The organism is Mesorhizobium sp. M1338 (assembly GCF_040318045.1).
GTDB lineage: Bacteria > Pseudomonadota > Alphaproteobacteria > Rhizobiales > Rhizobiaceae > Mesorhizobium.
The window spans coordinates 1-54,334 of sequence record NZ_JAMYLL010000008.1 but is presented as its reverse complement, the minus strand read 5'-3'; the positions used below and the strand labels follow the sequence as shown (position 1 = coordinate 54,334).

Sequence of the window (54,334 nt, the reverse complement as noted above, 5' to 3'; positions counted from 1 at the left end):
GCCTTGCCGTCGCGCATGTAGAAAATGCCATTCGGCTGCAGGGAAAAATTGCCGCTTCCCGACCCGGTCTTCACAGAAGCCATTTCCTGGCCCTGCTCGACATACAGACCGACCGGAGCGAGATTCGGGTGATACATGCCGGCATTGATGCCGAACAGCATCGTGCGCCCGGCCGCCCGCTGCGAGGCAGCGAGATTGTGCAGAGACTGAAACGGCTTGCCCGCCGGATCCCTCCAGAAGAATTCGACCTGATATCGCTTCGGGTCGACCTCGCAAACGAGATAGCTGGTCGCCTCGAAGACTAAGTCCCGGCATGGCGGCAGCAAGGCAACCCATTGGCCAAACCCCATGCCGAGTGCCGCCACCGACGGCAGCGCGCCCTTGGCCAGCGCCAGCAGCAGCGGCACCGATTGCAGAAGGGTGAAGAAATCCATGCGCGTGCTGGAATCCAGATTCGGGGTCCAGTACGGATATAGCCCGTTTCAAGCGATACTGCCCATCGCCACGCTCAGCAATAGGACGACGCCGAGCACCCCGCGATAGATGACAAACGGCCAGGCCGAGAAACGCTCCAGCACACGCATCAGGCCCCTTGGGCGGTCGAGGAAATCGGCAGCAGTTCGGTGATGCCTTGCACGACGCCGAGGAACGCCACCTTGGCAGGCCGACGAAGCCCGTGTCAGGCCTTGAGTGCTGTCGGCCAACGTCGAATTCCATGTATGAGAGATCGGGCTTGCGCGGACCGACCAGTCGAGATCAATCCCGGGCAAGCCTTATCGTCATGGGCCAGATAATCAATTTACGGATTTGTAAGCTGATGCGCCGGCATGCGCGCGATTGAAAACCGACCCAGCTTGGGCCGGTCTGAGATTCACTGGGAAAATTGCAACGCGATTACGGGCAGAGCCAGAGTTTCTGGCATGCCCTGGCGATCACATGAGCCGGCGGAACAACGGGCTCATCGACGGAAGGCCGGCGAACCCGTTCGAGCAGCATGCGCACCTGTTCGGGGCGCACACGGTCGCGCTCCATCACGAGCAGGACCATCGGATCGCTCAAAAGCTCGTCCAGGGTGGTGATGCTGTCGTTCATCCGTCGTCTCCTCGAATGCCGTACCCGCGACCCATAAATAGGGAGACAATGATGGCCCGCCAATGACGCTTTGCCGGCTATCTCGTGTTGATTTGGATTAAATTTTGTTCAGGCTTGCGCCCTCCGTTCCGAAGGAAAAACTAGCCTGGCGGCGGGGCGCCTTCGTACTGCGGCAGGCCGTCATCGAGCACCAGCCAGGGCTGCTTCGAGGCCGTGAAAATATGCATTTGCGGCTTGAAAACGGTGGGGTCGTCGAGCGAACCGGTGGTGATGCCGATAATCCCCGCGGAATCACGCCGGGAAAACATCGTCGTGCCGCAGTTCGGGCAAAAGCCGCGCTTGAGGTCCGGCGAGGAGTTTACCGTCGCCAGCGGCCCGTCGACCGTCAAATCGTCGATGCGAAACAGCACACGTGCGTTGAAGGCGGCGCCGATCGCCTTCTGGCAAACGCGGCAGTGGCAAATACGCTCATTGATCGGGGCCGCGTCCGCGCGGTAGCGCACCGCCTTGCACAGGCATCCGCCCTCATATCTTGCCATTGTCTGGATCCATTGGTGGGAGAGAATAGGGGCAAGTTAGTGGCGGGACCGTTTGGGTCAATTGAAAAGCTTTGATACAACGTCATCGCTTATGCTGATGCGGGCGGCCATGACATCGAAACCATCGTAATGACCGCGTGAAAATCCGCCGACTGCCGCTAGACAGCCGGCGGTTTGGGCGGTCATTCCGTTTCGCCGACCACCTCGTCCCAGGTCTTCACCTTGGTCTCGCCATTGAGGAAAGGCAGGGCCGCGGCCGTCAGTTCCGGGGCGAAGAAGACGTCGTAGTGGGTACGGTTGGGCAGGATCGCCAGCCGGTTCCGCGACAGGTTCTCACGCATCCAGCCGGCGTCCTTCAACCCGCCGCCGAGCATCTGGTAAAACTTGATCTCGTGCTCTGGCTTGTACATATCGCTGTCGCCATAGGCCAGCATGACCGGCATCTTCAGCTTGGCGACGTCGGCCGAGTAGTCGTAGTTCTGGCGCATGAAATTGCCAAGCGCGTCGAGCAGTTTCGGGAAATCGTCTGGATGTGGCGCCACCGCGACATAGGATTTGTACATCGGCGTGTCCTTCATGAACGCGGCGGCGGCCGCGCTCACCTGCGCCTGCTGCGGGCGCATCTCGTCATAGAAGCCGTCGGCCGCATAGCCGGTGGATACCAGCACGAGGCGGCGCACCGCTTCGGGATGCTGGACAGCAAGACGGAATGCGACGCCGCCGCCCAGGGAATACCCCATGACGTCGATCTTGTCGTAGCCGAGCGCCTTGACGATATCGGCCATGTCGTCGCCCATCGCCTCCAGGCTGAACGGCCGATCGCCGAGCGCGGTGCGGCCGTGACCCTGCAGGTCGACGCCGATGACGGTGCGGTTTTCGGCAAGTTTCGGCAGGATCGGCGCGAACATATCCGTGGTGCCAAGACCGCCATGCAGCAGAAGCAGCGGCTCGCCCTTGCCATAGATGGCATAATAATATTTCAGGCCGTTGATCGGCAGCAGGCCGGACTTTTCCAGCTTCGGCAGTGCATTCGTTTCAGTCGTCATGGCGGATTTTGTCTCCTCTGCATTGGTGGTGCCCGGGCAGCCAACGAGTGCTACGACCGAAGCAAAAATGGCGAAAAACAGGGTTTTGAACATATCGATCTCCTCTCCTGCCGATATCAAAGCGTCATGCCGATCAAAGCGTTTGGCCGATCAAAGAGTTTTAGCGAGTTCTTCGAGCTGGTCGGTGCACTGTCCCCAACCCTCGTGGAAACCCATCTTCTCATGCTGTTCGCGGTCTGCGACGCTCCAGTGCCTGACCCGAGCGATGTAGCGGGTCTTGCCGTTGCCCTCGTCCTCGAAGGTCAGCACCACGGTCATGAACGGCTTTTCCGATGGCTCCCAAGCCTCTGTGTAGGCGTCGGTGAAGACGATCTTCTTGCCGGGAACGACTTCGAGGAAGACACCGGGGTTGGGGAATTCGTTGCCGTCCGGGCTAGCCATGACGACAAGGCTCGAGCCGCCGCTGCGCACATCCATTTCGGCCCGTGGTGTCGTCCATGGTTTTGGCGAGAACCATTGCGTGACCAGCTTCGGATCGGTCCAGCAGCGGTACACGTTCTCGCGCGGCGCATCGATGACGCGGGCGAGAACCAGTTCACGGTCGTTGGTGGGGGCGATGTCGAGCTTGGTGGCCATGAAGATGTCCTCGGCTGTCGGTTTGATCTGGCTTCCGTCCCAAGGACGAGCCGATGAACCGCAAGCCGACACCGCCGGCGAAATTTTTGCGACGACGTTCCTGGCGGGCGTCGGTCCGGTTGGAACGAAGGGCGTGTCAATGGCGCTTGGCTTGCACCAGATAGGCCTCGATCTCGGTCTCGCCGAGCCATTTTGCTGCTTCCAGCCGATGCAGGCCTTCGACGAGGATATGGCGCTTGCCGTCATGGCGGACCTGGATTGGCGTCTTCATGCCGTTTTCCAGGATGTCCTCGGCCAGATGGCGGACGGTCTCGGGATGCAGCGTCTTCTTGCGCGCCGTCGGCACGTAGATCTCGTCGACCTTGACCTTTTGCACTCTGAGCATGCCGACCCCCATGGCGGAAACGCCGCCTCCCCTGAGATAGTCCGTTTGATGGAGGCGGCCAAGGGTGCGGCTAACGAATGCTGGCCCGATCGTTTCCATTTGACGCTGGACCGGCAGATCGCCGAAATGGCGGCCTCGAACTTCTCCGGTGTTCATGACCCATTTGCCGACCGAGTTTCCCGATTTCGGACTGACGCCGGAGCAGCGCCGGCACGCGGTGCGCGGCCATTACTACGAGTGGCCTGGCATGGATGGCGAGCGCGGCGAGATCTGGTGCTACAGCGACCGGTTTTCCTATCGCGCCGGCGAGACGGTGGCGTTGCATGTCAGTTCGACGGCCTCGCGGTTCAATATCGCAATCGTCCGCGACGGCGGCACGGAGACCAAAGTGTTCGAGCAGGCAGGCATTGCGGCACGCTGGCAGGACACGCCCGACCAATGTTCGGCCGAAGGCTGCGGCTGGGATGCGTCCTTCGAATTCCGCGTCGAGGCGGACTGGCCGTCCGGAGCCTACCGGGTGACGCTGACCGCCGATGGCCGTGATGGCAAGCCGATCCAATGCCACCATCTGTTCATCGTCAGCCCACAGCCAGGCCCCAAACCCGGCCGTGTGCTGCAGGTGGCGGCGACGGGCACCTGGCTCGCCTACAACACTTGGGGCGGCTCCAACCACTACCAGGGCATCACCGGGCCGGACCGCAACCAGTATTCGCCCATCGTGTCGACGCAGCGCCCATGGTGCCGTGGCTTCGTGGTGCTGCCGAAGGACGCGCCACGCGTGCCGCTGGAAGTCGCCGTGCCGCCGAAGACGGTGCCGCGTTATCCGCACATGGAATGGGCGCTCGCCACCGGCCATTCGAAGAAATACGCTTCGTCGGGCTGGGCCAGCTATGACAGCCACTTCTTCCGCTTCGCCGAACGGGCCGGCTATGAGGTCGATCTTGCCAGCCAGCATGATTTGCACTTTTCGCCCGAGATTCTCGACGGCTACGACTGCGCCGTCTTCGTCGGCCATGACGAATACTGGACCTGGGAGATGCGCGATGCCGTCGACAATTATGTCGGGCGCGGTGGCCATGCGGCGCGCTTTGCCGGCAATTTCATGTGGCAGACGCGGCTCGAGGACGAAGGTCGCCGGCAGGTCTGCTACAAATATCGCTCGCGTGCCGAAGACCCGGCCTATCTCCCAGGCGGCGACGTCACCCGCGCCACCAATTCCTGGGAAGCGCCGGAAATCGCCCGGCCTGGTTCGGCGACCTTCGGGCTCAACGCGACGCGCGGCGTCTATGCCGGCTGGGGCGGCTGCGCGCCGCGCGGCGCGCGTGGCTTTCCGGTCTACCGGCCCGAGCACTGGGCCTTCGCCGGCACTGGCATCTACTACGGTGACCTGCTGGGCGCCGACAGCCATGTCTACGGCTATGAGGTCGACGGGCTCGACTTCGAGATACGCGGCGGCCTGCCCTATCCCACGGCCAAAAGCGGCGCACCTGATGGCCTCCAGGTTCTCGCCGTCGGAATGGCCAGCCAGGTCGAGGAAAGCGCCGATATCCCGATCGAGGACCAGTTCCTCACCGACGAGGATGGGCGCTTCACCGCCGAAACGCTGTTTGGCGAGGCGAGCGACGCCAATCTGGAAAAAGTCAAACGGGGCAATGGCATGATCGTCAACTTCCCGCGCGGCAAGGGCGAGGTGTTCCACGCCGGAAGCTGCGAATGGGTCGCAGGCCTGCTAAGACAGGACCCGATGGTCGAACGCGTCACAAAAAATGTCCTCGATCGTTACCTCGGAAAGTCCTGACATGTCGAAAACCCAGACCGCCGCTCAAGACACCGAAGCTCGGCGAGAATCGCACCTGTTCTATCTGTCCAGCCTGCGCCGGCCGCTGATCGACCGCGCCGAAGGCATCTACATGTGGACGCAGGACGGCCGCCGCTTCATCGACGGATCGAGCGGCCCGATGGTCGCCAATATCGGCCATTCCAACCGCAACGTGCTGGATGCCATGAAGCGGCAGATGGACCGCGCCACCTTCGCCTATCGGCTGCATTTCGAGAACGAGCCGGCGGAGGAGCTTGCGCGGGAACTCGCCGGCAAGCTGCCGGAAGGCATGGACCGCATCTTCTTCGTCTCGGGCGGCTCGGAGGCGACAGAATCCTGCCTCAAGCTTGCGCGGCAATGGGCCGTCGCCACCGGCCAGGCCAGCCGCTGGAAGGTGATCACGCGCTTCCCCTCCTATCATGGCGGCACGCTGGGTTCGCTCTCGATTACCGGCGACGATGCACTTGCCGAAACTTTCGAGCCGATGATGCGGGTGATGCCGACCGTGCCGGCGCCGAACGCCTGGCGCGACCGCGACAATCTTTCGATGGAACAGCGCGGCATTCGATATGCCGACATGCTGGAGGAGAAGATCCTGGCCGAAGGGCCGGAGAGCGTGGTCGCCTTCATCATGGAGCCGATCGGCGGTGCGGCGACCGTGGCCCTGGTCGCGCCTGACAGCTACTATCCGCGCATCCGCCAGATCTGCGACCGCTACGGCATCCTGCTCATCCACGACGAAGTGATGAGCGGCGCCGGCCGCACCGGAAAATTCCTCGGCGGCGATCACTGGAACTGCAAGCCCGACATCGTCGCGCTGTCCAAGGGACTTGGCTCGGGCTATGCGCCGCTTGGGGCGCTGGCGGCACCGATGCGGCTGGTGCAGCCGCTGCTCGCCTCGGGCGGCTTCCAGCACGGCCACACCTACGCCGGCAATCCGCTGGCGTGCGCCGCAGGGCTTGCGGTGCTCGGTGAAATGGACCGGCTTGACCTGATCGCCAACGCGGCTGCGATGGGCGACGTGCTGATGGACGGGCTGAAGAGGCTGGCGAAACGGTTTCCATTCATCGCCGACGTGCGCGGCAAGGGCCTGCTCACCGGCGCCCAGATGGTTGCCGATCCCGAGACGCTCCGACCGATGGACCAGACCAGGAAGGCCACGCAGCGGCTGCTCGACCTCGCCTATGAACGCGGGCTGATCATCTATGGCCGCAGGGTCAAGGGCGGCGTCGACGGCGACAATTTCATGGTCGCGCCGCCGATGATCGTCACCAGGGAGCAGGTCGGCGAGATCGTCTCCATCATCGGCGACTCGCTGGACGTTCTCGCTTCCGAGCTCGACCTGCCGGTCGAAGGTCGGGGGTAGAAGAATGGCGCCGAGAAAGGTCATCATCACCTGCGCCGTCACCGGCTCGGTCCACACGCCGTCTATGTCGCCCTATCTGCCGGTGACGCCGGACCAGATCGCCACCGACGCGATCGCCGCGGCCGAAGCCGGCGCTTCGATCCTGCATCTGCACGCCCGCGACCCCAGGGATGGCCGCCCAACCGCCGATCCGGATGTCTACATGCAGTTCCTGCCGCGCATCAAGCAGGCGACGGATGCGGTGATCAACATCACCACGGGCGGCTCGTCGCTGATGACGCTGGATCAGCGGCTAGCTGCACCGCTCAGGACCGAGCCGGAGATGTGCTCCCTCAACATGGGCTCGATGAATTTCGCGCTGTTTCCCATGCTCGACAAGCCACGGGAATGGCAGCACGAATGGGAGCCCAAGCTGCTGGAAGCGACGCGGGACACCATCTTCAAGAACACCTTCGCCGATATGGAAGGCGTGCTGGAGAGGCTGGGCAAGGGCTGCGGCACGCGCTTCGAATTCGAGTGCTACGATGTCGGCCATCTCTACTCGCTGGCGCATTTCCGCGACCGGGGCCTGGTGTCGGGACCGCTGTTCATCCAGTTCGTGCTGGGCATATTGGGTGGCATCGGCGCCGACCCTGACAATCTCGTCCACATGAAGCGCATCGCAGACAAATTGTTCGGCGACAGCTACCAGTTCTCGGTGCTGGCCGCCGGCCGCAATCAGATGCCGCTGATCTCGATCGCAGCAGCCATGGGCGGTAATGTCCGTGTCGGGCTGGAGGACAGTCTTTATGACGGCCGCCAGCTGGCGAAATCCAATGCCGACCAGGTGCGCCGCATCCGTGGCATTCTCGACGGGCTCTCGCTGGAGGTCGCCACGCCCGCCGAAGCGCGCGACATGCTGGCCCTCAAGGGCGGCGACCGGGTGGCGTTTTGAGAGACGACCGTGATCAATCCATCAGCCAATGACGTCCGGCTTCGCCCCGGAACCCTTGATGACGCCGAAACCATCCATGCCGCGCTCTTGCGCCTCGGCACCCATATCGGCGCGCATGAGGAGATCACGTCCACCGCTGATGATCTCCGCCGCTACGGCTTCGGCGAAAAGCCAGCTTTCTCGACGTTGATCGCCGAGGTCGGCGGCGAGTTCGCCGGTCTCTGCCTGTATTTCCCGATCTTTTCGAGCTGGATGGGGCGGCCTGGCGTCTATGTGCAGGACCTCTATGTCGAGGACCGTTTTCGCGGCCGCAAGATCGGCGAGCGGCTGCTGCGGCACGTTGCGGCGCGGTGCCGGAAAGACGGCGGCGCCTATCTCCGACTGTCCGTCGACACCGACAATGAGGGCGCCAAGGCCTTTTATGAAAGGCTGGGCATCGCCTGGTCGAGCGATGAGCAGACGCAGAAGATCATCGGCGAGGCCTTCTTTGCCTTCGCCGACGCGACCGAGAATGGGGAGCAGAAATGAAAGCCTTCTACGCCGAGGAGCAGAAGCGCCACGACCCCAAGGCATTTCTTTCGAGCGGTGCGGCGCAGCCCAATCCGGAAAAGCCGGAGCGCGTCGAGAGATTGCTAGCCGGCGCAAAATCCGCAGGCTGCACGATCGAGCGGCCGCGCAATCTTGGGCTCGGCCCGGTCGCGGCGGTGCATACACCGGAATATCTGCATTTCCTCGAACATATCCACGCTCGCTGGCAGCGCATTGAGGGCGCGTCGGCCGAAGTGATCCCCAACATCCACCCGATCGCGCGCAACGGCTCCTATCCGGCTTCGGCGGTCGGTCAGGCCGGCTACCACATGGCCGATACCGCTTGCCCGATCTCGGGCGAGACATGGCAGAGCGCGCTGTGGAGCGCCTGGAGCGCGGTCGAAGCCGCCGAGGCGGTTATATCAGGCGCACCGGCCGCCTACGCGCTGTGCCGCCCGCCCGGCCATCACGCCTTTGCAGATGTCGCCGGCGGCTTCTGTTTCATCAACAACTCGGCCGTCGCCGCGCAGGTCTTGCGCAAGCAGGCGGCGCGGGTAACGATCCTCGATGTCGACCTGCATCATGGCAATGGCACGCAAGGCATCTTCTATTCACGGCCTGATGTTCTCACCGTCTCGCTGCATGCCGATCCGGTGCGCTTCTATCCGTTCTTCTGGGGCCATGCCGACGAGCGCGGCGAAGGACCCGGCCTCGGCTATAGCTTCAACCTGCCGCTGCCGCGCAAATCCACTGATGCGGCCTTTCTGGAAGCGCTCGAGGTGGCATTCCAGCGCATTCGTGCCTTTTCGCCCGACGCGCTGGTCGTGGCGCTCGGCCTCGACGCGTTCGAGGGCGATCCGTTCGGTGGACTTTCGGTGACGACACCGGGCTTCTCGCGCATCGGCGAGGCGATCGCCAAGCTCGGCCTGCCGACGGTCATCGTCCAGGAAGGCGGTTATCTCTGCGATGAGCTCGGTGACAATCTCACCGCCTTCCTCACCGGCTTCGGCGGCAAGGCGCGGTGATTTTGCCCTGACAGTGCGTCAGGAGCGCTGTTGTCTGAGCATCGCAATCACCCGATGCACGCTCTCCAGCGTCTCGTCGATTTCGGCAGATGTGTTGTAGTGGGCGATGCCGATGCGCACGACGCCTTGCTCGGCCGGAATGCCGAGCTGGTGGACGATCTCCCAGGCATAGTTGTGGCCGGACCACAGGAAGATGTTTTCGGCGTTCATCTGCCGCACGATCGTTTCGGGCACGATGCCGTCGACCGTGAAGGACGCGGTCGGCACGCGATCGCCAAGCCGCTTCGGATCGGTGATGCCGTGGATGGTCAAGCCCCCGATATCGGACAGGCCATCGATCAGTTGTTGCGCCAGCGGGTTCTCGTAGGCGGTCGAGACGTCGAACGCCTTGGCGATCTTCCGCCTTCTTGAACCGCCCTCGCCCGCAGCGGCGCCGAGATCGGCAAAGTAATCGACGGCGGCGGTGAGGCCGGCCATCAGCTCGATCTGCGGCGTGCCCAGTTCAAACCGCTCCGGCAGGCCATTGGACGAGCAACGGCACTTGTAAGGTTTCAGACCATCGATGACGTCGCGCCGGCCCCACAATATGCCCATATGCGGACCGAAGAATTTGTAGGCCGAGCAGATCAGGAAATCGCAGCCGATGTCCTGCACGTCGATCAGGCCATGCGGAGCGAACTGCACGGCGTCGACATAGACAAGGGCGCCGGCATTCCTGCCGATGGCGGTCAGCGCCTTCACCCGGTTGATCGAGCCGGTCAGGTTGCTGGCGTAGTTCAACGCGACCAGCCGGGTCCTATCCGTAAGCAGCACGGCCAGCGTCGCCTCTTCGACCTGCCAGCTCATTTCGTCGAACGGCAGCCAGCGCACGACGAGGCCGAGGTCCTCGGCCAGTTGCAGCCAGGGTGAGACGTTGCCCTCGTGGTCCATGCGGGTGAGGATGATCTCGTCGCCAGGCTGCATCGTGCGGCCAAGCGTGCGCGACATGTGATAGGTCAGCGTCGTCATGTTGGCGCCGATTATGATCTCCTCGGTGCTTGCGGCGCCAAGGAAATCGGCCATTGCCGCGTGCGCCTCGTCGACGACGGCCTGCGCGGCAACCGTCGTTTCGAAATAGCCGCCGAGATTAGCATTGGTGGTCAGGAGACAGCGCGACACGGCGTCCGCGACGGCTTGCGGCACCTGCGTGCCGGCAGGGTTGTCGAGATAGATGCGGCGGCGGCCCTTATCAGTCAGGGAAAGAGCCGGAAACTTTTGACGCACTGTCTCGACCGGAAAATTCATTGTCGCCCGCTCCCTTGGAATTATCGAGTATTCGGCCACATCCGATCCCGTTCAGGGACAGGGATTGCCGACCCGCTGGTGGATCGCATCCACCGCCTTCTGCATCTCCTCGGTCCAGACGACATCGACGGAAGACAGCGCCATGTCGAGCTGCGAAATGGTCGTCGCGCCGACGATGTTGGAGGTGACGAAGGGCCGACTTGAGACATAGGCATTGGCAAACAATGCCGGCTCCAGGCCAAAGGAGCGCGCCAACTCATTGTATTCGAGCTGGGCTTCGGCGGCACCTGGCGTCTCGTAGCGCTGGCCGCGGTTGAACAGTTGCGAACGCGACCCCTGCGGACGCGCGCCATGGTCGTATTTGCCGGTGAGGTAGCCCTGCGCCAGCGGCGAATAGGGGAGCAGCGACACCTGCTCGCGCTCGCAGACCTCGGCGAGGTTCACCTCGAAGGTGCGGTTGACGAGATTGTAGGCGTTCTGGATCGACGCGACGCGCGGGCCGATACCCTTGTCAGCCTCGGCAAGGAACCGCATCACGCCCCAGGAACTCTCGTTCGACAGGCCGAAATGGCGGATCTTTCCCACCTTCACCAGTTCGTCGAACACGGCGAGCGTCTCGGCGATCGGTGTTTCGTCGGCCGGCGCGCCCACAGAATCGGCGCGCGGCGATACGGCGCCGACGCGCGTCGGATTGGCGCCCCAGGGAATGTCCCGTTCCGGCCAATGGATCTGGTAGAGGTCGATGTAGTCGGTGCCGAGCTTGGCCAGCGATTTCTCGATGGCGTCAAAAATATCGGCGCGCACCAATTGCGATGGCCTGTCGCCGCGAAACCACCGGTTGGCCGTGCGGCCGACGACCTTGGAGGCAAGGATCACCTTGTCGCGGTTGCGGTTGGCTTTCATCCAGCTGCCGATGATCTTTTCGGTCCACCCTTGCGTCTCCGCCTTGGGCGGGATCGGGTAGAGTTCGGCGGTGTCGATGAAATTGACGCCGCGCGAGAAAGCCAGGTCCATCTGGGCGTGGCCTTCGGCCTCTGTGTTCTGCTGGCCCCAGGTCATGGAGCCCAGGCAGATTTGGCTAACAAGAAGATCGGTCCGACCGAGACGGCGTTTGTGCATGGGATTCTGCTCCGGAGGAAAGGCGTGCGCGGCAGCGCGGGGAGGAAGTCCCATCCTACGGAAAGCAGAGGCGCTCTCCAAGCCTCGCCAGACCGACTTTTGCGTGAACAAGCTACGTTAGCGGCGAGCACCGGCCAGCGCGCGGCGCTTGGCCTCGTCGATCAGCATGTTGGCCACCTGCATGCGGATCATGGCGCGCTGGCGCAGATGCGGTGCGACACGGTCCGGATGATTGGCGAAGGCAAAGCTGCGGCGCATGCGGCTGAAATCGGCGACCTGCTTGGGCTGATTGAGGCCAAGTTCGACGGCGATGGATTCCGGATCGATCGGCGGCAGCTTCTCCTCGGGCTTTGGCTCTTCGCCGGCGAGAGCCAGTTTGGCATGATCGAGCAAGGCGGCGAATTCGGTCGCCAGATCAGCACCCGCCTCGCGATATTCAGTGGCAAAGCCGCTGGCGGAAACCTTGATGCGGCCGGAATGGAGTTCATCCGCCACCGAGAGATAGTCGAACGGGATGGATGGACGAGCGCCGGCCTCCTCGCCCTCGATCCCGTCGCCCCCAATTCCGTCGCCCCCAATTCCATCGCCCTTGTCGGAAGCGACGAAGAGGTCGTCGAGCAACGAAGCGAAATCCCGCTTGGTGCCAGTCGCGATGTCAGCCTCCTCCTTGCCAGACTATCCGGGTGTCGAAGCATAGAATCGGCTCGTTAAAAATGCATGCCATCGATCTTAACGAATTTAGCATTGCCTGGATCGTTGCTCGGGCACCGCAATCCCGGACAAAAAGCCGGAACGCACTTTCATGCAGTCCGGAATTCGCCAGGAGGGCGAGGAAAAACCGGCCATGTAGCCGGCATTCGAGCCTACGGGGCTCGCCGTGCAAAAGTTTCAGTCCGTTGCAAAATATGGCCGAAGAAATCATCAGCACATGGCTGGCATGCAAATGCTGCACTGCACAATTGTCACGATTCACCTATATTGGCGGCCGTGGAGGAGCAATCAGGGGCTTGAATCATGGGTTTCTTCACTGAAATGTTCGCCCGGCCGCGGCCGCAGGAGCATCTGAGATACCGTTCCGCGCTCGCACTGCTCCATGCGATGAGCAATGCCGACCGTGCCGACATCGGTATCAAGCCGGCCGACTTTCCACGCATTGCCCGCGAAATGTCCATTCGTTAGGCGTATACCGTCGCGAGATGTCCCGGCCTCCACGGGACATCTCGAAACTCAATCCTCAACGCGCTCCCAGGAACGTCGCCTTGCCCAGCGGCACGCCGTTGTGGCGAAGGATGTCGTAAGCGGTGGTGAGGTGAAAATAGAAGTTGGGCATGGCCACATGCAGCAGATACTGCATGCCGGGCATCGAGCTTTCGCGTCCGCCAAGCTTCAGTTCGATGATCTTGTCATCCGAACCGTCGAATTCGGCCGCCGAAAATGTCGCCAGTAGGTCCAGGGTCTTCGTGATGCGCGCCTGGACATCGGCGAAACTCGCCTCGTTGTCCTCGTATCTGGGCACCTCGCGGCCGGCGAGCCGTGACGGCGCACCCTTGGCATGGTCGGTGGCGATCTGCACCTGCCGGGTCAGAGCATACATGTCGGGCGCCAGCCGCGACGTCAAAAACACCTGCGGGTCGATCTTGCGGTCAATCGCATTCTGTTCGGCGGTCGCAAGCACATTGGAAAGTGCTTTCAGCCTGACTGAGAACACGGGCACGGATGCCTCATACATCGATATGGTCACGTCAAATCTCCTGTCCGGCCGAACGCCGGCGGATGCGACGTAGCGCCTTCGCGCACGATTCTTCAAGACCGCCGAACCAGCGCCACCACGTTGCCGCAATCGCCATTGTAGACTCTCCTATCGAGCGGAGATTCAGATGAGACGCGCCCTTTTCGCAGCGACTGCCTTTCTCTCCCTTGCCCCGATCGGCCAGACGGCATTGGCCGCCGAAGATGCGCCCGAAGCGCCCTATATCGACGACAGGTCGAGCGCCGAGGCGGTCGTCCGCTCGCTCTACAGCGCCATCAACCGGCATGAATTCGCCCGCGCCTGGGGGTATTTCGGTGATACGAAGCCGGCAAAGGATTTCGACAGTTTCGTCAAGGGTTATGACGGCACCGACAAGGTCGAGGTGGAGACCGGGGCCGTTTCGGACGAAGGTGCAGCGGGCAGCATTTTCTACAACGTCCCCGTCGCCATCCGCGCCACCGACAAGACCGGCGGCGAGAAGGTCTTTGCCGGCTGCTATACGCTGCGCCAGGTGAATGCGCAGATCCAGGCGGCGCCACCCTTCGATCCGATCCACATCGAAAAAGGCGCGCTGAAACCCTCCACCGCTGATTTCGAGGAGGCGCTGCCGCCAAGCTGCGGCGACGGGCCGCCACCGCCGAAGAAGGACACGGCACTGGAGCAGGCCAAGAGAGCCTTTCTGGCGACCTATGGCGACCAGTGCGACAAGCAGTTCCTGGCCAATGAGCCGGAGGGCTTTTCGATCAAATACAAGGACAAGAATGCGCAGCCCGGCGATCCTGACAAGGAAACGCGGCTGTTTCATTTTTCGTGTTCGGCCGCCGCCTACAATGAAAGCTCGGTCTACTACATGACGGATGAGGTGGACGGCGTGCGGCAATTGCAGTTCGCCGAACCGGAGACCGATATCCGCTACGAGAACAACGACAGTGACGGCAAGCTGTTGAGCGTGACGGTGATCGGCTTCCACACCACGGGATGGGCCACCAATTCCGACTATGACCCGGACGCCCATACGATCACCACGTTCAACAAATGGCGCGGCATCGGCGATGCCTCCGACTCCGGCACATATCTGTTCCGCAACGGTGATTTTTCGCTGGTCCAGTACGACGTCGATGCGTCCTATGACGGCGAGGAAAATCCGCAGACGGTTGTCGACTACAACACCGCGCCGTAGGGAAGACTCAAATCAAGAACGCCGCGTTCGACCCGTCCTTCGCTTTCACCTTCTCGATTCAGGCCGCGAACGCATCGGCCGAAAGAAGGCGCGAATGTCCTGGACCAGAAGATTCGGCTCCTCCAGTGCAGCGAAATGGCCGCCTCGCGGCATCGGCGTCCATCGCTGCACGTCGAAGACCCCTCGCCACCCAGGAGCGCGGCGGCATTGGCAACTCGCGGGGGAAAAGCGCTACCCCAAGCGGCGGCGAAACGCGTTCCGGAGCCTTGAACGCAAGAGGGGAGAGCCGATTCTCCTTGTAGAGCCGCAAGGACGAGGTGAGCGCATTGGTGAACCAGTAGAGAGAAACGTCCGTAAGGAGCGCGTCCATGCCAAAGGCGCGTTCCACGTCACCGTCGCAATCGCTCCAGGAACGGAACTTCTCGATCATCCAGGCCGCGAGACCGACCGGCGAGTCAGTCAGCGCATAAGCGAGCGTCTGAGGCTTCGTGCCCTGCAGATGGGCATAGGCACCCTCCGTTGCCGTCCAGGCCGCAGCCTTGTCCAGAAAGGCCTGTTCCTCAACGGTGACAGGTGGCTGAGCTGCACCCAAGGGCGGCCGATAGCTCCCGGGAATGTAATTGACGTGGACGCCAAGCACGTTTTCAGGACGGAGCCGTGCCATCCAGGCGGAGACGCCCGCGCCGATGTCGCCGCCCTGGCAAGCGAAGCGGTCATAGCCGAGCCCGCACATCAACTGCACCCATAGCTCCGCGATGCGGCCGGAGTGGAAGCCTGGTTCCGTCGGCGCCTGCGAGAAGCCGTATCCGGGCAAGGAGGGAACCACGACGTGGAAAGCGTCGGCTGGGTCACCACCATGGGCAGATGGGTCCGTCAGCAATGGAATGATGTGTTCCCATTTCGATGAAGGAACCGGGCCAGCCATGCGTGATGATCAGCGGCAGCGGCGCCGGTCCGGTGCCTGGCTGGTGGACAAAATGGACATCCAGGTTGTTCACCCTAGCCAGATATTGCGGCAGCCGGTTCAGCCGCGCCTCTTGCGCTCTCCAGTCGAAGCGATCTCGCCAGTAGTCCGCAAGGCGCTCCATGAGCGGCAGGTCGGCCCCATCGTTCCAGCCTGTTTCGATTAGCGGAACTGGCCATCGCGTTGCGTGAAGACGGTCTTGGAGATCCTCAAGTCGTTCGTTCGGAATCTGGATATTGAAGGGGCGAGCGTCCATCGTCGTGCTTCCGAGCTGTTGGATCATCAGCCTACACCAGCAAGAGGATATCGGCCGGGCCATGATCGCCAAACCCACTGCACTTTGGCCGATATGCATCAGGGCGCCTTGGACAGCATCCAGTTGAGCGTGCCGCGCCAATCGATCATGCGGATCGGGGTGCCATGGGTGCCGGTCTCGAAACGGACGAAACGCGTCGGATAGGGATAGGCTTTCGATTTGGCGATGATCGAGCGGAAGAACGCTTCCTGCTTTCCCACGGGGAAAACCACGTCATGGCTGCCTTGCCCGAAGAAGATCGGGACATGGCGCCGGAAGGCGGGGCTTGCCAGGAAACTCTCGTCCCATAGCGAGCCGAGCAGCAGCAGCCCGTTGATGCGCCGGCCGGTATCGTTGCGGGCGGCAAGCTTCCAGCACAGGGCGCCGCCCATCGAGCCACAGGCGACGAAGATCTTCGCGCCCGGCGATTGCTCGGCATAGTGATTGATCAGGGCCGCGACCTGCGCCGCGCCGGTGTCGCCGAAATCGGAAAAGTCCGGGCTGAGATAGAGGCCACCATTGCCGGCCATCAGGTTCTTGAGCCGGTTGAAATTACCGCCGAAAGTGAAGTCGTCGACGCCCTGCTTGCGGCTGCCGCCCTGCCCGTGCAGGTAAAGCACGATGATGCCGGCGCCCTCGGTCTTGCCGACGGCAATATGCCTGACATCGCCGGCATCGGTCTTCAAGAGCAGATCCTGCTGCACCTTGCGAACGCCGGTGTCGGTGTATTGGGCGTGCACCCGGCGCTCCGGGACCTGGTCACGCTGGTTGATGTCGCGCATCTCGCGATAGTCGATGACGGTGTAGGCGCCATCGGTGTCGGACGACAGCGTGGCCGGATAGGCGAAGAGATCGTCCTTGAAGGGCTTTAGTTCGAGAGCGGTGGCGTAACCGGCAGAAAACAAGAAAAATATCGAAATCAGAAAGGCATGGAGCGTGACCGCCCCCCTCTGACCTGCCGGCCATCTCCCCCTCAAGGGGGGAGATTGGATGCGCCTTCGGCTTTCGCCAATCTCCAAAGTTGCAAGATGGACGCCGCCATCGAAGCTGCCGATCTCCCCCCTTGAGGGGGAGATGGCCGGCAGGCCAGAGGGGGGTAAAAGCGCAAACGCAGAGGGAAGGAAGCGAGTAGCCATGCCCAAGGCATGCGTAATTCGGCTTGGGTTTGTCAATCCTGCAGCACGCCGCCGGCGCCTTCCAGCGCCTCGCGTGTGTCGACATCGACAGACGCCGCCGCACCGATCTCGACATCGATGACATCGAGCCCTTCGGTCTCGACCAGATGGCGTGCGCCGGTATCGCCTTCGAGATGGGCGATCGCCGGGAACAGCGAACGCGGCAAAAGCACCGGGTTGCCGCGTTTGCCATTATGTGAGGCGCGGACCACCGAATTGCCGCCGGCCTTGCGGAAGGCATCGATCAACCTGTCGAGGTCATCGGACGCGATACCCGGCATGTCGCCGAGAACGATCATTACACCGGCGGAGTCTTCCGGCAGATAGGCAATGCCGGTTTTCAGCGAGGTGGACAGGCCTTCGCTAAAATCGGGATTGTCGGCGAAGGTCACGTCGAGGCCCGCCAGCGCCGCGCGCACCCGCTCGCGCTGGTGGCCGGTGACGACAATCGTGCTAGACGCCTTCGAGCCGAACGCCCGCTCGGCGGTGCGGCGCACCAGCGGCTTGCCATCGAACAGCGCCAGCAGCTTGTTCGGTCCACCCATGCGGCTCGACCGGCCAGCCGCCAGCAGCACGATGCCGACCTTAAGCTGGCTTTTGGCCGGCAGCGGTTCGCGCGGCTGCGGCCGCGTCGGGATTTCCATCAGCAGCCCGCCGACCCCCATGCCGGCGATATCCTTGGCGGTCACATCAAGGCCAGCGATCAACCGATCCAGCACCCAGTCGAAGCCGTTCTCCTTGGGGCTGCGGGCGCAGCCGGGCGCGCCGATGACGCGCTTGCCATCGAGTGTGCCGAGCACCAGCAGATTGCCGGGATCGACCGGCATGCCCGCGCGGATGACAGTACCGCCCGCCCTCTCGATGGCGGCTGGAACGACATCGGCGAAATCGCTCATTGCCGAGGCGCCGAAGATCACCACCATGTCGTTGTCGCGCGCCAGCGACGCCGCGGCTTCCGCCACCGGTGCGATTTCATGCGGCGTGCGGCGCTCCGCCGTCAGCCTGCCGCCGGTGCGCGCCAGCCGGGCTTCGGTGACGCGCAGCGTCTTGTCCAGCACTCCAGGCTTGATGCCCGGCAGAACCGTCTGGATGACGCCGACACGCATCGCCTGGTAGGCATTGACGGCAAAGATCTCGCCGCCGGCACAGATTTTTGTCGCGGCTTCGACCAGCGCCGAACTGACCGCGAACGGAATAATCTTCACGGTCGCGACCATCTGGCCTTTCTCGACCGGCGCATGCTGCGCCAGCGTGGCGATGGTGATGGCCGGATCGATGGCATTGATAGCGTCGATGACAGCAGCATCGACCGTGAAAATGCCCGATGCGTTGGCATGGAGATTGACCCGCCCGGTCGCGGCCGACCTGGCCCCGATGCCGCGAAAGGTCATGCTGTCAGCGATCGCCAGCGCGGCGGCATCCTCGCCGAGGTCGTCGGCAGCCAGCACGGCCGCAACGACCTCGGAAATACCGGCGACCCGCAGCAGCGCCACGTCTTCGGCGCTTAGTCTGTGCGCCTTGCGGAAGCGCCGCTCGCCAGCGGTGGTGGCATGCGCGAGCACCGCGCCTTCAGCCGCCTCGATCGGGATCGATCCGAACTTCACGCCGCCGCGCCTTTGGCTTCCACACCGCGCGAGCGGAAGGCGCGGATCGCTTGCGCCAGCACCGCAACCGCGATCTCGGCCGGGCTGGCAGCACCTATGTCGAGTCCGATCGGAGCGTGGATGCGGCCGATCTGGTCGGCGGTTGCGCCCAGCGCCAGCAGGCGCTCGACACGCTTGGCATGCGTCTTCCTGCTGCCGAGCGCTCCGACATAGAAGCAGTTGGCGTCGAGTGCGGCCTTCAGGGCGAAATCATCGATCTTCGGATCATGGGTGACGGCGGCAACTGCGGTGTAGCTGTCGAGCGGCTGGCGCTTCAGCACATCCTCCGGCCATTCGGCATGGAGCGCCACGTCGGGAAAGCGGTCCGGGGTGGCGAAAGCGGTGCGGGGATCGATGATCTCCACGGGGTAGCCGGCGATTTTCGCCATCGGCGCCAGCGCCTGGCTGATATGGACAGCGCCAATGACGACCAGACGCGGCTGTGGCAGGTGCGCATTGAGAAAGAAGGTTCGCCCCTCGGCTTCGACCGAACCGGAATTGCCAGTGCGGAACGTCCTGGCGATCGCGGCGCCGAGATCGCCGGCGAGCTGATCGCCCTCGCGCACGATGCGGTCGCGGCCATCACCAAGGTCGGTGACAAGGATCGCCGCGCGGCGTGCACGGCGTTCGGCGTTCAAAGTTCTTAAGGCATAGGGATCCATCCGAGATCAGCCCAGTCTTTCCACATAGACCTTGATGCGGCCGCCACAGGACAGGCCGACCTGCCAGGCGGTTTCGTCGGCAACACCGAACTCCAGCATCCGGGCCTTGCCGCTGTCGATGACGTCGATGGCCTCGGTCACCACCGCGCCTTCGACGCATCCGCCCGAAACGGAGCCCTGGAAATTGCCGTCCGCATCGATGACCAGATGGCTGCCTACGGGGCGAGGCGCTGATCCCCACGTCTCGACCACTGTCGCGATGGCCACGTCCTTGCCGTCCTTCATCCAGCCCTCCGCGATGATCAAGGGGTCGCGGGCCTCATCTAGATAAATGCTGTCGCTCATCGTTGCTTCTCTCAGGGTCTGTTTTTCCTAAAGAACTGGCAAACATATGGCTATGCGGCGTGCCTCGCGCCAGCTTCCAGCCATCGGCGCGGATCAACGGATTGTGCCGACTTCTTGTCCAGCGACGCGCAGAGATCGGCCAGCGCGTCGAGATTGTGCACCGAGCGAAACTCGTCGACATGCGGCAGCATCGCCTTGACGCCGCGGGCGCGCGCCTGGAAACCGTCGAAGCGCAGCAGCGGGTTCAGCCAGATCAGCCGCCGGCAGGATTTGTGCAGGCGCTCCATTTCCTCCGACAGTCCGGCGACATCGTCGCGCTCCAGTCCGTCGGTGATCAGAAGCACGACCGCGCCCTGCCCCAGCACGCGCCGCGACCATATCAGGTTGAACTCGGCCAGCGTGTCGCCGATGCGGGTGCCTCCCGACCAGTCCCTGACCGCCGTCGAACAATCGGCAAGGGCGGCATCGGGGTCGCGATGACGCATCTGCCGGGTCAGGTTGGTGAGCCGGGTGCCGAAAACGAACGTGTGCACACGCCGGCGTTTTTCCGTCAGCGCATGCAGGAAATGCAGGAAAATGCGCGTGTACTGGCTCATCGAGCCGGAAATGTCGGCCAGCACAACCAGCGGCGGATGAACCTCGCGAGCTGAGCGGAATTTCGGCAGGATCAGTTCACCGCCGGTGCGCGCCGCTGAGCGCATCATGGCGCGCGGATCGACGCGACGGCCATGCGCATCGGCCTTGAAACGCCGCGTCCGCACCATGTCGAAAGGCAGCCGCAACTGGGCGATCGCCTTCTTGGCGTCAGCCATCTCGGCCGCATTCATCTGGGCAAAGTCCTTGCCGCGCAGCACCTCATTGCCGGAAAAAGTGAAGCGGGCGTCGACCTCGATCTCGGGAATTTCCTGGGCCGGCTGGTTCTTCTGATGGCCTTCGAACATCGCCTGGCTGACACGGTTCTCGGCGGCGCGCGGCTTCTGCTTCTCCCTGACATCAGGCGCCACCGGCGAAAACATCGCCAGCATCTTTTCAATCAGCTCGCGCGATTTCCAGAACAGCCGGAAGGCTTCGTCGAAAGTGGCGTGGTCCTCGTGCCGCGACACCAGCACGGCGTGCAGGGTCCAGTAGAAATCATCCCGCGAGCCGATGCCGGCGACCAGCACCGCCTCGATGGCGTCCTTGACCGAAGCCGGCCCGACCCTCATGCCGGACTTGCGCAGAATGCGGGCGAAATAGACGATGTTGTCGGCGATCCGCCCGTCGGCCTTCGCTTCTTTCGGCTCCTGGTTCGGCATCGCCTACTCCGCTGCCGAAAGCTCGGCCTTCACCTCGTTGAGGATGCGCCGGCCTTCGCCCTGTTCGATACGGGCAATGTCGTCCTGATATTTCAGCAGCACGCCGATCGTGTCGGAGACGGTTTCAGGATCGAGCGCCACCTTGTCGAGCTCGGTCAGCGCGCCGGCCCAGTCGATGGTCTCGGCGACACCCGGCACCTTGAACAGCTCGATCTGGCGCAGCTTCTGGATGAAGGAGACCACTTCGGCCGAAAGCCGTTGATTGGCCTGCGGCACCTTGCGGCGCACGATTTCCAGTTCGCGCTCGGCATTGGGATAGTCGACCCAATGATAGAGGCAGCGCCGTTTCAGCGCGTCGTGGATTTCGCGGGTACGGTTGGTGGTGATGATGACGATCGGCGGCTCTTCCGCCTTGATGGTGCCGAGTTCAGGCACCGTGACCTGGAAGTCGGACAGGATTTCGAGCAGGAAAGCTTCGAACGCCTCGTCGGTGCGATCGAGCTCGTCGATCAGGAAAACCGGAGCAGCCCCCGCCTTGCCGGTCAGCGCATCGAGCACCGGGCGGCGGATCAGGTATTTTTCGGAGAAGACGTTGCGCTCCATGGCGGAGCGCTCGACCTTGCCGGCCGCCTCCTCCATGCGGATCTCGATCATCTGCGCGGCATAGTTCCACTCATAGACGGCAGACGAGACGTCGAGGCCTTCATAGCACTGCAGGCGGATCAGCCGGCGGCCGAGCGCCTGCGCCAGCACCTTGGCGATCTCGGTCTTGCCGACGCCGGCCTCGCCCTCGAGGAACAGCGGCCGCTTCATGCGCAACGACAGGAACAGCACGGTCGCCAGCGACCGGTCCGCCACATAGTCCGCGCCGGTCAGGAGATCGAGCGTCTCGTCGATCGTCCGCGGCGCGGCGCGCGGTTTCAGCTCGGTCATTCTTTCTCCGTGAACGCCGGCGCTCCGCTTTCCAGAACGTGGTAGCCGCGAGCGTGGTAGATCAGCGGCCGCAAATTATCGCCCATCCGCAGGCCTGTCACCTTGCCAAAAAGCACACGATGGGTGGCGAGGTCCTTGGTGTCGATCAGTTCGCAGTCGAACACGGCGAGCGCGCCCTTCAGCGTCGGCGCGCCGGTCGAGATCAGGTCCCATTCGCCGAGCGCGAAACGCTCCTCGACCGGCAGGCCGGTCATGCCGGAAAACCCGACCGACAGCGGCTCCTGATGCGAAGCCAGGGTGTTCAAGGCAAATCTGCCGTTTTTTACGAACGGCTCATTCTTGGGATTTTCACGGTTGAGGCAGACCAGAATGATTGGGGGCGTGTCCGAGACGGAACAGGCCGCGATCACCGTCGCGCCGCGCTTGCCGGCCGGCCCATCGGTGGTGACAACATGGACATGGCCGGCAAAATGGCTCATCGCGTCGCGGTAGGCCTGCGGCCCAATGTCGTTCTTCTTCAGCACCGTATATTTTCCATGGTCAGGATCCCACCGACATATATGGCCATACATAGCCCGCCACAAGCGAAGTGCTTGAGCCATATCCCGAAATTCGCGTGTTGCACCAAGGTCGGGCAGCCTTTAGGTCTTGGCGGTAAGTAGGTGCCAGCAGCATAAGACCGGCACAGAGGACCTCATCGCTCGAATGCGACCCAGGACTAGAACAATAGCGGCACTATCCTGGCTGTTTCTGGCCAGTGGTGCGAATGCCCAGACGCTGTTGGTTGGCGTCTCAGCGCCCCTGTCTGGACCATCGGCCATTCTCGGCAAGCAGATCGAGGCCGGTACCGGTCAGGCGGCCGAAGCGAACGGCATGGAACTCAAGATCGTGGATGACGCCTGTACCGCCGACGGCGGCGCTGCCGCGGCCAGGGAATTCGTCGCGGCCAAGGTCAATGTCGTGGTCGGATTCCTGTGCACCGAGGCGATCGAGGCGGCGATGCCGATCCTGAAGGATGCCAACGTTCCAGTCATTACCGTTGGCGTGCGAACTGAAAGCCTGACCGACCGCCGCGCCAAGACCGGCTGGCCGGTCTATCGCCTCGGGCCACGCGGCGACGATGAGCGCAACGCCGTCGCCTCCACCCTCACCCGTCTGTGGCAAAACGAGTTGTTCGCCGTCATCGACGACGGCACCATCTATGGCCGCGAAATCGCCGAGACGTTGCGGGCGGCCGCCGAGCAGGCAGCGCTGAAACCGGTATTCGTCGACACGTTCCGGCCACAGCTCGACAACCAGATCGGCATGATCGGCCGGCTGAAGAAAGCCGGCGCCACTCATGTGTTCGCCGGCGGCGACGGTGACGACATCGCCATCATGGGCCGCGATGCCGCACGGCTCCAGGCGGGCATCGTCTTTGCCGGCGGGGAGAACCTCCGCACACCGCTCGGCGATGTGCCCTATGCCGTGGGCACATTGATGATCGCACCGCCGGAATGGGCCGAAGTCGCCGACCCCAAAGTATTGTCGGCCTTTGCCACGCAGAAGGTCGTGCCTGACGGTTATACGCTGCCCGCCTACGCGGCGGTCGAGATCGCCAAGGCGGCGTCAGGCTTTTCCGAAGCCTCGGGCAAGCCGCTGACCGAGGCCCTGACCGGACAGGATTTCACCACTGCGATCGGGCCGATCCGCTTCGACGCGAAAGGCGACCTCAGCCAGGGCCCCTACCGCGTCTTCCGCTTCGACGGCACGCGCTTTGCGCCTTTGGAAAGCAACTGATGTTTCGCACCGGCCCGCGCAACCTGATCACCGACGTCGCCGGACTGCGCGTCGGCAACGCGTCCGACGCCAGGCTGAAGTCCGGCGTCACGACCGTGCTTTGCGATGGACCGACGGTGGCCGGCGTTCAGATCCTGGGAGGTGCGCCGGGCACCCGCGAGACCGACCTGCTCGAACCGCACAATTCGGTCGATGTGGTGCACGCCGTGGTGCTTTCGGGCGGTTCGGCTTTCGGCCTCGACGCGGCATCGGGCGTGCAGGCGGCGCTGCGTGAACGCGGCATCGGCCTTGAGGTCGGTGGCTTTCGCGTGCCGATCGTGCCGTCGGCGATCCTGTTCGACCTGCGCAACGGCGGCGACAAGGATTGGGGCCTTTATCCACCCTACCGCGAACTTGGCTATGAAGCAGCGCAAAAGGCCGCTGCCGATTTCGAGCTCGGCACCATCGGCGCCGGCACGGGTGCGCTGACTTCGGGGTTGAAGGGCGGCCTCGGCTCGGCTTCGACGCTACTGGACAGTGGCATAACCATCGGTGCGCTGGCCGGCGTCAATCCGACCGGCTCGGTGACCATAACCCGAACCCGCCATTTCTGGGCGGCGCCGTTCGAAATCGGCGACGAGTTCGGCGGGCTCGGCTATCCCTCGCCGATGCCGGACGACGCGAAGCGGATCCTGCTGAAATACCGCGACAAGCATAAGGGCAGACAAATGGAGGCCGGCGGCAACACCACCATCGCCGTCATCGCCACGGACGCGGTTCTCACCAAGGCTGCCGCAAAGCGCCTGGCAATCTCGGCGCATGACGGCTTCGTGCGCGCCATCTGGCCGACGCACACGCCGGCCGATGGCGACCTGGTATTCGCGCTGGCAACAGGGACGAGCGGCATCGAACTCACCGCCGACGCGGCAATCGACCTCTATGCCGCGGCCGGCGCCACGATGGCGCGCGCCATCAGCCGCGGCGTGTTTGCCGCGACGCCGGCCGAAAACGATCTGTTTCCGGTCTGGTCATCGCGTTTGGGATAGACAGAGGCCCTCGATCATACCCGATCGGACTTTTCTTCCTCGAAGGTCACCGCGACATCGGAATTCGCGGACAGCCACACCTTGTTGCCGTCGACCTCCGCAATCAGGCTCACGGGAACATAATGGTGATGGCCCCTGTGAGTACCCTCGCCGCTATCGGCCTTGGTCAGCTTGATGCGCTGGCCGTCGACCTTGTCGACGGTGCCGATATGCACGCCATCGGCGCCGACGACTTCCATATGCTCACGAATTTTGCTGGTGTCGGTCATGGTGGTTCTCCATTGGGACTGCCGACGATAACAAATGACGGGCCGATTGGATGCATCGGCTTTCGCACTGCACGACGTTTTGATTTCGTCGTGGTAGGGGATTGAGACGATCGCGGCTGAGGGTGAAGAAACCGATGCGAATGCTCTTTCTGTTTGCCGTTTGCTTGCTTGCACAGTTTGCGACATCGATCGCTGCCCGTGCCGGCGATGTCGCCGAACTTGAAATCCTGGGGTTCACCAAGGACGGCAGCGTCTTCGCTTTCGAGGAATATGGCGTGCAGGACGGATCGGGCTTTCCCTATGCCAACCGCTATTATATCGACACCAGCACCGACAGCTTTCTCAAGGGCACCCCGATCCGGGTCCGGCTCGAAGACGAGAACGCCCAGCTGGATGTGGCGCGCCTTCAGGCCCGGCAAAAGGGCGAAGCCATTGTCGGTCAGGCCGAGCTGAGCGCCAACCGCGGCATAACAGCGGGTTTCAACCCGGTGACCGAGCTTTCGGCCGATCCGCACCGGATGGCTGTCAACCCGCGCCCGATCTTCTCAGCCGTCGACCAACCACTCGAGTTCCGCCTGGACGAGATGGGCATGAACAACACCGAAGGCTGCGAAAGCCAGGGCGAAATCAACGGCTTTCGCTTGCTGCGTATCGAAGCGCAGGATGGCGGCGCCACCAAGCTGCTGCATGAGGACAAGGCGATACCGAAAAGCCGGGGTTGCCCGAACGGCTATCGCATCGGCGCCGTGCAAACCTTTTCAATGGACAGTCTGAGCGCCTACGCGGTGCTGATCGCGGTGCGCCAATACGGCTTCGAGGGACCGGACTTTCGCTGGATCGCGGTGACCGGCCGCCTGTGACATCCCCTGTTCAACCCGCTAGGCGCGACCGCGCCCTGAGCCGCCTTCGCCGCGCGATACCGGAACTTCGCACCGCGCTTATCGGCGCCTTGTTATGGGCGGTGACGATGGGGGCCAGCGCGCTCGTCACCCTGTTCTTGGACAACTGGGAGACCCCGGCGAAAATCCGCATTGTCACCTTGCTTTTCGCTGTGGGAGCTGGGCTGGCCTTTCCGATTGGCCTGTTTGCCGCGAAGCTGGTCTCGCAGGGCAGGCGCTGGGAAGTCGCCTTCGCGGCGGCGTTCGTGTGCCTCACCGCCGCGACGGTCGGCCTGACCGCTGGGCTGTTTGCGCTGCAGTACCGCTCCTACTATGCGGAGTGGCATGCACCTGCCTTTACCTACACCTGGGCCCTCCAGTTCGTCTTCACGACGTTGATTGCGCTCTACCAGTTCGTCGTGCTGGGCATCCGGCTCTACTTTCCGCTTGGTTTCGTGGCCCTGTTTGCCGCGAGCGTCTGGTTTGCGCGCCAGCGGCGTTGAGCATTTTGCTCGCCTCTGTTAGGACGCGGGCAAACCTCTCGATACGTCAGGACTGACCGATGATCCCTCGCTATTCCCGGCCGGAAATGGTCGCCATCTGGTCGCCCGAGACCCGGTTCCGCATCTGGTTCGAGATCGAGGCCTATGCGTGCGACGCGCTGGCGGAACTCGGCGTCATCCCCAGGGAAGCCGCAAAAACCATCTGGGAAAAGGGCAGTGCTGCGAAATTCGATGTTGAGGCGATCGACGAGATCGAGCGCGTCACCAAGCATGACGTCATTGCCTTCCTCACCCATCTTGCCGAATTCGTCGGGCCGGACGCCCGCTTCATCCACCAGGGCATGACCTCGTCTGACGTGCTCGACACCTGCTTTGCCGTGCAGCTTACCCGCGCCAGCGACATCCTGCTCGCCGACATCGATGGCCTGCTCGCGGCCCTCAAGCGCCGCGCGTTCGAGCACAAGGACACCGTCACCATCGGCCGCAGCCACGGCATCCATGCCGAGCCGACCACCTTCGGCGTCAAGCTGGCGCAGGCCTATGCCGAGTTCTCGCGCTGCCGCGAGCGGCTGGTGCATGCGCGCGAAGACATCGCCACCTGCGCGATATCGGGCGCGGTCGGCACCTTCGCCAACATCGACCCCTATGTCGAGGAACATGTGGCGGCAAAGCTTGGCCTGAAGCCCGAGCCGGTCTCTACGCAAGTGATCCCGCGCGACCGTCACGCCATGTTCTTCGCCACGCTCGGCGTCATCGCCTCGTCGATCGAACGGCTGTCGATCGAGATCCGGCAGCTGCAGCGCACCGAAGTGCTGGAAGCGGAGGAGTATTTTTCGCCGGGCCAGAAAGGCTCTTCGGCAATGCCGCACAAGCGCAACCCGGTGCTGACCGAAAACCTCACCGGCCTTGCCCGGATGGTCCGCTCCATGGCACTGCCGGCGATGGAGAATGTGGCGCTCTGGCACGAGCGCGACATCTCGCACTCCTCGGTCGAGCGCATGATCGGGCCGGACGCCACGGTGACGCTCGATTTCGCGCTGTCACGATTGACCGGCGTCATCGACAAGCTGCTTGTCTATCCCGACAACATGCTGAAGAACATGAACAAGTTCCGCGGTCTCGTGCATTCGCAGCGCGTCATGCTGGCGCTGACGCAGGCCGGCCTGTCGCGCGAAGACTCTTACCGGCTGGTGCAGCGCAACGCCATGAAGGTATGGGAGCAAGGCGCTGATTTCCTTGAAGAATTGCTCGCCGACAAGGAAGTGACCGCAGCGCTACCGGAAGCTGAAATCCGCGAGAAATTCGACCTAGGCTATCACACCAAGCACGTCGACACGATCTTCAAGCGGGTGTTCGGCGAAGCCTGAGACGAGCTTTCCTTCTCCCCGTCACTATACGGGGAGAAGGTGCCGGCAGGCGGATGAGCGACTATCTGGGGTGTCAAGCTGCATTTGCGAAATCGATGCGCGCGTCGCGTGCTTTTGCATTGAGAATGACGAGCAGCTTGCGGGCGAGCGCGATGCGGATGACCATTTTCTCCTTTCCTGCGTCCTGCAACCGTTGATGGAAGGCAGCAAGGTGAGGATCGTATCTGGCGACGGTGCGGGCAACGAGGAAGAGGATGGAGCGCGGGCCTTCGCGACCGCCGCGCACCGACCGGCGGCCACTGCGCTTGCCACTATCATTGGCGATCGGCGCGAGGCCCGCGAGCTTGGCGATGGCCTTGTTGGAGAGGATGCCGATCTCGGGCAGCTCGGCCATGAGGCGGGCCACGGTGCGCGAGGCGACGCCCTTGAGCGAGCGGAAGGCCTGGTCGAGGCATGCCCACAAGGGATCGTCGTCGATCAGCGAGGCGATCTCGCCTTCGAGCCGGCGGCTCTGGCGCTTGAGCAGAGCAATAACCTCGTCGAGGCTGATGATGGTCTCGGCATCGCGAGCCGCGCTGCGGCGCTGCTTCTGGATGGTGAGGTCGCCGGTGACCTGGGAAAGCCGGGCGACCAGCGCCTTGAGCCGTTGTTGGGCCACGCTCGGCGGCGGCGTTGGCTGCAACCGCTTGACCTGCCCATAACGGGCGATGACGGCGGCGTCGATCCGGTCGGTCTTCTCCAGGAAGCCCATTGCCTCGGCGAAGTAGCGAACGCTCCTTGCATTGGCCATGCCGCAGGGCTGACCCATCTCCCACAACAGCAGGAAGGCCAGGCGCTCGTAGCCGCCGCTGGCTTCCATGACGACGAGATCGACGCCATTGGCCTGACACCAGGCGGCCAGATCGGCGATGCCCGCCGCATCGTTGGCGAAACGGTTTGCCGTTCCGATCGGCTCGATATGGGCGTCGAGCCAGTCTTTCGAAATATCTATTCCACAGAGGGTCTTGTTCACGGTAACCTGCCTTGTGCGTGCGATTGGAGCCAAGCGACTATTCGGTCGTGCGTGACGAAGGCGAAGATCCCAGGCTCATCCACGGTTGTAGCCGCAGGGGTAACGGGCGACTTCGCCAAGCCTCGGGCCGGATGGCCATCCAGCCCGAGGCTCAGTCGCTTCCATCGCACAAAATCATCCCTGTGCAGATACAAGGGGCAGCGCTGACTTTAGCGACGATCGCGCCCATTCAGGCTTTGACAATTTCACGACCTTGGCGCTGCCCCTCATTGCCCTGCCGGGCATTTCTCCCCGTATAGTGACGGGGAGAAAGACGCGCTCGATGGCGATCAGGCTTTGCCGGGAACAGTCCTGATGACCGTGCCCCAGGGATCTTCGCGGGTTATCGGGCTGGTCACATTGTCCGAACGCATTTCGACCCAGGCCAGACCGGATCTGCTCGGATCGCGGCGGCCGGCGCCCGAACTCTGCCAGGCGTTGGCGCCGATGTGGTGGTGGTAGCCGCCGGAGGACAGGAACACCGCCTGGCCGCCATATTTGGCCACCGTGTCGAAGCCGAATTCCTGGTTCCACCAGGCCTCGGCGTCTTCCGGCCGGCCCACCCGCAGGTGGACATGGCCGACGATGCTGTTTTCCGGCGCGCCCTGCCAGCCGACGTCACCCGCCGGCACTTCGGCAACGACCGACGGAATGTTCAGCCGCTCTGTCGCCATGGCAATCTTGTCGCCATTCCACTTCCAGTCCTGCGGACGGCGGTCGGCATAGATCTCGATGCCGTTGCCTTCGGGATCGGTCAGGTACAGCGCCTCGCTGACCAGATGGTCGGAAGCCCCTTCGATGGTGATCTTGCCGGCGATGGCGTGGTTGATCCAGCGGCCGAGATCGGCGCGGCTGGGCAGCAGGAAGGCGGTGTGGAACAGGCCGGCGCTGCGCGGATCATCCGGCTTGGCCGAAGCATCTGCCTCAAGGACCAGCAACGGACGGTTGGCTGCGCCCAGCGTGATCGCCCCGTCGGCACGGCTCAATTCCCGCAAGCCGACGACGCTACGATAGTAGGCCGCGAGGCTTTCAGCATCGCGCGCTTTCAACCCAACGCGGGCAACGCTGACCGGCGTGGTGGCGGCAAAGGGCAGTTCACTCATCAAATGCTCCGTTTGGCCGGCTGCGGTGAAATTCCCAAGGCAAAAAGTCCGCGCCGCCAATCATTGTATGCCGTGTCAGGGTTTCCGCCCACGGCTGTTTCTTTTCCTGACCACAGATCGTCCATCGGCATCGTTCACACAAGACGCGAAGAAGCGAACATCGTGTTCACTATTATGATCAAGAGCGCTGTTCATGACCCGTTGCACGAAGCGACGCGGCTCGCTATCTCAGCGCCATGAAAGTCAAGGAAGCAGATATTCTCATCGTGCCGGGCTACACCAATTCCGGCCCCGACCATTGGCAGAGCCGCTGGCAGTCGAAGCTGTCGACGGCGCGCAGGGTTGAGCAGGCGGAGTGGTCGAAGCCGGTGCGCGACGACTGGACGGACAATGTTGCCAAGGCGGTCAACGAGGCCGAGAGGCCGGTCGTGCTGGTGGCGCACTCGCTCGGCGTCGCCACGGCGGTGCAAGCCATCCCGCGGTTCCGCAAGCAGGTCGCCGGGGCCTTCTTCGTGGCGCCGCCCGATGTCGCCAATCCCGAGATCAGGCCGAGGCACCTGATGACCTTCGGCCCCTACCCGCGCGAGCCGCTGCCCTTTCCGTCCATCGTGATCGCCAGCCGCAACGATCCGTTCTGCGCCTTCGATGTCGCCGAGGACATTGCCCGAGCATGGGGTTCGCTGTTCGTCGATGCCGGCGAGACGGGTCACCTCAACGCGGATTCGGGCTTTGGTCCGTGGCCCGAAGGCTCGATGACCTTCGCCAAATTCCTGACGGACCTGAAGGCCTGAACTTCCTCAGGAGCCGATCGAATCCCTGACGCTGTTGATCAGGGCTTTTGCACCGAGCCCAATCAGCGCGTGTTCCGAACCTATGGCCAGCAGGCGGTAGCCCATCGACACGACACGGCCTGCAATTGCCGGGTCGACAACATAGATCGCCGCATGTTTGCCGGCCTTGCGGGTGCGCTCGGCGACCGACGCCACTGTCTCCATCATGCTTTCCAGCGTCGAATCGACCGTGGAGCCATTGCTCCAGGCGATCGAGAAATCCGACGGGCCGAGGAAAATACCGTCGATGCCGGGCGTGTCGAGAATGCCATCGAGCGCATCGAGGGCGGCGCGCGTCTCGACCATGGCGAAGGCCATTGTGCGCTGGTTGCTGTCGCGCAGCCATTCCGCCTGGTCGCCCTTGCCGTGGCGTGGAAAAGCGTAGGTTGGGCCCCAGGAACGCTCGCCGAGCGGCGGGTATTTCATGGCGGCGGCGAACAGTTTGGCGTCAGCCACCGAATTGACCATCGGCGCGATGACCGCCTCGGCGCCAAAATCGAGCGCGCGGCTTGCCATGTCGAAACGGCCGACGGGAATGCGCACCAGCGCCGGCTTGCCGGCAGCGAGCACCGGCACCAGCCCACGCAGCACGCTGTCCTCGTGATGGCCGCCATGCTGCATGTCGAGCGTGACCGCATCAAAACCCTGCTTGGCGACGATTTCGACGGTCAGGGCATCCGGCACGCCGGACCATGCGGTGAACAGCGTTTCATCGGCCGCAAGACGAGACTTCAGGGACATCTGATCGCTTCCTTGTTAATGTCGGCAGTTTCAGCCGGAAACCGCGGCAAAGGCAAAGAAAAACCGCCCGGATAGACCGGGCGGTCGATTGGTCCAGTCATTCTTTGGTCTGTCGCAGGGTCTTCGTCGCAAAACCGTAGGACACTTTTGCGGAACCTGCTTCGGCCGGATCAGGTGTTCTTGATCTCCTCGATCGCCTGCGCCATCAACTCGTCCATGGTGCGGCGGATCTGATGGTCCGACTGGTCTACGCCGGCCGCATCGAAATCCTTGCGGATCTTGCGGAACACGTCGTGGTCGCCGGCTTCCTCGATGTCGGAAACAACCACTTCCCTGGCATAGGCGTCGGCGTCGGTGCCGGACTTTCCGAGCTTTTCGGCGGCCCACAGGCCGAGCGCCTTGTTGCGACGCGCCGCGGCCTTGAACCGAAGTTCCTCGTCGAAAGCAAACTTGCGCTCAAAGCCCTCTTCGCGGTCTTTCATGCTGCTCATGGCGTCCCTCCGGGTCAAATTCGATTCGTTGGCGGTGGATATGTGTGTTGCTAAAGCACAAACCAAAAGGTCGCGGGCCGGTCAATACGCTTCGTTGCATGCTGCGCTGCGGCATTTCAGTCCCGAAAGCGGTTGATTGGAAGGATTTGCCGATTGAGCAAATGTTGCGATTGGGATAGACCCGGCATTGAACCCTACCGTAGCCGCACTATTTCAGGCAGACGGACAGGAAATGGTCTGATACCGCCTGTCCGGAACCCCAGAGAAAAAATCAGATGAAAAATCGCCGCCGCATTTATGAAGGCAAGGCCAAGATCCTCTATGAGGGACCCGAGCCGGGTACGCTCATCCAGTTCTTCAAGGACGACGCAACCGCGTTCAACAAGAAGAAGCATGAAGTCGTCGACGGCAAGGGTGTGCTCAACAACCGTATTTCCGAACACATCTTCAACCACCTCAACCGCATGGGCATCCCGACCCACTTCATCCGCCGGCTCAATATGCGCGAGCAGCTGATCAAGGAAGTCGAGATCATTCCGCTCGAAATCGTCGTGCGCAATGTCGCCGCCGGTTCGCTGTCCAAGCGCCTCGGCATCGAGGAAGGCACCGTTTTGCCGCGTTCGATCATCGAATTCTACTACAAGGCAGACGCGCTCGACGATCCGATGGTGTCGGAAGAGCACATCACCGCGTTCGGCTGGGCGAGCCCGCAGGAGATCGACGACGTCATGGCGCTGGCCATCCGCGTCAACGACTTCCTCTCCGGCCTGTTCATGGGCGTCGGCATCCAGCTCGTCGACTTCAAGATCGAATGCGGCCGCCTGTTCGAGGGCGACATGATGCGCATCGTCGTCGCCGACGAGATTTCGCCGGATTCCTGCCGCCTGTGGGACGTGGCGACACATGACAAGCTCGACAAGGACCGCTTCCGCCGCGACATGGGCGGCCTCGTCGAAGCCTATCAGGAAGTTGCCCGTCGCCTCGGTATCATGAACGAGAACGAGCCGCCGCGCCCGACCGGCCCGGTGCTCGTCGCCTCGACCGAAGGCATCAAAGGCAAGCCGCACTAAGACCGACATTCGAACAGGAGCATGTCCAGCGTGATCAAGGCCCGCATTACCGTCACCCTCAAGAACGGCGTGCTCGACCCGCAAGGCAAGGCGATCGAACATGCCCTGTCCGGATTGGGCTTCGGCGGTGTCGGCGCGGTGCGGCAGGGCAAGGTGTTCGACGTCGAACTGGCGGAAAGCGATAAGGCCAAGGCCGAGGCGGATCTCAAGGCGATGTGCGACAAGCTGTTGGCGAACACGGTGATTGAGAACTATAGTGTAGCCATTACCTGAGGTTGTACCGGAGGCGCTATGGCGGAAGTCACGAATGAATTGATGTTCGAGCTTCTCAAGCGTGTGCATCACGACATCGGTGAGCTTCGTCAGGACGTTTCCGAGACGAAACGGGAATTGAATGTGATGCGGGGCCACATGGTGGCCACGCAAAGCGATATCCATAACGTCTATGGCATTCTCGCCCGTCAGGATGAGCGCCTTGAACGCATAGATAGACGTCTTGATCTGCGAGAACTCGCCGAAGCACAGAGGCCTTACGAACCCAAATGAAATCAGCCGTCGTCCTCCTGCCTGGCCTCAACCGAGACCGCGACATGATCGCGGCGCTGACCAAGATTTCCGGAAAGCCGCCGGTCACTGTCTGGCAGACCGATACCGAAATCCCGGATGTCGACCTGATCGCCATTCCGGGCGGCTTTTCCTTCGGCGATTATCTGCGCTGCGGCGCGATCGCGGCGCGCATGCCGGTCATGCGGGCGGTCGCCGAAAAGGCAGCTGCGGGCGTGACGGTCATCGGCGTCTGCAACGGTTTCCAGATCCTGGTCGAGGCCGGCCTGCTGCCGGGCGCCTTGATGCGCAACACCTCGCTGAAATTCGTCTGCCGGCAAGTGAAGCTTGAGATCACCAACGCCAACACCATGTTCACCCGCCGCTACCAGCCAGGCCAGATCATCCGCACGCCGGTTGCGCATCATGACGGCAATTATTTCGCCGACGCCGACACGCTTGCCCGTCTCGAAGGCGAAGGCCAGGTGGTGTTCCGCTATGCGGACGGCACCAATCCCAACGGCTCGATCAACGACATTGCCGGCATCATCAACGACCGCGGCAATGTGCTCGGCCTGATGCCGCACCCGGAAAACCTGATCGAAGCAGCCCATGGCGGTACCGACGGCCGTGGACTGTTCGAAAGTGCGCTTGGCATTGCCGCCTGAAATCATCTAGGCGAGCGTCTTGAAAACAGCCGGACATTCCTGTCTCTTTGTCGGGGCAAGTCCGCTTTATGGGGGAGAAAAACGGTCATGAAACTCTATTCGCGGCCGTTGTCGCCCTATTCGTCGATCGTGCGGGCGCTGGCCTACATCAAGGACGTGCCGCTCAAGATCATCGCGCCACCGCCCGGCTTTCCCATCCCGGAACAATTTCGCGCCATCTCGCCGATGAACCGGATTCCGGTGCTGATCACCGGCTCTGGCGAAACGATCGTCGAATCGGTGGTCATCGCCGAGTATCTCGAAGAGCGATTTCCGGAACCGGCGCTGCTGCCGCCGGACTCCAAGGACCGCGCGCTGGTGCGCATGTTCGCCCGCATCACCGATCTCGATGTGCTGACCCCGATGATGAAGCTTTTCGAGCTTCATTCCATGCCGAAGCGAAACAGTGCCGAGATCGACGCCCAGTTCGTCCGCTTGCACCATGGACTGGCGGCGATCGAGGAGCGCATGGCGCAAGGGCCCTTCGCGCTCGGTGACGACATCAGTTTCGCCGACGCCTGGGTGACGCCGACGCGGTTCATCTTCAACAATTTCCGCGCCATGACAGGACGCCACGACCTGCTCGACTTCTATCCCAAATTCGACGCCTATGAGCAGATCGCCTCGCAGCATCCGGCATTGTCGCGGGTCTGGGGCGAGATGACCGACGGCCTAGAGAACTTTCTGTCCGAGCTTGAGATGGGGGCCGCTTGACCAGGAACAAGACGATGGCGCTGGTTGCCGCCGCGGGTTTCGCGCTGGCATCCTGCCAATCGACCCCGAAAAGCACGCCGGTCCCGTCAGGCAAAAGTGCGGCGTTGCTGGCCATGGAACAAGTGGCGATATCAGCCCATAAATGCTGGATCGCCAGCAAGGACCCGGCCTTCAAGCAGTATCAGATGGCCAATGAACTGAATTCGTTCAGCGGCACGCCGCGTTTCCTGCTGGTGCCGGCCAAGCACTATGGCGGCAAACCGTTGCTGGTCGTACAGGCGCAAGGCAATTCAAGCCGCGTCGACGTGTTCGGGCCGCTGATGAACGATCCGCTCGGCGCCCGCATCGGCTCGGACATCGCCCGCTGGCAAGCCGGCAATCCGGCCTGCGCCGCGACCGCCTAGCCATGGGCCGCTTTCTGCGGATAGCGGGTCTGGTCATTGGCCTGGCCGGGCTCATCCTGCAGTTCTGCATCAGCATTCCGGCGTCGATGGAAGCAGGCCGCGGCCTGCTCGGCTCCATCATTTTCGTTCTCAGCTTCTTCACCATCCTGACCAACATCGGCGCCGTGCTGGTGTACACCTCGCTGCTGTCGTCCACCGGCTATGCATGGCTGCCGGCCTTCGCCGGGACGCGGATGCGGGCTGGCGTTGCCGTTTCGATCGCGCTGGTCTTCATCATCTACGCCACGGTTCTGGCACAGCTTTGGCAGCCGCGAGGACTGTTCCTGTTCTCCGACGTCCTGCTGCATTATGTGACGCCGGTGCTGTTCGTGCTGTGGTGGCTGATATCAGGCGCCGACGGTCGGACGCGGTGGAGCGACATTTCCTGGTGGGTGCTCTATCCCGTCGCCTATCTGATCTATGCGCTGGCGCGGGCGCCGCTTGCCGGCGAGGTGCCCTACCCGTTCCTAGACGTCGCCAAGAACGGCGCGGCCAGCGTCGCCATCTCAGCGGCGGCCATCACCGGACTTTTTATCGTGCTGGGCGTGGTCGCCATCCTTGCGGATCATGGCGTTGCGCGCACCAGGGCATCGAGCGTCCGTTAGGGCTATGCGGATCTTCGATCGGTCCGCATTTCCTTTTTGGACCATGGTCTTCCCCAAAAACCGGGTCAGTCCCAGAACGGCCTGATACTCTCGCGGTGGGCATCGCAGCGCGAGACGCCGATATCCTTGAGTTGGTCATCGGTCATTTCCAGCAGCGCCAACCTGCTGCGCCGACGCTCCAGCAGATGATCGATCGATTTTGCCAGCGACCTGACCACGCGCACCAGACGGCTGACAAAACCGCTTTGGCCCGATGGGCGTGCCGATTGGCCTGACGATTCGGCTCTCGAATGACGGATTGTAGCGATTGTATTCATTTTCTCTCTACCGGAATTCCAAATTGCACCCGTTTTTGACGCAATACTGATATGTATTGACTCATAATTCGGCGCAATATACAAAATTGTCACCATGACAAATTGGCTTCCAGATCTCACCGCCGGCTCCGGCCCGCTTTATCAGCGCCTGGCGGATTCGATCGAAACGGATATCGATCGGGGCGTGATCGATGCCGGAGCAAAGCTGCCGCCGCAACGCGACCTCGCCTACGACATCGGCACCACCGTCGGCACGGTCGGCCGGGCCTATCAATTGCTGCGCGAGCGCGGGCTGGTGAGCGGCGAAGTCGGGCGTGGAACCTATGTTCTCGGCCAGCGCGCCGATGGCGCGAAGCCGAATTTTCCGGCGCCGGACGCCGGCGGCGAAGGCACTCGCCATATCGATGCACCGCGCGGCAAACTGCGTTTCGACAGCACGGCAGCGGCAGACGTCGGTCAGGGCGCTGATATCGCCGATGTCCTGTCGCGCACGGCACAGGACCATCCGCATGAGATTTCAAGCTACACGCGAGATTTCCCCGACCGCTGGTACGAAGCCGGCGCCCGCTGGCTGTCGCGCAATTCGTTTCGCCCAAATGCCGACGCCATCGTCCCCACGCTCGGCACCCACGCCGCGGTGATGGCGGCAATCGCAGCGCTGACCACGCCCGGCGATTATGTCGCCTTCGAGCACCTCACCTACTCGCAGATTTCCCGTAGCGCCGGGCTGATCGGCCGGCGCACCGCGCTGGTGGCGTCTGACGACGAGGGCCTCGACCCGCAGGATTTCGAGCGCGTCTGCGCGCAAAAGCATCCCAGGATGATCTTCCTGATGCCGACGGCGCAAAACCCGACGCTGGTGACCTTGTCGGCGGCGCGCCGCGAAGCAATCGCGCGTGTCGCACGCGAATACAATGTCGTCCTCATCGAGGACGATCTCTACGGCAATTTGACCGACGATCCGACACCGTTGCTGGCCGAATATGCCCCTGAACGCACCATCGTCGCCGGTGGTCTGTCGAAGTCGGTCGCGGCGGGTGTGCGCGGCGGCTGGCTTTCCTGCCCGCCTGCCTATCGTCACCGCATCCGCGTCGCCCACAAGATGATGACCGGCGGCATGCCCTTCCTGCTGGCGGAGGTGAATACAAGGCTGGTGCTGTCGGGCCGGGCGGACGAGATACGCGGGCGCAGCATCGCCGAAATCCGAGCCCGCATAGCGATCGTGCGCGAGACTTTGGCGGGCTTCGCGTTCAAGTCACATGACAGGGTGCCCTTTGTCTGGCTGACCCTGCCCGACCCCTGGCTCTCCGGCACCTTCAAGAACGCCTGCCTTGAGCATGACGTGCTGATCGACGACGAGGACGAGTTCAAGGCCGGCCGTTCCGAGCAGGTTTTCCATGGCGTTCGCTTCGGCGTTTCGCAACCACGGCAGCGCAAGGACATCGCCGAAGGCGTTGCGGTGATACGGCGACTTCTCGAGGAAGGCCGTGCCGGCTACGACAGCTTCTCCTGAGCCAGCTCGCGACTGACGCGCCCTTCATTTCTGAAGCGCCGGCTTGGCGCAGAGCAGCCCGTAAAACCTAGCTCTCAGGATCAGCCCTCTGCCTTGAAGTTCTTGGCTTCCTTCTCGGCCTTGTCTTTCCCGTGCTTCTCGGCCAGCTCCTTGGCCTGCCCAGGCGAAACGTCGGTGGTCTCCGCGATATGCATAGCCTCCTTGTCCGAGAGGCGATTGTCTTTCTTGCCTTGCTTGGTGGCCATGGTCCAAATCTCCTGATTGGTTGGAGACCTAACGGCCGGGATGTCATCCCGTTCCCCAATGGCGGTGAAGAAGCATCTCGCGAACAGATACAACGTTCCCCCACGACTGCCGCTACGCGCGGATCGATGGCCGGACCAAAGCCGCGATCTCGTCGCACCCGTCATCGCCTTGTAGCTTTCCGTTGTTTTTCAGCATCCGATGGGTGTATTGGCTCCCAAGCTTGCGATAAGACGGGACTCAAAATCCCAACGCGCCCCGGATAAAAATCGCCGCCCATGACCATTTCCAATTCCGTGCCGATCACCCCCGAGCTCATCGCCGCGCACGGGCTGAAGCCCGACGAGTATCAGCGCATCCTCGACCTCGTTGGCCGCGAGCCGAGCTTTACCGAACTTGGCATCTTCTCGGCGATGTGGAACGAGCACTGCTCCTACAAATCCTCGAAGAAGTGGCTGCGCACGCTGCCGACCACCGGCCCGCAGGTGATCCAGGGTCCGGGCGAGAATGCCGGCGTGGTCGACATCGGCGACGGCGACTGCGTCGTCTTCAAGATGGAGAGCCACAACCACCCGTCCTATATCGAGCCCTACCAGGGTGCGGCGACCGGCGTCGGCGGCATATTGCGCGACGTGTTCACCATGGGCGCGCGACCGATCGCGGCGATGAATGCACTGCGCTTCGGCGCGCCTGACCATCCCAAAACGCGGCATCTGGTCAGCGGCGTGGTTTCCGGCGTCGGCGGCTATGGCAACGCCTTCGGCGTGCCGACGGTCGGCGGCGAGGTCAATTTCGACGCCCGCTACAACGGCAACATCCTGGTCAACGCTTTCGCGGCCGGCATAGCCAAGACAGACGCCATCTTCCTGTCGGAAGCCAAGGGCGTCGGCCTGCCGGTCGTCTATCTCGGCGCCAAGACCGGCCGCGACGGCGTCGGCGGCGCCACGATGGCGTCGGCTGAATTCGACGACAAGATCGACGAGAAGCGCCCGACCGTGCAGGTCGGCGACCCTTTCACCGAAAAGTGCCTGCTGGAAGCGTGCCTCGAACTGATGGCCTCGGGCGCCGTCATCGCCATCCAGGACATGGGTGCGGCCGGCCTCACCTGCTCGGCGGTCGAGATGGGCGCCAAGGGCGGTCTCGGCATCGAGCTCGATCTCGACAAGGTGCCGGTGCGCGAGGAGCGCATGAGCGCCTATGAAATGATGCTTTCGGAAAGCCAGGAGCGCATGCTGATGGTGCTGCGCCCCGAGAAGGAAAAGGAAGCCGAGGCGATCTTCCACAAATGGGGGCTCGACTTCGCCATCGTCGGCAAGACCACCGACGATCTGCGCTTCCGCGTCCTGCACCAGGGCGACGAGGTCGCCGACCTGCCGATCAAGGATCTCGGCGACAAGGCACCGGAATATGACCGGCCATGGGTCGAGCCGAAGAAGCCGGCGCCGCTGGCCGCCAACGACGTCCCGCAGGCCGATGTTGCCGATGCGCTCCTGAAGCTGCTCGGCGGACCGGATCTTTCCTCGCGCCGCTGGGTCTGGGAGCAATACGACACGCTGATCCAGGGCAATTCGCTGCAGCTTCCCGGCGGCGATGCCGGTGTGGTTCGCGTCGAAGGCCATCCCACCAAGGCGCTCGCTTTCTCGTCCGACGTGACGCCGCGCTATTGCGAGGCCGACCCCTATGAGGGCGGCAAGCAAGCGGTGGCCGAATGCTGGCGCAATTTGACCGCCACCGGCGCCTTGCCACTGGCCGCCACCGACAATCTCAATTTCGGCAATCCGGAACGGCCCGAGATCATGGGGCAATTGGTCGGCGCGGTGAAAGGCATCGGCGAGGCCTGCCGCGCGCTCGGCTTCCCGATCGTCTCCGGCAACGTCTCGCTCTACAACGAGACCAACGGCCAGGGCATTCTGCCGACACCGACCATCGGCGGCGTCGGTCTGATCGCCGACTGGTCTAAGATGGTGCGGACCGGCTTTGCCGCGCAAGGCCAGATGATCCTGCTGGTCGGCGCGCCGGCCTCCTGGGGAACGCATCTTGGCCAGTCGGTCTATTTCAGGGACATCCACGGCCGCACGGATGGCCCGCCGCCGCCGGTCGACCTCGATCATGAAAAGCGCGTCGGTGACCATGTGCGCGCGCTCATCGCGTCCGGCATCGTCACGGCGGCCCATGATGTGTCCGATGGCGGCATCGCGGTGGCTTTGGCCGAAATGGCGATGGCGTCCGGCATCGGCGCCACTGTCCCAGGACTTGTCGGCACCGATCCGATCCCGGTCTGGTTCGGTGAGGATCAGGGCCGTTATCTGCTGACGCTGTCGATCGACCCGCATGGCGAAGAATGGGACGCCATCCGCAAGCAGCAGAGCGAACTCGGCATTTTCGCGCCGTGGATCGGCTCGACCGGCGGCAGTGTACTGAAGCTTGGCGAGGCGCGGGCAATCCCGGTCAGCGAATTGACCGGGGCCCACGAAGGCTGGTTCCCGCGCTTCATGGACCAGGCCAGTTGACCGGACTGGCTGCCCGGGCGCTGCTTGCAGTCGTCTTCTGGCCGTCGCTGTTCTTCTTCTGGTTCCTTGGGCCGTTCGTCTTTTTCCTGCTGTCGACGACCTCAAGCGAGGTTTGCCCCCAGCTGGAAACGCGCGCGCAGTTTCTTGCCGCGGCCAATGGCGCCATCCCGATGCTCGCCACGCAGAACCTCATCTACGCGATCCCGATCATCTGCCTAGTGCTTTGGGGCCGCCTTTTCCCGGATCCGGAACGGGCGAGGCATATCGTCACCTGCATCAAGCTTTTTGCCTGCGCGGCCGTCATAGGGGCGCTGTGGGAGTACGGCTCCTCGCTGATCTGCGACGGCTACGGCCAACCGTTCTTCTCGCCTCTCTGGCAGATGACGAGTTATCTTCCCATTGTCAGCCTGGTTATCAACGTTCCCCTCTATGTGCTGGCCTTCAGCCTTGGCCGCGCCTTCTCGACACGCGAGGACGCTGTCGAGGATGAAGCAAGCCCACCGGCCTAGGTCTTCCCTGTGGTTCTCGGACCGTCTTGCCTTTGGCGGGATAGAACGGCTTCAATCCGGACCGGAAAGGCTTTAGGCTCGCCCGACTCTCGTCTCATGGCCGGCTACCGGCCGCTCGAAACAGGATTCTGCCATGGCAATGGATGCCCACGACATCGAAAAACTGATCAAGGAAGGCATTCCGGACGCCAAGGTGACAATTCGCGATCTTGCCGGTGACGGTGACCATTATGCGGCCGAGGTGGTGGCCGAAAGCTTCCGGGGGAAAAGCCGCGTGCAGCAGCACCAGATGGTCTATGACGCGCTGAAGGGCAATATGGGCGGCGTGCTGCACGCGTTGGCGCTACAGACCAGCGTTCCCGACTGATCCGCACCGGAACAACCGCAACGACGCGAATCAGTGTCGAGAGAACCGCTTGGCCCAACCCAGCCCATCCTTTGCGCCATTTCAGCCACGGCACGGCTAAAGTCTTGTTTCGAGCAATCGTTGGGTTTATTTGAAGGGAAATGTTTCGAGCCTGACTCCCACAGGCGGGAAAGGATATTCCATGAGCGGTATCAACGACTACATCGACAACGAAGTGAAGGGCAACGACGTCGTCCTTTTCATGAAGGGCACGCCCGGTTTCCCGCAATGCGGATTTTCCGGCCAGGTCGTCCAGATCCTCGACTATATCGGCGCCGACTACAAAGGCGTCGACGTGCTGACTTCGGCCGAACTGCGCCAGGGCATCAAGGAATATTCCAACTGGCCGACGATCCCGCAGCTCTACGTCAAGGGTGAATTCGTCGGCGGCTGCGATATCATCCGCGAGATGTTCCAGGCGGGCGAACTTCAGACTTTCCTTGTCGAAAAGGGCGTCGGCGTCAAAGGCGCCGCCTGACCGCTGTCTTTCGTGCCTGTCGTCCGCCTAAAACCGCCACACAATTTTAGGCAACGCGCACCAAACGCCAGGGCAACCCCACCTCGACATATGTCCTGTATGCAGGACCGAGACGAGCCAATGCGCCGGCCCGCCGGCGCATTTTCGTTTGAAAGATCGGACTTGCCGTGGACCAGCCAAAATCAGCGCCGCAATCGGTACTGCCCATTCCACGCTGGGAGTTCATCGCGCTGTGCGCCGCGCTGATGGCGCTGAACTCGCTGGCCATCGACATCATGCTGCCGGCTCTGCAGCAGATCGGCGCCTCGCTCGGCGTCGAGAACGAAAACCACCGGCAATATGTAATCACCGCCTATATTCTGGGCTTCGGCGGCGGCCAGCTGTTCTTCGGGCCGATCTCGGATCGCTTCGGCCGTCGCGCGCCGCTGGTCGCCGGGCTGGTGGTCTATGTCGCCGCGGCCGCGGCGGCCGCCGTTGCACCCAGCTTTGAAACACTTCTGCTGTGCCGGGCCGTGCAAGGCATTGGTGCGGCAGCGACCCGCGTCATCGCCGTCTCGATCGTGCGCGATACGTTCGACGGCCGGCGCATGGCCGAGGTGATGTCACTGATCTTCATGGTGTTCATGGCGATCCCGGTCATTGCTCCCGGCATCGGCCAGTTCATCATGCTGTTTGCGACCTGGCACTGGATCTTCGTCACCATGGCCGTCGGTGCGCTTATTGTCTCGGCTTGGTCGCTGCTGCGCCTGCCTGAAACATTGCATCCCGAACATCGCCGGCCGCTGACCGTCAACTCCATCCTCGGCGGGTTTCGCATCGTGCTCACCAACCGCATTGCAATCTGCTATGCCTTCGCCAGCACCTTCATTTTCGGCGCCATGTTCGGCTTCATCGCCTCGGCGCAGCAGATCTATGTCGACATATTCAATGTCGGCGAGATGTTCCCGGTCATCTTCGCCGGGGTTGCGGGCGTGCTTGCTTTCTCCAATTTTCTGAACTCGCGCCTTGTCGGCCGTATCGGTATGCGCCGCCTGTCGCAGAGCGCGCTGCTGCTGTTCCTGGTCATCAGCCTTGCCTGGCTGGTCATTTCGCTGGAAATGAAGATGCCGCTCTGGCTGTTCATCACCTTCTTTGCCTGCGCCATGCTCCCGTTCGGCGCGCTCGGCGCGAATTTCAATGCGTTGGCCATGGAGCCGCTCGGCCAACTGGCCGGCACGGCGTCGTCCATCCTGGGCTTCATGCAGACCTTTCTCGGCGGCATTCTCGGCACGCTGATCGGCCAGGCCTTCAACGGCACGGTGACGCCGCTGGCCGCCGGCTTCTGCAGCGTCTCGGTTGCGGCGCTGCTGATGATTTTCATTGCCGAGCGCGGCAAGATGTTCCAGCCGCAGAACCCACCCGTTTCAGGGCACATCACCGATTTGCACTGAATTGTCGTTTTTGTGCGTGTCGTCGTCCCGGGGCCACTTTTGGGCGACATGCATCAGGACGCACCTTCAAGGGCCGCGGTGAAGCGAGGGGCAAGCATACGCCCCGCGATGGCTCCGCCCATGCTGTCCGAAAAAGGCAATGGCAGAGCCTCGTCGAGTGCCTTGAGGATTGACGCCACGAAGGCCCGGCTGAGCTGGGGATCGGTCCCCAGCTCGGAATATGTGGCGCGAGGCTTGCCAATCAGCGTGCCGTTGCGGCGAAGCGAGAACCGCAGCGTCAGCGACATGCCGGCGGTTCCGGGTGGCGGCTTCCAACAAGCATAAATAGCGTCCGACATCTCTTTTATCGTGTCGATGGGATCGGAACTGCGACAGCTGCGCTCTTGCGATCTTGCTTCGTGGGAGCTGGCAAACAAGGCGGCGGCAAGAACCGCCGCGACAATTGCGAACCGAGGTTTCATTCGAGAGCCTCCGGATCTGCGTGAGATTGCATCGCTCTTTCGCTGGCCACCACCGATACAAAGCACTGGCTAGGAAATGATCCTATTGCGCCCAAAGCTCGCGGCGCAATTCGTGCCAGCTTTCGCGATCGGGCGCGACAAGCAGGCCGCCGCCGACATGCGAGGGCAGATAGGCGCTGCCGTCGAATCGCGCGGCATGGCCTCCAGCCTCGGCATGGATCAGCACGCCAGCCAGATGGTCCCATGGCATCAGCTTGTTGTAGACGACGAAATGGGCATGACCGCTGGCCAGCAGACGGTATTCGTGCGCCGCGCAGCGATAGGCGAACTGCGACAGGATCTTCGTCTGGTTGCGCGCCAGCCGCGACCGCTCGGGCTCGGGCATATATTGCCAGGAGACCGAGCCTGTCATTTCCGAGATCGGCGCGGGTGCCACGACATGCACCCTTTCGATGCCGCCATGCGCATGCCGGATATGACTGCCGGCGCCCTTGGCGCCGATCAGCCAGTCCTTGCCGACGGGATCGTGGATGATGCCGGCAACAGTCTCGCCCTTGACCACGACCGCCAGCATGACGCCGAACAGCGGCACGCCGGAGGCGAAGTTGAAAGTGCCGTCCACCGGGTCGATGACGAAAGCCAGATCAGCATCACCCAACCCATTCAACAGCGCCGGATTGTCGGAACAGGCCTCCTCGCCGACGACCATCGACTGGGGATAACGCTCGCGCAGCCGCGCGGTGATGAGCCGCTCGGCATTGACGTCGGCTTCCGTCACCAGGTCGGCGGCCGAGGTCTTCTGCCGGATGTCGCCCTCGCCCAGCCTGCGAAAGCGCGGCATGATCTCGGCCTTTGCAGCGTCGGACAGAAGGTCAGCGAGCCAGTCGATCGCACTATCGTCAAATGTCATCGGCTTGCCTTGTGCTGAGGGCCTCATTGAGCGCGGCGAAATCGAACAGCCTTCTGTCGAGCAGATGCGATGGCCTGCTGTTCGACAGCGCGCGCAGCATCGTGTCCTTGCGGCCGGGCATGCGCTTTTCGATATCCCCGAGCATGGCCTTCATGGCGTTGCGCTGGAGACCTTCCTGGCTGCCGCAGAGATCGCAGGGAATGATCGGGAACTGCATCGCGGCAGCGAATTTTTCGAGGTCGACCTCGGCGCAGTAGCTCAACGGCCGCAACACCATGACGTCGCCGTCGTCGTTGAGCAGCTTTGGCGGCATGGCGGCGAGACGCCCGCCATGGAACAGGTTCATGAAGAAGGTCTCGAGAATGTCCTCGCGATGATGGCCGAGCACCAGCGCCGAGCACCCCTCCTCGCGCGCGATGCGATAGAGATGGCCGCGCCTGAGCCGCGAACACAACGAGCAATAGGTGCTGCCCGCGGGCAGCTTGTCGGTGACGACGGAATAGGTGTCCTGATATTCGATAAGGTGCGCAATGCCGTATTTGTCGAGATAGTCCGGCAGGATATGTTTGGGGAAATTCGGCTGGCCCTGATCGAGATTGCAGGCCAGAAGATCGACCGGCAGCAGTCCGCGCCATTTGAGGTCGAGCAGAACGGCGAGTAGACCGTAGGAATCCTTGCCGCCCGACAGCGCTACCAGCCAGCGCTGACCGGGCTTCACCATCGAGAAATCCTCGATTGCCTGCCGGGTCAGCCGCAGCAGCCGCTTGCGCAATTTGTTGAACTCGACCGAGGACGGCACATCGGCAAACAGCGGATGGAAGCCGCCCTCGATGTCGCTGGCCGGTTCAAGCGATTCGGCGTCTGGCAGCATGTTCATGGCGTCAGTTCCAAAATCCGGGAGCAACGACTGTCCGGCGCTTCGTTGCGCTCGGAATTAGCGGACATGGCCGACAAAGAAAAGGCCGCCTCGATGGGCGGCCTTGAATGGTATCGCAAAACGCGCCCGTTTTAGCGCGAATAGAATTCGACGACCAGGTTCGGTTCCATCTGCACGGCGAACGGAACGTCCGCCAGGCCGGGGATGCGCGAGAAGGTCGCGACCATCTTGTTGTGATCGGCTTCGATATAGTCCGGCACGTCGCGCTCGGCGAGACCGACCGCTTCCAGAACGATGACCAGCTGCTTCGACTTTTCGCGGACTTCGACGACATCGCCCGGCTTGCAGCGGTACGAGCCGATGTTGACGCGCTTGCCGTTGACGTTGACGTGGCCGTGGTTGACGAACTGGCGGGCGGCGAAAATGGTCGGCACGAACTTGGCGCGGTAGACGACGGCGTCGAGACGCGACTCGAGCAGGCCGATCAGGTTCTCCGAGGTGTCGCCCTTGCGGCGATCCGCCTCTTCATAGACCTTGCGGAACTGCTTTTCCGAAACGTCGCCATAGTGACCCTTCAGCTTCTGCTTGGCGCGCAGCTGCAGGCCGAAATCGGAAAGCTTGCCCTTGCGGCGCTGGCCATGCTGGCCGGGGCCGTATTCACGCTTGTTGACCGGGGACTTCGGGCGGCCCCAGATATTTTCGCCAAGACGGCGGTCGATCTTGTACTTCGCGGATTCGCGCTTGCTCATCGCATTCCCTTTTTCATAACAACACACCCGGAACCTCATGGTCCGGGTGAAGGAAACGCGCCCTCCTCTGGCCTCCGTTTTCGAGACCTGACAGGATTTTCCCACGCAACGCGGCGGAAAACCCACGGGACACGTCAGTTCAAACAAGATAGTAGAATTGAGTTTCCACGCATCTTGCGCACATAAAGAAAACCACCGGGCGTTGCGGCCCGGTGTTGGCGCGCTGATTAAACGGAGATTTAGCCGGTGTCAAGCTTGCGGCTAGGCTTCCGGTTCGGCTCAGGCGACCGACGTTTCAAAGGCCGCGCTTTAGCTGCGGGCTTTTTTGGTTCCGTCTCGCGTTCCCGCGAACGACCTTGTCGTCCTAGTCATCCCTGCGAAGGGCGTGCCTGACGTCAATGCTTCGATTTCTTTTCCGGCAGGCCCTTGCGCTTCGTCTCGGCGAATTCCTCGAGCTGCTTTTCACTCATCGATTCGTACATTCCCTTGGAAGCGCCTTTGAGTTCGCCCTTCTTCGTCTCGCCGCGCTTGGCCGACAGAGCGGCGCCAGCGGCTTTCTGCTGGGCTTTCGAGGTGGATGGCATGGCTGTTTCTCTCTTCATTGCCTGAGGGGAAAACGCATCGAGCCAACCAATGTTCCGGATATCAGGCGACCGTCAGGCCAAAGCCCTGCATGAGCCGGCTGGTGGCGAAGTCCATCTTGCCGGAGGTGAAGACGGCAATGTCAGGCTCACCCACCGGCAGCGGCCCGTCGACCGGTGCAAGCAGCGACATGGCGCGACGGGCGATCGCTTCGGCCGGGTCGATCCAATCGACCGGCCAGGGCGCGGTCTTGCGCATGCGATTGGCCAGGAACGGATAGTGCGTGCAGCCGAGCACGACGATATCGGTGCGGGCGCCGTCCTTCTCGACAAAGCATGGCGCGATCTCCTGGCGCACGATCTCCTCGTCGACGAACCCCTCGCGCATGTAAATCTCGGCCAGCGGCGCCAGCCGGTCCGAGCCGACGAGCCGCACGTGGCATTTCTGCGCCCATTTGCTGATCAGGTCGCGCGTGTATTGACGCTTGACCGTGCCGGGCGTCGCCAGCACCGAGACCAGCCCGGAGCGCGTGCGCTCCGCCGCCGGCTTGATCGCCGGCACCGTCCCGACAAAGGGATGGCCCGGGAATTTCTCGCGCAGCGCGTCGATCACCAGCGTCGACGCGGTGTTGCAGGGGATGACCGAAATCTCGGGCTGGAATTTTTCCAGCAGCGCGCCGAAAAGGCCGAGGATATGGGCGTTGAGGGCCGGCTCCTCCCAGGCGCCATAGGGGAAAGCGGCGTCGTCGGCGACATAGATGAAGCGGCGATCGGGCATCAGCACGCGCGCCTCGCGCAGCACGGTGAGCCCGCCTATGCCCGAATCGAACATCAGGATCGGCCGCTCAGTCATTGTCGGTTCCCTTTCCGCCGAGCGGCGGTATGTCGTCGTCCTTGCCGGTATCAGCCAGGCGATTGCCTTCCGCCTTGCGGGCGCGCGCGGCGGCCGCGGGCAATCGTCTTGGATCGTCACCCGGGGAACCATCGCCGCGCGGCATCGCCGGCGAAAATCGGTCGAGCGACGAGATGATGCCGCGCAGCACCTTGAGCTCCGGTTCGGCAAATCCGGGACGTGTCAGCACTGCGCGCAGATTGTCCACCATCTTCGGCTTCTTCGGGGCCGGCCGGAAATAGCCGCGCGCTTCCAAGGCGCCTTCGAGATAGGCGAACAGGCCGTGCAGTTCTTCCTTGCTCGCCGGCTTCATATTCGGGCCGGAAAAATTGGTCTTGGTCTCGTCTTCCAAGCCTGACTTCATCCATTCATAGGACATCAGCAGCGCGGCCTGGGCGATGTTGAGCGAGGAGAAATCAGGATCCACCGGGAAGGTCACGATCTCGTCGGCAAGGCCGACCTCGTCATTGTAGAGGCCGAAGCGTTCGCGTCCGAACAGGATGCCGGTGCGCTGGCCCATTGCGTGACGGGCCCGCAGCATCCTGCCCGCTTCCACCGGCCCGCGCACGGCTTTGAAGCCGTCGCGCTGCCTGGCCGTGGTGGCGAAAACAAAGTTCAGGTCGGCGAGCGCGGAGGCCAGATCGTCGAAGACGGTGACGGCATCGATGACATGATCGGCGCGACTGGCCGCCGCGCGTGCCTTCTCGCTCGGCCAACCGTCACGAGGGTTGACGAGACGCAGCTCCGACAGACCGAAATTGGCCATGGCGCGAGCGACCATGCCGATGTTCTCGCCGAGCTGCGGCTCGACGAGGATGATCGCCGGGCCGGCGTCTGCAGTATTATCGCGATCTTCGATGATGGGCATGATTGTCAATGAACTGCTGTTTGCGGCATTTCAGCGTCCCTGCCATATTCGGCCGCGAAAATGAAGCATTCGCAAATGACGGCGGTCGTGCCTCACATTCGTGACCGATAGCCGTTTGCGCGGTCAAAAACGCTTTGATATACGGGCGGCATCCCCCGGCCGAACGCGATGCGGGCAAGGCCATCCCATTTCCCAGCAACGAGGCATTTTTTCCATGGCGAAAATAAAGGTGGCGAACCCGGTCGTCGAACTCGACGGCGACGAGATGACCCGCATCATCTGGCAGTTCATCAAGGACAAGCTGATCCACCCCTACCTCGACCTGAAGCTCGAATATTACGACCTCGGTATCGAGCATCGCGACGCCACCAATGACCAGGTGACCATCGATTCGGCCAACGCCATCAAGAAATACGGCGTCGGCGTGAAATGCGCGACCATCACCCCCGACGAGCAGCGCGTCGAGGAATTCAAGCTGAAGAAGATGTGGAAGTCGCCGAACGGCACAATCCGCAACATCCTCGGCGGCACCATCTTCCGCGAGCCGATCATCATGAAGAACGTGCCGCGGCTCGTGCCCGGCTGGACCAAGCCGATCATCGTCGGCCGCCACGCCTTCGGCGACCAGTACCGCGCCACCGATTTCCGCTTTCCCGGCAAGGGCAAGCTGACGATCAAGTTCGTCGGCGAGGATGGCAAGGTGATCGAGCACGATGTCTACGACGCGCCGGGCGCCGGTGTCGCCATGGCCATGTACAATCTCGACGACTCGATCCGCGAATTCGCCCGCGCCTCGCTGAATTACGGCCTGCTGCGCAACTATCCGGTCTATCTGTCGACCAAGAACACCATCCTCAAGGCCTATGACGGCCGCTTCAAGGACATTTTCCAGGAGGTCTACGAGGCCGAATTCGAAGCCGAGTTCAAGTCGAAGAAGCTGTGGTACGAGCATCGCCTGATCGACGACATGGTGGCTTCCAGCCTGAAATGGTCGGGCGGCTATGTCTGGGCCTGCAAGAACTATGACGGCGACGTCCAGTCCGACACGGTTGCGCAGGGTTTTGGCTCGCTCGGCCTGATGACCTCGGTGCTGATGACGCCGGACGGCAAGACGGTGGAAGCCGAAGCCGCGCACGGCACCGTCACCCGCCACTATCGCCAGCACCAGAAGGGCGAGGAAACCTCGACCAATTCGATCGCCTCGATCTTCGCCTGGACGCGAGGCCTCGCCCACCGCGCCAAGCTCGACGACAATGCCGAGTTGAAGCGTTTCTCCGAAACGCTGGAACGGGTCTGCATCCAGACCGTCGAATCCGGCTTCATGACCAAGGACTTGTCGCTGCTGATCGGCCCCGACCAGCCCTGGCTTTCGACCACCGGTTTCCTAGACAAGATAGACGAGAACCTGCAGAAGGCGATGGCCTGACCTGTCGAGGTCCAGGAGGGCTAGCATGAGCAAGCCCATCGTCTATGGGGCGGACTACAGCGTCTATGTGCGCATCGTCCGCCTCGTGCTCGCGGAAAAAGGCGTCGACCACGAGCTTGTGCCGGTCGATGTCTTTGCCACTGATGGCATTCCTGCCTGGTATTTCGAGCACCACCCCTTCGGTCGCATCCCGGCCTTCGAGCATGAAGGCTTTCGGCTCTTCGAGACGAGTGCGATCGCCAGATATGTAGACGAATCATTTGACGGGCCGAGCTTGCAGCCGAGGGAGCCTCGCCGCCGCGCAACCATGAACCAGATCATCGGCATGCTCGACGCCTATGCCTACAGGTCGATGGTCTGGGATGTCGCCGTCGAGCGGCTGGAGAAAGAAGCGCCCGACGAGGCGCTGATCGCCAGCGGGCTTTCGCAGGCAAGCAAAGCGCTTCAGACGCTTGCCTCGCTGAAAGCGCCAGGGCCGTGGCTGCTGGGCGACCAGCTGACCCTGGCCGATCTGCATGCGGCGCCGATCATGGGTTATTTCGTCAAGGTCGCCGAAGGGCAAAGCCTGCTCGCTGAATTTCCGACGATCCAGGCTTGGTGGGAGCGGATTTCAACTCGTCCAAGCTTTGTCAGAACCGAAAAGACCGAGTGATCTTCGGTTTCGCCGTACCCATGTGGCGCTGGCCGCGATCTCTGCGGCTACCCTTCAACACTGGCAATTAGCGAAATCGTGCGCGAAAGCGCCCTTCTCCCCGTTCACGGCAGGGCTATCGCATATGAATTCTTGCGAAGAAGAACCCCCACCCTAACCCTCCCCACAAGGGGGAGGGAACGCTGCCGCGTGCCTTTAATTCCTCTTGGCGCCGAAAAGACAGGCGATCCTCCGGGGTCAGCGCCAACGGAAGTCTCCCTCCCCCTTGTGGGGAGGGGTTAGGGGTGGGGGTCCGTGCCGGGCAGACATCTGACGAATTCCATATGCGTTAGCCCTGCCGTTCACGGGGAGAAGATGGCGGCAGCCAGATGAGGGGCAGCACTACCCGCCAAAGATAGGGCTCCCCGCCATGATCTGGCCGTTAGGCGGCTTCGAGTGCAGCCCTTACCGCCGCAATCGCATCATTGGCCCTGGACGCATCCGGTCCCCCGGCCTGCGCCATGTCGGGCCGACCGCCGCCGCCCTGCCCGCCCAACGCGGCGGAGGCCACGCGCACCAGATCGACAGCGCTGAAACGGCCGACGAGATCGTCGGTGACGGCGACCACGACGCTCGCCTTGTTGTCCTCGCCGGCGCCGACGAAGACGACGACGCCGGAGCCGAGCGAAGTCTTGCCGGCATCGGCCAGCGGCTTCAGATCCTTCGGCGAGACCCCGGAGACTGCCTTGCCCAGGAAGCCGACACCGGCCACCGTCTCGTTCTCGACCGGCGCACCAGGGGCCGCGCCCCCGCCCAGCGCCAGCTTCTTGCGCGCTTCGGTCAGTTCCTTTTCGAGCTTCTTGCGCTCGTCGAGCAGCGCCTCGACACGCGCCGGCACGTCGGCCGGCGAGATCTTCAGCGTCGCGGCAACCGTTTTCAAACGCCGGTCCTGCTCGTCGAGGTGCCTGCGCGCGGCCTCGCCTGTCAGCGCCTCGATGCGGCGCACGCCGGCGGCGACCGCGCTGTCCGACACGACACGCACCAGACCGATGTCGCCGGTCGCCCTGACATGCGTGCCGCCGCAAAGCTCGACCGAATAGGGCCGGTTGGCCTTGGCGCCATGCACGCCGGTGCCCATCGAAACGACGCGCACTTCGTCACCATATTTCTCGCCAAACAGCGCCATGGCGCCTTCGGCAATGGCGTCATCGACCGACATCAGGCGCGTGTTCACCGGGCCGTTCTGCACGACGATCTCGTTGGCCATGCGCTCGACCTCTTCGAGATCCTCCGGTGAAATGGGCTTGTTGTGCGAGATGTCGAAGCGCAGACGCTCTGGCGCGACCAGCGAGCCCTTCTGCGCGACATGGCTGCCCAGCACCTCACGCAGCGCCTCATGGATCAGATGCGTCGCGGAATGGTTCGCGCGCAGTCTGGAGCGCCTGTTATGGTCGACCTTCAGCTCGACCGCCGCGCCAGTCTTGACCGTGCCGCTGGCCACCTTGCCGATATGGACAAACAGCCCATCGGCCTTCTTCTGCGTATCGGAGACCTCGATCGAGAAGCCTTCGCCTGAAATGACACCGGTGTCACCCATCTGGCCGCCGGATTCAGCATAGAACGGCGTCTGGTTGACGACGATCGCCACCGCATCGCCCTTGCCGGCGCTGTCGATGGTCGTGCCGTCCCTGACCAGCGCCTGGATGATGCCTTCGGCCTGCTCGGTCTCGTAGCCGAGGAATTCGGTGGCGCCCGCCTTCTCGCGCACCGAAAACCAGACGGTCTCGGTGGCCGCATCACCGGAGCCAGCCCAATGCTTGCGCGCCTCGGCCTTCTGCTGCTCCATGGCATTGGTAAAGCCGGCAAGATCGACCGAGATGCTGCGCTGGCGCAGCGCGTCTTGCGTCAGGTCGAGCGGGAAGCCGTACGTGTCATAGAGCTTGAAGGCCGTCTCGCCATCCAGCATATCGCCGGCCCGCAGCGTTTCCGTCGCCTCCGAAAGCAGTCCGAGGCCGCGCACCAGCGTCTTGCGGAACCTAGTCTCCTCGAGCTTCAGCGTCTCGGTGATCAACTGTTCGCCGCGCACCAGTTCCGGATAGGCCTGGCCCATCTCGCGCACCAGCGCCGGCACTAGGCGCCACATCAGGGGATCGCGGGCACCGAGCAGCTGCGCATGACGCATGGCGCGGCGCATGATGCGGCGCAGGACATAGCCGCGGCCCTCGTTCGACGGCAGCACGCCGTCGGCCACCAGGAAAGAGGACGAGCGCAGGTGGTCGGCAATGACACGGAAGGACGCGACCGTCTCCTTGTCGGGCCCATGCCCGAGAGCGGACGACGACGCCTCGATCAGATGACGGAACAGATCGGTCTCGAAGACGCTTTCCACCCCTTGCAGGACGGACGCCATGCGCTCCAGGCCCATGCCGGTGTCGATCGACGGGCGCGGCAGGTCGATGCGTTCCTCCTTCGTCACCTGTTCATACTGCATGAAGACCAGGTTCCAGAATTCGAGGAAACGGTCGCCGTCCTCCTCAGGGCTGCCGGGAGGTCCGCCCCAGATGTGTTCACCGCGGTCGATGAAGATCTCAGAGCATGGCCCGCACGGTCCGGTGTCGCCCATCGCCCAGAAATTGTCCGAGGTCGCGATGCGGATGATGCGGTCATCGGAAAACCCGGCGATCTTCTTCCAGAAGCCGGCTGCCTCGTCATCCGTGTGATAGACGGTGACCAGCAGCTTGTCCTTGTTCAGCCCGAATTCCTTGGTGATCAGGTTCCAGGCTAGTTCGATGGCGCGCTCCTTGAAGTAGTCGCCAAAGGAGAAATTGCCGAGCATCTCGAAGAAGGTCAGATGGCGCGCGGTATAGCCGACATTGTCGAGGTCGTTATGCTTGCCGCCGGCACGAACGCTCTTCTGGGCGGTCGAGGCGCGCGAATAGGGCCGCTTCTCCAGGCCGGTGAAGACGTTCTTGAACTGCACCATGCCGGCGTTGGTGAACATCAGCGTCGGGTCGTTGCGCGGCACAAGCGGGCTCGACGCGACGATCTCGTGACCCTCCTTGCGAAAGTAGTCGAGAAATGTCGACCGGATTTCGTTCACGCCACTCATGAATGCTGCCTTTTCGAGAGAGCCGCCGGCAAACCGGCGGGAAATGGGCTCTGCGTTTTAGAAGATAGACTTTTTAGAAGATAGACTTGGCCTTTTAGCCGCCGCGCTTCACCCTGTCCAGAAACACGGAATTGGTCCAATCCACGGCCTTTGCCGGCTGTCCGAGCCAGGCCCAATTCCCCGCCAAAACGCAAAACCGCCGGCGCTAGCCCGAATATCTCACAGAGTTGAGGTGCATCGGGGCTCCGAATCAGGGAAAATGCTTCTGCGACAAAGACTTACCCTAGGCA

Annotated in this window: 63 protein-coding genes and 1 pseudogene (1 of these 64 cut by a window edge); 28 read left to right on the top strand and 36 right to left on the bottom strand. The window is 62.7% G+C overall.

Annotation, left to right across the window (positions count from 1 at the left end; genetic code table 11):
• The 8 genes and pseudogenes from NKH19_RS10530 to NKH19_RS10495 form a co-directional block, all read right to left on the bottom strand.
• On the bottom strand, nucleotides 1-434 hold the 5' portion of the coding sequence (locus NKH19_RS10530) for a phosphodiester glycosidase family protein (RefSeq protein ID WP_352864081.1). Its footprint begins 358 nt before the window's first position; the window shows 434 of its 792 coding nt (coding positions 1-434); the start codon lies at nucleotides 432-434; its stop codon lies beyond the left edge, outside the window.
• 48 nt (nucleotides 435-482) lie between these two features.
• Nucleotides 483-590, bottom strand: a pseudogene (locus NKH19_RS10525) (undecaprenyl-diphosphatase); the annotation flags it as partial.
• Between the two features lie 304 nt (nucleotides 591-894).
• Nucleotides 895-1,092: a hypothetical protein gene (locus tag NKH19_RS10520; protein ID WP_352864079.1), complete on the bottom strand. Its 198-nt coding sequence runs from the start codon at nucleotides 1,090-1,092 to the stop codon at nucleotides 895-897.
• Nucleotides 1,093-1,232: 140 nt separating this feature from the next.
• Complete coding sequence (locus NKH19_RS10515) at nucleotides 1,233-1,631, bottom strand: GFA family protein (protein ID WP_352864076.1); 399 nt, start codon at nucleotides 1,629-1,631, stop codon at nucleotides 1,233-1,235.
• A 57-nt stretch (nucleotides 1,632-1,688) separates the two neighbouring features.
• Entirely contained in the window at nucleotides 1,689-1,817 is a 129-nt protein-coding gene (locus NKH19_RS10510; protein WP_352864073.1) for a hypothetical protein, read from the bottom strand.
• A complete protein-coding gene (locus NKH19_RS10505) occupies nucleotides 1,814-2,770 on the bottom strand; it encodes an alpha/beta fold hydrolase (protein ID WP_352864070.1) in 957 nt (318 codons plus the stop codon). Before NKH19_RS10505 ends, NKH19_RS10510 begins: the two co-directional genes overlap by 4 nt.
• 57 nt (nucleotides 2,771-2,827) lie before the next feature.
• Nucleotides 2,828-3,313 (bottom strand): SRPBCC family protein, encoded by a 486-nt coding sequence (locus NKH19_RS10500; protein ID WP_352864067.1) that lies wholly within the window; start codon nucleotides 3,311-3,313, stop codon nucleotides 2,828-2,830.
• Between the two features lie 136 nt (nucleotides 3,314-3,449).
• Entirely contained in the window at nucleotides 3,450-3,698 is a 249-nt protein-coding gene (locus NKH19_RS10495; protein ID WP_013532091.1) for a ParB N-terminal domain-containing protein, read from the bottom strand.
• Between the two features lie 154 nt (nucleotides 3,699-3,852).
• On the opposite strand from NKH19_RS10495, the gene NKH19_RS10490 reads away from it, so the two are divergent.
• From NKH19_RS10490 to NKH19_RS10470, 5 genes are read left to right on the top strand one after another with little or no spacing between them, the layout of a single operon-like run.
• On the top strand, nucleotides 3,853-5,496 hold the full coding sequence (locus NKH19_RS10490) for a N,N-dimethylformamidase beta subunit family domain-containing protein (protein WP_352982108.1): 1,644 nt from the start codon (nucleotides 3,853-3,855) through the stop codon (nucleotides 5,494-5,496).
• A gap of 1 nt (nucleotide 5,497) precedes the next feature.
• Nucleotides 5,498-6,883, top strand: coding sequence for an aminotransferase family protein (locus NKH19_RS10485; protein WP_352864062.1), 1,386 nt, complete (start codon nucleotides 5,498-5,500; stop codon nucleotides 6,881-6,883).
• A 4-nt stretch (nucleotides 6,884-6,887) separates the two neighbouring features.
• Nucleotides 6,888-7,817: a 3,5-dioxohexanoate:acetyl-CoA acetone transferase gene (gene kce / locus NKH19_RS10480; protein ID WP_352864060.1), complete on the top strand. Its 930-nt coding sequence runs from the start codon at nucleotides 6,888-6,890 to the stop codon at nucleotides 7,815-7,817.
• Nucleotides 7,818-7,829: 12 nt separating this feature from the next.
• A complete protein-coding gene (locus tag NKH19_RS10475; protein WP_352864643.1) occupies nucleotides 7,830-8,345 on the top strand; it encodes a GNAT family N-acetyltransferase in 516 nt (171 codons plus the stop codon).
• Complete coding sequence (locus tag NKH19_RS10470; protein WP_352864058.1) at nucleotides 8,342-9,370, top strand: histone deacetylase family protein; 1,029 nt, start codon at nucleotides 8,342-8,344, stop codon at nucleotides 9,368-9,370. The genes NKH19_RS10475 and NKH19_RS10470 overlap by 4 nt, the downstream gene beginning before the upstream one ends.
• An 18-nt stretch (nucleotides 9,371-9,388) precedes the next feature.
• Here NKH19_RS10470 and NKH19_RS10465 read toward each other — a convergent pair whose 3' ends face one another.
• From NKH19_RS10465 to NKH19_RS10455, 3 genes are all read right to left on the bottom strand, one after another.
• Nucleotides 9,389-10,654: a cysteine desulfurase-like protein gene (locus NKH19_RS10465; protein WP_352982107.1), complete on the bottom strand. Its 1,266-nt coding sequence runs from the start codon at nucleotides 10,652-10,654 to the stop codon at nucleotides 9,389-9,391.
• Nucleotides 10,655-10,705: 51 nt separating this feature from the next.
• Complete coding sequence (locus NKH19_RS10460; protein ID WP_352864053.1) at nucleotides 10,706-11,773, bottom strand: aldo/keto reductase; 1,068 nt, start codon at nucleotides 11,771-11,773, stop codon at nucleotides 10,706-10,708.
• Nucleotides 11,774-11,890: 117 nt separating this feature from the next.
• Nucleotides 11,891-12,394, bottom strand: a complete 504-nt coding sequence (locus tag NKH19_RS10455; protein WP_352864050.1) for a hypothetical protein — start codon at nucleotides 12,392-12,394, stop codon at nucleotides 11,891-11,893.
• 393 nt (nucleotides 12,395-12,787) lie between these two features.
• On the opposite strand from NKH19_RS10455, the gene NKH19_RS10450 reads away from it, so the two are divergent.
• Complete coding sequence (locus NKH19_RS10450) at nucleotides 12,788-12,952, top strand: hypothetical protein (RefSeq protein WP_109669696.1); 165 nt, start codon at nucleotides 12,788-12,790, stop codon at nucleotides 12,950-12,952.
• A gap of 55 nt (nucleotides 12,953-13,007) precedes the next feature.
• On the opposite strand, the gene NKH19_RS10445 is transcribed toward NKH19_RS10450, so the two are convergent.
• Nucleotides 13,008-13,514 carry a DUF1993 domain-containing protein gene (locus NKH19_RS10445; protein WP_352864046.1) on the bottom strand — a complete coding sequence of 169 codons (507 nt, stop codon included), beginning with the start codon at nucleotides 13,512-13,514 and terminating at the stop codon, nucleotides 13,008-13,010.
• Between the two features lie 136 nt (nucleotides 13,515-13,650).
• Between NKH19_RS10445 and NKH19_RS10440 the strand changes: the two genes are divergently transcribed.
• A complete protein-coding gene (locus NKH19_RS10440) occupies nucleotides 13,651-14,703 on the top strand; it encodes a DUF1176 domain-containing protein (RefSeq protein ID WP_352982106.1) in 1,053 nt (350 codons plus the stop codon).
• Between the two features lie 58 nt (nucleotides 14,704-14,761).
• Here NKH19_RS10440 and NKH19_RS10435 read toward each other — a convergent pair whose 3' ends face one another.
• From NKH19_RS10435 to NKH19_RS10395, 9 genes are all read right to left on the bottom strand, one after another.
• A complete protein-coding gene (locus tag NKH19_RS10435; protein ID WP_352864043.1) occupies nucleotides 14,762-15,628 on the bottom strand; it encodes an alpha/beta fold hydrolase in 867 nt (288 codons plus the stop codon).
• Nucleotides 15,552-15,950 carry an epoxide hydrolase N-terminal domain-containing protein gene (locus NKH19_RS10430; protein ID WP_352864041.1) on the bottom strand — a complete coding sequence of 133 codons (399 nt, stop codon included), beginning with the start codon at nucleotides 15,948-15,950 and terminating at the stop codon, nucleotides 15,552-15,554. The genes NKH19_RS10435 and NKH19_RS10430 overlap by 77 nt, the downstream gene beginning before the upstream one ends.
• Nucleotides 15,951-16,021: 71 nt before the next feature.
• Nucleotides 16,022-16,876, bottom strand: a complete 855-nt coding sequence (locus tag NKH19_RS10425) for an alpha/beta hydrolase (protein ID WP_502910905.1) — start codon at nucleotides 16,874-16,876, stop codon at nucleotides 16,022-16,024.
• Between the two features lie 254 nt (nucleotides 16,877-17,130).
• On the bottom strand, nucleotides 17,131-18,741 hold the full coding sequence (locus NKH19_RS10420; RefSeq protein WP_352864039.1) for an NTP transferase domain-containing protein: 1,611 nt from the start codon (nucleotides 18,739-18,741) through the stop codon (nucleotides 17,131-17,133).
• Entirely contained in the window at nucleotides 18,738-19,442 is a 705-nt protein-coding gene (locus NKH19_RS10415) for an XdhC family protein (RefSeq protein WP_352864037.1), read from the bottom strand. The genes NKH19_RS10420 and NKH19_RS10415 overlap by 4 nt, the downstream gene beginning before the upstream one ends.
• Before the next feature lie 6 nt (nucleotides 19,443-19,448).
• Nucleotides 19,449-19,787, bottom strand: a complete 339-nt coding sequence (locus NKH19_RS10410) for an XdhC family protein (protein ID WP_352864035.1) — start codon at nucleotides 19,785-19,787, stop codon at nucleotides 19,449-19,451.
• Nucleotides 19,788-19,837: 50 nt separating this feature from the next.
• Nucleotides 19,838-21,082 (bottom strand): vWA domain-containing protein, encoded by a 1,245-nt coding sequence (locus NKH19_RS10405; protein WP_352864034.1) that lies wholly within the window; start codon nucleotides 21,080-21,082, stop codon nucleotides 19,838-19,840.
• Nucleotides 21,083-21,085: 3 nt separating this feature from the next.
• On the bottom strand, nucleotides 21,086-22,015 hold the full coding sequence (locus NKH19_RS10400; RefSeq protein WP_013532114.1) for an AAA family ATPase: 930 nt from the start codon (nucleotides 22,013-22,015) through the stop codon (nucleotides 21,086-21,088).
• Entirely contained in the window at nucleotides 22,012-22,539 is a 528-nt protein-coding gene (locus NKH19_RS10395) for a flavin reductase (protein ID WP_352864032.1), read from the bottom strand. The genes NKH19_RS10400 and NKH19_RS10395 overlap by 4 nt, the downstream gene beginning before the upstream one ends.
• A 181-nt stretch (nucleotides 22,540-22,720) precedes the next feature.
• Here NKH19_RS10395 and NKH19_RS10390 point away from each other — a divergent pair, with 181 nt between their 5' ends.
• Nucleotides 22,721-23,794, top strand: coding sequence for a branched-chain amino acid ABC transporter substrate-binding protein (locus tag NKH19_RS10390; protein ID WP_352864031.1), 1,074 nt, complete (start codon nucleotides 22,721-22,723; stop codon nucleotides 23,792-23,794).
• Nucleotides 23,794-24,819, top strand: coding sequence for a P1 family peptidase (locus tag NKH19_RS10385; protein ID WP_352864029.1), 1,026 nt, complete (start codon nucleotides 23,794-23,796; stop codon nucleotides 24,817-24,819). Before NKH19_RS10390 ends, NKH19_RS10385 begins: the two co-directional genes overlap by 1 nt.
• Before the next feature lie 14 nt (nucleotides 24,820-24,833).
• On the opposite strand, the gene NKH19_RS10380 is transcribed toward NKH19_RS10385, so the two are convergent.
• The gene (locus NKH19_RS10380; protein ID WP_352864027.1) at nucleotides 24,834-25,088 is read right to left on the bottom strand and encodes a DUF2171 domain-containing protein; all 255 of its coding nucleotides are present in this window, start codon (nucleotides 25,086-25,088) and stop codon (nucleotides 24,834-24,836) included.
• Between the two features lie 134 nt (nucleotides 25,089-25,222).
• Here NKH19_RS10380 and NKH19_RS10375 point away from each other — a divergent pair, with 134 nt between their 5' ends.
• The 3 genes from NKH19_RS10375 to purB all read left to right on the top strand — a co-directional run bounded on the left by NKH19_RS10375 (nucleotide 25,223) and on the right by purB (nucleotide 27,836).
• A complete protein-coding gene (locus tag NKH19_RS10375; RefSeq protein ID WP_352864025.1) occupies nucleotides 25,223-25,948 on the top strand; it encodes a DUF2259 domain-containing protein in 726 nt (241 codons plus the stop codon).
• 107 nt (nucleotides 25,949-26,055) lie between these two features.
• A complete protein-coding gene (locus tag NKH19_RS10370) occupies nucleotides 26,056-26,469 on the top strand; it encodes a hypothetical protein (RefSeq protein ID WP_352864023.1) in 414 nt (137 codons plus the stop codon).
• Nucleotides 26,470-26,528: 59 nt separating this feature from the next.
• Complete coding sequence (purB, locus tag NKH19_RS10365) at nucleotides 26,529-27,836, top strand: adenylosuccinate lyase (protein WP_352864021.1); 1,308 nt, start codon at nucleotides 26,529-26,531, stop codon at nucleotides 27,834-27,836.
• A gap of 73 nt (nucleotides 27,837-27,909) precedes the next feature.
• On the opposite strand, the gene NKH19_RS10360 is transcribed toward purB, so the two are convergent.
• Both NKH19_RS10360 and NKH19_RS10355 read right to left on the bottom strand, forming a co-directional pair.
• Nucleotides 27,910-28,848, bottom strand: a complete 939-nt coding sequence (locus tag NKH19_RS10360; protein WP_352864019.1) for an IS110 family RNA-guided transposase — start codon at nucleotides 28,846-28,848, stop codon at nucleotides 27,910-27,912.
• A gap of 329 nt (nucleotides 28,849-29,177) precedes the next feature.
• Complete coding sequence (locus tag NKH19_RS10355; RefSeq protein ID WP_352864017.1) at nucleotides 29,178-29,990, bottom strand: VOC family protein; 813 nt, start codon at nucleotides 29,988-29,990, stop codon at nucleotides 29,178-29,180.
• A 236-nt stretch (nucleotides 29,991-30,226) separates the two neighbouring features.
• Between NKH19_RS10355 and NKH19_RS10350 the strand changes: the two genes are divergently transcribed.
• Complete coding sequence (locus NKH19_RS10350) at nucleotides 30,227-30,781, top strand: RBBP9/YdeN family alpha/beta hydrolase (protein ID WP_352864016.1); 555 nt, start codon at nucleotides 30,227-30,229, stop codon at nucleotides 30,779-30,781.
• A gap of 6 nt (nucleotides 30,782-30,787) precedes the next feature.
• Here NKH19_RS10350 and NKH19_RS10345 read toward each other — a convergent pair whose 3' ends face one another.
• On the bottom strand, nucleotides 30,788-31,561 hold the full coding sequence (locus NKH19_RS10345) for an HpcH/HpaI aldolase family protein (protein ID WP_352864014.1): 774 nt from the start codon (nucleotides 31,559-31,561) through the stop codon (nucleotides 30,788-30,790).
• A 170-nt stretch (nucleotides 31,562-31,731) separates the two neighbouring features.
• Nucleotides 31,732-32,052: a DUF1476 domain-containing protein gene (locus NKH19_RS10340; RefSeq protein ID WP_352864012.1), complete on the bottom strand. Its 321-nt coding sequence runs from the start codon at nucleotides 32,050-32,052 to the stop codon at nucleotides 31,732-31,734.
• A gap of 275 nt (nucleotides 32,053-32,327) precedes the next feature.
• Between NKH19_RS10340 and purC the strand changes: the two genes are divergently transcribed.
• The 7 genes from purC (at nucleotide 32,328) to NKH19_RS10305 (ending at nucleotide 36,134) form a co-directional block, all read left to right on the top strand.
• Nucleotides 32,328-33,122: a phosphoribosylaminoimidazolesuccinocarboxamide synthase gene (gene purC / locus NKH19_RS10335; RefSeq protein WP_352864010.1), complete on the top strand. Its 795-nt coding sequence runs from the start codon at nucleotides 32,328-32,330 to the stop codon at nucleotides 33,120-33,122.
• A 30-nt stretch (nucleotides 33,123-33,152) separates the two neighbouring features.
• A complete protein-coding gene (gene purS, locus NKH19_RS10330; protein ID WP_023759521.1) occupies nucleotides 33,153-33,395 on the top strand; it encodes a phosphoribosylformylglycinamidine synthase subunit PurS in 243 nt (80 codons plus the stop codon).
• Between the two features lie 18 nt (nucleotides 33,396-33,413).
• On the top strand, nucleotides 33,414-33,668 hold the full coding sequence (locus NKH19_RS10325) for a hypothetical protein (RefSeq protein ID WP_352864008.1): 255 nt from the start codon (nucleotides 33,414-33,416) through the stop codon (nucleotides 33,666-33,668).
• On the top strand, nucleotides 33,665-34,333 hold the full coding sequence (purQ, locus tag NKH19_RS10320; protein WP_352629143.1) for a phosphoribosylformylglycinamidine synthase subunit PurQ: 669 nt from the start codon (nucleotides 33,665-33,667) through the stop codon (nucleotides 34,331-34,333). Before NKH19_RS10325 ends, purQ begins: the two co-directional genes overlap by 4 nt.
• An 87-nt stretch (nucleotides 34,334-34,420) precedes the next feature.
• On the top strand, nucleotides 34,421-35,086 hold the full coding sequence (locus NKH19_RS10315; RefSeq protein ID WP_352864006.1) for a glutathione S-transferase family protein: 666 nt from the start codon (nucleotides 34,421-34,423) through the stop codon (nucleotides 35,084-35,086).
• A gap of 14 nt (nucleotides 35,087-35,100) precedes the next feature.
• Nucleotides 35,101-35,490, top strand: coding sequence for a hypothetical protein (locus NKH19_RS10310; RefSeq protein WP_502910904.1), 390 nt, complete (start codon nucleotides 35,101-35,103; stop codon nucleotides 35,488-35,490).
• A gap of 2 nt (nucleotides 35,491-35,492) precedes the next feature.
• Nucleotides 35,493-36,134 carry a Pr6Pr family membrane protein gene (locus NKH19_RS10305; protein WP_352864003.1) on the top strand — a complete coding sequence of 214 codons (642 nt, stop codon included), beginning with the start codon at nucleotides 35,493-35,495 and terminating at the stop codon, nucleotides 36,132-36,134.
• Nucleotides 36,135-36,199: 65 nt separating this feature from the next.
• Here the strand turns inward: NKH19_RS10305 and NKH19_RS10300 are convergent, their stop codons facing one another.
• Nucleotides 36,200-36,451, bottom strand: a complete 252-nt coding sequence (locus NKH19_RS10300) for a DUF1127 domain-containing protein (protein ID WP_352864641.1) — start codon at nucleotides 36,449-36,451, stop codon at nucleotides 36,200-36,202.
• Between the two features lie 94 nt (nucleotides 36,452-36,545).
• On the opposite strand from NKH19_RS10300, the gene NKH19_RS10295 reads away from it, so the two are divergent.
• Complete coding sequence (locus NKH19_RS10295) at nucleotides 36,546-37,964, top strand: aminotransferase-like domain-containing protein (protein WP_352864001.1); 1,419 nt, start codon at nucleotides 36,546-36,548, stop codon at nucleotides 37,962-37,964.
• Nucleotides 37,965-38,044: 80 nt separating this feature from the next.
• Here NKH19_RS10295 and NKH19_RS10290 read toward each other — a convergent pair whose 3' ends face one another.
• Complete coding sequence (locus NKH19_RS10290; protein ID WP_168991916.1) at nucleotides 38,045-38,209, bottom strand: hypothetical protein; 165 nt, start codon at nucleotides 38,207-38,209, stop codon at nucleotides 38,045-38,047.
• 276 nt (nucleotides 38,210-38,485) lie between these two features.
• Here NKH19_RS10290 and purL point away from each other — a divergent pair, with 276 nt between their 5' ends.
• The 5 genes from purL (at nucleotide 38,486) to NKH19_RS10265 (ending at nucleotide 43,540) form a co-directional block, all read left to right on the top strand.
• Nucleotides 38,486-40,717, top strand: a complete 2,232-nt coding sequence (gene purL, locus NKH19_RS10285; protein ID WP_352863998.1) for a phosphoribosylformylglycinamidine synthase subunit PurL — start codon at nucleotides 38,486-38,488, stop codon at nucleotides 40,715-40,717.
• Nucleotides 40,714-41,226, top strand: coding sequence for a hypothetical protein (locus NKH19_RS10280; protein ID WP_352863996.1), 513 nt, complete (start codon nucleotides 40,714-40,716; stop codon nucleotides 41,224-41,226). The genes purL and NKH19_RS10280 overlap by 4 nt, the downstream gene beginning before the upstream one ends.
• A 133-nt stretch (nucleotides 41,227-41,359) precedes the next feature.
• Nucleotides 41,360-41,593, top strand: coding sequence for a BolA/IbaG family iron-sulfur metabolism protein (locus tag NKH19_RS10275; RefSeq protein ID WP_006206026.1), 234 nt, complete (start codon nucleotides 41,360-41,362; stop codon nucleotides 41,591-41,593).
• 181 nt (nucleotides 41,594-41,774) lie between these two features.
• A complete protein-coding gene (grxD, locus tag NKH19_RS10270) occupies nucleotides 41,775-42,110 on the top strand; it encodes a Grx4 family monothiol glutaredoxin (protein WP_095085430.1) in 336 nt (111 codons plus the stop codon).
• Between the two features lie 167 nt (nucleotides 42,111-42,277).
• Nucleotides 42,278-43,540, top strand: a complete 1,263-nt coding sequence (locus NKH19_RS10265; protein ID WP_352863993.1) for a multidrug effflux MFS transporter — start codon at nucleotides 42,278-42,280, stop codon at nucleotides 43,538-43,540.
• Between the two features lie 53 nt (nucleotides 43,541-43,593).
• Here the strand turns inward: NKH19_RS10265 and NKH19_RS10260 are convergent, their stop codons facing one another.
• The 7 genes from NKH19_RS10260 to NKH19_RS10230 form a co-directional block, all read right to left on the bottom strand.
• Nucleotides 43,594-44,001: a UCP034077 family protein gene (locus tag NKH19_RS10260; protein WP_352863992.1), complete on the bottom strand. Its 408-nt coding sequence runs from the start codon at nucleotides 43,999-44,001 to the stop codon at nucleotides 43,594-43,596.
• 82 nt (nucleotides 44,002-44,083) lie between these two features.
• Entirely contained in the window at nucleotides 44,084-44,911 is an 828-nt protein-coding gene (locus NKH19_RS10255; protein ID WP_352863990.1) for an inositol monophosphatase family protein, read from the bottom strand.
• Nucleotides 44,901-45,788, bottom strand: coding sequence for a tRNA 2-thiocytidine(32) synthetase TtcA (ttcA, locus tag NKH19_RS10250; RefSeq protein ID WP_352863988.1), 888 nt, complete (start codon nucleotides 45,786-45,788; stop codon nucleotides 44,901-44,903). Before ttcA ends, NKH19_RS10255 begins: the two co-directional genes overlap by 11 nt.
• A gap of 131 nt (nucleotides 45,789-45,919) precedes the next feature.
• A complete protein-coding gene (rpsD, locus tag NKH19_RS10245) occupies nucleotides 45,920-46,537 on the bottom strand; it encodes a 30S ribosomal protein S4 (protein ID WP_023759539.1) in 618 nt (205 codons plus the stop codon).
• Nucleotides 46,538-46,932: 395 nt separating this feature from the next.
• On the bottom strand, nucleotides 46,933-47,121 hold the full coding sequence (locus tag NKH19_RS10240) for a DUF3008 family protein (RefSeq protein ID WP_352863986.1): 189 nt from the start codon (nucleotides 47,119-47,121) through the stop codon (nucleotides 46,933-46,935).
• Between the two features lie 61 nt (nucleotides 47,122-47,182).
• Complete coding sequence (gene murI / locus NKH19_RS10235; protein WP_352863984.1) at nucleotides 47,183-47,971, bottom strand: glutamate racemase; 789 nt, start codon at nucleotides 47,969-47,971, stop codon at nucleotides 47,183-47,185.
• On the bottom strand, nucleotides 47,964-48,878 hold the full coding sequence (locus NKH19_RS10230) for an RNA methyltransferase (RefSeq protein WP_352863983.1): 915 nt from the start codon (nucleotides 48,876-48,878) through the stop codon (nucleotides 47,964-47,966). Before NKH19_RS10230 ends, murI begins: the two co-directional genes overlap by 8 nt.
• A gap of 214 nt (nucleotides 48,879-49,092) precedes the next feature.
• Between NKH19_RS10230 and NKH19_RS10225 the strand changes: the two genes are divergently transcribed.
• Together NKH19_RS10225 and NKH19_RS10220 are read left to right on the top strand one after the other, a co-directional pair.
• Complete coding sequence (locus NKH19_RS10225) at nucleotides 49,093-50,304, top strand: NADP-dependent isocitrate dehydrogenase (protein WP_352863982.1); 1,212 nt, start codon at nucleotides 49,093-49,095, stop codon at nucleotides 50,302-50,304.
• Between the two features lie 25 nt (nucleotides 50,305-50,329).
• A complete protein-coding gene (locus tag NKH19_RS10220) occupies nucleotides 50,330-50,956 on the top strand; it encodes a glutathione S-transferase family protein (RefSeq protein ID WP_352863980.1) in 627 nt (208 codons plus the stop codon).
• Between the two features lie 421 nt (nucleotides 50,957-51,377).
• On the opposite strand, the gene alaS is transcribed toward NKH19_RS10220, so the two are convergent.
• Nucleotides 51,378-54,044, bottom strand: a complete 2,667-nt coding sequence (alaS, locus tag NKH19_RS10215; RefSeq protein WP_352863978.1) for an alanine--tRNA ligase — start codon at nucleotides 54,042-54,044, stop codon at nucleotides 51,378-51,380.
• Nucleotides 54,045-54,334: the final 290 nt, after the last annotated feature.

Coding starts and splice junctions, on each gene's coding strand:
- NKH19_RS10520 (WP_352864079.1), bottom strand. CDS start 1,092: ATGAACGACAGCATCACCACCCTGGACGAGCTTTTGAGCGATCCGATG.
- NKH19_RS10515 (WP_352864076.1), bottom strand. CDS start 1,631: ATGGCAAGATATGAGGGCGGATGCCTGTGCAAGGCGGTGCGCTACCGC.
- NKH19_RS10510 (WP_352864073.1), bottom strand. CDS start 1,817: ATGACCGCCCAAACCGCCGGCTGTCTAGCGGCAGTCGGCGGATTTTCA.
- NKH19_RS10505 (WP_352864070.1), bottom strand. CDS start 2,770: ATGTTCAAAACCCTGTTTTTCGCCATTTTTGCTTCGGTCGTAGCACTC.
- NKH19_RS10500 (WP_352864067.1), bottom strand. CDS start 3,313: ATGGCCACCAAGCTCGACATCGCCCCCACCAACGACCGTGAACTGGTT.
- NKH19_RS10495 (WP_013532091.1), bottom strand. CDS start 3,698: ATGCTCAGAGTGCAAAAGGTCAAGGTCGACGAGATCTACGTGCCGACG.
- NKH19_RS10490 (WP_352982108.1), top strand. CDS start 3,853: ATGACCCATTTGCCGACCGAGTTTCCCGATTTCGGACTGACGCCGGAG.
- NKH19_RS10485 (WP_352864062.1), top strand. CDS start 5,498: ATGTCGAAAACCCAGACCGCCGCTCAAGACACCGAAGCTCGGCGAGAA.
- kce (WP_352864060.1), top strand. CDS start 6,888: ATGGCGCCGAGAAAGGTCATCATCACCTGCGCCGTCACCGGCTCGGTC.
- NKH19_RS10470 (WP_352864058.1), top strand. CDS start 8,342: ATGAAAGCCTTCTACGCCGAGGAGCAGAAGCGCCACGACCCCAAGGCA.
- NKH19_RS10465 (WP_352982107.1), bottom strand. CDS start 10,654: ATGAATTTTCCGGTCGAGACAGTGCGTCAAAAGTTTCCGGCTCTTTCC.
- NKH19_RS10460 (WP_352864053.1), bottom strand. CDS start 11,773: ATGCACAAACGCCGTCTCGGTCGGACCGATCTTCTTGTTAGCCAAATC.
- NKH19_RS10450 (WP_109669696.1), top strand. CDS start 12,788: ATGGGTTTCTTCACTGAAATGTTCGCCCGGCCGCGGCCGCAGGAGCAT.
- NKH19_RS10440 (WP_352982106.1), top strand. CDS start 13,651: ATGAGACGCGCCCTTTTCGCAGCGACTGCCTTTCTCTCCCTTGCCCCG.
- NKH19_RS10435 (WP_352864043.1), bottom strand. CDS start 15,628: ATGGCTGGCCCGGTTCCTTCATCGAAATGGGAACACATCATTCCATTG.
- NKH19_RS10430 (WP_352864041.1), bottom strand. CDS start 15,950: ATGATCCAACAGCTCGGAAGCACGACGATGGACGCTCGCCCCTTCAAT.
- NKH19_RS10415 (WP_352864037.1), bottom strand. CDS start 19,442: ATGGATCCCTATGCCTTAAGAACTTTGAACGCCGAACGCCGTGCACGC.
- NKH19_RS10410 (WP_352864035.1), bottom strand. CDS start 19,787: ATGAGCGACAGCATTTATCTAGATGAGGCCCGCGACCCCTTGATCATC.
- NKH19_RS10405 (WP_352864034.1), bottom strand. CDS start 21,082: ATGCCGAACCAGGAGCCGAAAGAAGCGAAGGCCGACGGGCGGATCGCC.
- NKH19_RS10400 (WP_013532114.1), bottom strand. CDS start 22,015: ATGACCGAGCTGAAACCGCGCGCCGCGCCGCGGACGATCGACGAGACG.
- NKH19_RS10390 (WP_352864031.1), top strand. CDS start 22,721: ATGCGACCCAGGACTAGAACAATAGCGGCACTATCCTGGCTGTTTCTG.
- NKH19_RS10385 (WP_352864029.1), top strand. CDS start 23,794: ATGTTTCGCACCGGCCCGCGCAACCTGATCACCGACGTCGCCGGACTG.
- NKH19_RS10380 (WP_352864027.1), bottom strand. CDS start 25,088: ATGACCGACACCAGCAAAATTCGTGAGCATATGGAAGTCGTCGGCGCC.
- NKH19_RS10375 (WP_352864025.1), top strand. CDS start 25,223: ATGCGAATGCTCTTTCTGTTTGCCGTTTGCTTGCTTGCACAGTTTGCG.
- NKH19_RS10370 (WP_352864023.1), top strand. CDS start 26,056: ATGGGGGCCAGCGCGCTCGTCACCCTGTTCTTGGACAACTGGGAGACC.
- purB (WP_352864021.1), top strand. CDS start 26,529: ATGATCCCTCGCTATTCCCGGCCGGAAATGGTCGCCATCTGGTCGCCC.
- NKH19_RS10355 (WP_352864017.1), bottom strand. CDS start 29,990: ATGAGTGAACTGCCCTTTGCCGCCACCACGCCGGTCAGCGTTGCCCGC.
- NKH19_RS10350 (WP_352864016.1), top strand. CDS start 30,227: ATGAAAGTCAAGGAAGCAGATATTCTCATCGTGCCGGGCTACACCAAT.
- NKH19_RS10345 (WP_352864014.1), bottom strand. CDS start 31,561: ATGTCCCTGAAGTCTCGTCTTGCGGCCGATGAAACGCTGTTCACCGCA.
- NKH19_RS10340 (WP_352864012.1), bottom strand. CDS start 32,052: ATGAGCAGCATGAAAGACCGCGAAGAGGGCTTTGAGCGCAAGTTTGCT.
- purC (WP_352864010.1), top strand. CDS start 32,328: ATGAAAAATCGCCGCCGCATTTATGAAGGCAAGGCCAAGATCCTCTAT.
- NKH19_RS10325 (WP_352864008.1), top strand. CDS start 33,414: ATGGCGGAAGTCACGAATGAATTGATGTTCGAGCTTCTCAAGCGTGTG.
- purQ (WP_352629143.1), top strand. CDS start 33,665: ATGAAATCAGCCGTCGTCCTCCTGCCTGGCCTCAACCGAGACCGCGAC.
- NKH19_RS10315 (WP_352864006.1), top strand. CDS start 34,421: ATGAAACTCTATTCGCGGCCGTTGTCGCCCTATTCGTCGATCGTGCGG.
- NKH19_RS10310 (WP_502910904.1), top strand. CDS start 35,101: ATGGCGCTGGTTGCCGCCGCGGGTTTCGCGCTGGCATCCTGCCAATCG.
- NKH19_RS10305 (WP_352864003.1), top strand. CDS start 35,493: ATGGGCCGCTTTCTGCGGATAGCGGGTCTGGTCATTGGCCTGGCCGGG.
- NKH19_RS10300 (WP_352864641.1), bottom strand. CDS start 36,451: ATGAATACAATCGCTACAATCCGTCATTCGAGAGCCGAATCGTCAGGC.
- NKH19_RS10295 (WP_352864001.1), top strand. CDS start 36,546: ATGACAAATTGGCTTCCAGATCTCACCGCCGGCTCCGGCCCGCTTTAT.
- NKH19_RS10290 (WP_168991916.1), bottom strand. CDS start 38,209: ATGGCCACCAAGCAAGGCAAGAAAGACAATCGCCTCTCGGACAAGGAG.
- purL (WP_352863998.1), top strand. CDS start 38,486: ATGACCATTTCCAATTCCGTGCCGATCACCCCCGAGCTCATCGCCGCG.
- NKH19_RS10275 (WP_006206026.1), top strand. CDS start 41,360: ATGGCAATGGATGCCCACGACATCGAAAAACTGATCAAGGAAGGCATT.
- grxD (WP_095085430.1), top strand. CDS start 41,775: ATGAGCGGTATCAACGACTACATCGACAACGAAGTGAAGGGCAACGAC.
- NKH19_RS10260 (WP_352863992.1), bottom strand. CDS start 44,001: ATGAAACCTCGGTTCGCAATTGTCGCGGCGGTTCTTGCCGCCGCCTTG.
- NKH19_RS10255 (WP_352863990.1), bottom strand. CDS start 44,911: ATGACATTTGACGATAGTGCGATCGACTGGCTCGCTGACCTTCTGTCC.
- ttcA (WP_352863988.1), bottom strand. CDS start 45,788: ATGAACATGCTGCCAGACGCCGAATCGCTTGAACCGGCCAGCGACATC.
- rpsD (WP_023759539.1), bottom strand. CDS start 46,537: ATGAGCAAGCGCGAATCCGCGAAGTACAAGATCGACCGCCGTCTTGGC.
- NKH19_RS10240 (WP_352863986.1), bottom strand. CDS start 47,121: ATGCCATCCACCTCGAAAGCCCAGCAGAAAGCCGCTGGCGCCGCTCTG.
- murI (WP_352863984.1), bottom strand. CDS start 47,971: ATGACTGAGCGGCCGATCCTGATGTTCGATTCGGGCATAGGCGGGCTC.
- NKH19_RS10230 (WP_352863983.1), bottom strand. CDS start 48,878: ATGCCCATCATCGAAGATCGCGATAATACTGCAGACGCCGGCCCGGCG.
- NKH19_RS10225 (WP_352863982.1), top strand. CDS start 49,093: ATGGCGAAAATAAAGGTGGCGAACCCGGTCGTCGAACTCGACGGCGAC.
- NKH19_RS10220 (WP_352863980.1), top strand. CDS start 50,330: ATGAGCAAGCCCATCGTCTATGGGGCGGACTACAGCGTCTATGTGCGC.
- alaS (WP_352863978.1), bottom strand. CDS start 54,044: ATGAGTGGCGTGAACGAAATCCGGTCGACATTTCTCGACTACTTTCGC.